Origin of the sequence: Pseudobutyrivibrio sp. OR37, assembly GCF_900113655.1 — a bacterium.
Lineage (GTDB): Bacteria > Bacillota > Clostridia > Lachnospirales > Lachnospiraceae > Pseudobutyrivibrio.
The window spans coordinates 1-57,671 of the sequence record NZ_FOQF01000019.1 but is presented as its reverse complement, the minus strand read 5'-3'; the positions used below and the strand labels follow the sequence as shown (position 1 = coordinate 57,671).

Here is a 57,671-nt window from a genome sequence, read left to right as displayed (position 1 = left end):
AAAAGCCTACGACGGTTTGGTTCATATAATTGATTCAGACCCAGTGGATTTAAATGAAGGAGAGTATCTCTAATGAAAGTACTTGTTATTTCGCCACATCCAGATGATGAGACACTTGGCGCAGGCGGAACTTTACTTAAGCTAAAAAAAGAAGGTCACGAGATTTATTGGTTGAACGTGACCAATATGAAGACAGAATATGGCTACACTCAGGAGAGAGTAGATGAGCGCAATGCAGAAATCGAAAAGGTTGCTAATGCATATCAGGTAGACGGCTTTTACAATATGGAGCTTCAGCCTGCAGGCGTTGATGGATACGATTTAGGAGACCTTATACCTCAGTTCAAGAGTGTATTTGAAGAAGTTAAGCCACAGGTACTGTTGATGCCATATCAGTATGATGTTCATTCAGACCATCGAGTGATATTTGACGCGGTATATTCATGCACCAAATCCTTCCGTGCACCATACTTAAACACAGTACTTTGCATGGAAATTTTATCAGAGACTGATCAGGCAGAACGTTCTCATGGATTTATTCCAAATGTGTTTATAGATATTACAGATTATTTGGATGAGAAAATCGAAATAATGAAGACCTACAAGAGCGAAATCGACGCTAGCCCATTTCCTCGTAATGAAGACGCAATCCGTGGATTGGCTTCATACCGTGGGGCAACAGCTCATTATAAATATAGCGAGGCTTTCTATCTTATCAGAAGTCGCGTGGATAGTTTTTAGGAGAATAAAAAGTGTACACTATTTGTTTCATGGCGCGTCGTCCCTTCGAGGATTTTTCGCCGGCAGTATATAAGAAATTAAAGGAAGCTCATGATGATGTGAAGGCTGTATTTATCACCTGTGACAAGCAGGAATCAGCTTACATATGGGCAAAATTTACAGAAGAAGAAAAGAAGGATATAGAAGTCTGTGAAATCTCAGAATTCATGAATGCCCATTGGGACGAATTCACAGTAGATAAGCTTACAGAAATGGAAGCTAAATATGATGCAGCTCCTATTTGGAAGTACATTTACACAGACAGATATTTGATTTATAGAGATTATGATTACTGCGTGCATACAGCTGCAGGTCTTTTTGCGTTTTGGGAGTATGTGTTTAATACATACCATGTGGATTTCTTCTATGATGAGGTTATTGCTACACTTCTTACTTACGCAGCATATTTGGTAGGAAAGAAGACAGGAACAGGCTACTATTCTCTTATGTTTATGAGAGCTTGCGGAATGGATTTAACACATCATTATATTCTTAATGATCCGTTCGAAAAAATGTATGATATGCCAGAGGATTACGCAAACATTCCTGTTACTGAAGAGCAGCGTGCAGCAGCAGAGGCTTATCTTTCAAAGTTTGAGGAGAAGCATTCAAAGCCTGCATTTATGCAGTTCTCTGGAAAGAAGCCAAAATGGAAGCCAATCTTTTTCGTATTGCCATTCTTCTATTTAAGACAGAGATTTTTCAATCCACTTACAAGGGATAAAGGTTCTTATATATATTACAAGGCATATGAGCATACAATGGATCAGCTTGTATTCTACCTTAGATATTCAAAGGGCAAGAAATATTTCAAGAAGGCTGATTATAGCAAGAAGTTCGTATACTTCCCACTTCACATGCAGCCAGAGGCTACTACAATCGTATGTGCTCAGAAGTATGAAAAGCAGTTATATTTCATTGATAACCTTGTTAAGTCCTTGCCAGCAGATACAATGCTTTATGTAAAGGAGCATTATTCATTCCTTGGCATTAGAGATAATAGCTTTTATGAGCAGCTTCAGATTTATCCAAATGTGGTTCTTATTGATCCATGGGAGGATTCAATCAAGCTCATTGAAAAGAGTGAGTGTGTAGCCACCCTTACAGGTACTGCAGGACAGGAAGCAATGATGCTTCGTCATCCAGTATTCATGAGTGGAGACATTATATACAAGGGTGCCCCAGGTGTTATGTATCTTGAGGAGGTATTCGGAAATTATCAGAAGATGATGTCAGAATACAAACGCCCAACAAGAGAAGAGGTCATTCAGTACATGGCAGTTTATATGAGCCATGCAAGACCAGGTAATACATACGTAATGAGCGAAGCTCGCTTGGCAGACGACAATCTTAAGCTCGTCGCAGAGTCGATGTATTCGTATTTTAAGGAGATGAAACATGAGTAAAGTATTAGTTACAGGTTCAGATGGATTTATTGGTTCTCACTTAGTTGAGGAATTAGTTAAAAAGGGATATGAGGTAAGAGCCTTCGTTTATTATAATTCGTTTAATAATTGGGGATGGCTCGATACTCTTCCAAAGGATATCATGGATCATGTTGAGGTATTCGCTGGTGATGTCCGCGATCCTAACGGTGTTCGTGAGTCTATGAAGGGCGTAGATGCTGTATTCCATTTAGCAGCACTTATTGCAATACCATTTAGTTATCACAGCCCAGATGCTTATGTAGATACAAACATCAAGGGTACATTAAATGTGCTTCAGGCAGCTAGAGACCAAGGCATCCGTGTACTTGTTACATCTACATCAGAGGTTTATGGTACAGCTCAGTACGTGCCAATCGATGAGAAGCACCCATACCAGGGCCAGTCACCATATTCAGCTACAAAGATTGGTGCAGATAGATTAGCAGAGTCTTTCTATCGTTCATTCGATTTACCTGTTACAATCGTGCGTCCATTCAATACATTTGGACCACGTCAGTCAGCTCGTGCCGTAATTCCTACAATCATCACACAGCTTCTTGCAGGTAAGGAAGAAATCAAGCTTGGTTCTTTAACACCAACACGTGATTTTAACTACGTTAAGGATACAGCCAACGGTTTCATCGCTATGTACGAAAGCGATAAGACAATCGGCCAGGAAATCAATATTGCGACACAGAAGGAAATCTCTATCGGACAGCTTGCAGAAGAGCTTATCCGTCAGATTAATCCAAACGCTCGCATCATCTGCGACGAAGACCGTCTTCGCCCAGAAAAGAGTGAGGTAAACCGCCTTCTTGGAAGCAACGAAAAAATCATGCGCCTCACAGACTGGAAGCCACAGTACACCTTCGAACAAGGTCTCGCCGAGACAATCGAGTTCTTACGTGGCAACCTTGACAAATACAAGGTAGATATCTATAACATTTAAAATACTAACAAATTTAGATGAGCTGAAACAGAAAGCATATATACATACATAAGACCGTCTTGCCCCGTCGTTACTTAGATGGTCCCAAAGGGAGCATCTTACGTAACGCAACGAGGGCAAGTAGAGCGCAAGCGTGTCGTTGTATGTGTATATGATTTATGTTTTAGCGGATTGGATTAGAGGTAGAGAAATGGCAGATGAATTTATCGCACTTTCAGTGCCAAATTTAAAGGGAAATGAATTGAAGTACGTTACTGATGCAGTAGAGACTGAGTGGGTATCCACTGCAGGCCCTTATGTATCAGACTTCGAAAAGAAGGTAGCCGAGTATGTTCATACTCCAGCTGCAGTCAGCACACAGAATGGTACATCAGCACTTCACATCAGCTTGATGCTTTGCGGTGTAAAGCCAGGTGATGCAGTAATCGTTCCTACACTTACATTTATTGCAGCAGTAAACCCTACAAAGTATGCAGGTGCAGAGCCAATTTTCATGGACTGCGATGATAGCCTTTGTATGGACCCAGTAAAGCTTAAGAAGTTCTGTGAAGAAGAGTGTGATTTCACAGATGGCAAGCTTGTTGATAGAGCAACTGGTCGTCAGATCAAGGCAATGGTTGTAGTGCATGTATTTGGTAACATGGCAGATATGGAAGCCATCATGCCTATAGCTGAAAAGTATAATCTCAAGGTTATCGAGGATGCCACAGAGGCACTTGGAACATATTATACAGAGGGTAAGTACGCTGGAAAGTTTGCCGGTACAATCGGTACATTAGGCTGCTATTCCTTCAATGGAAACAAGATTATTACCACTGGTGGTGGCGGTATGATTGTTTCTAATGATGAGGCACTTCTTGCTCATGCAAAGCATTTAACAACTCAGGCAAAGGCTGACCAGGCTAATTTCATCCACGATGAAATCGGCTATAACTATAGACTTACAAATCTTCAGGCAGCACTTGGACTTGCTCAGATGGAACAGCTGGAAGATTTCATCAAGGTTAAGACAAAGAACTATCAGCTTTACAAGGAAGCTATCGATAAGATTCCAGGACTTCACGTTCAGGATTTCAGACCAGGCATCCGTAGCAACTACTGGTTCTATTCAGTAGTATTTGAAAATGATGAAACTGGCCGCGACAAGCTTATCGAGGCACTCAAGGAAGCTCATATTCAGTCACGTCCAATTTGGGGACTTATCTCTGACCAGCTTCCATACGAAGGCGCTCGCACCTACGACTTAACCTGCGCACCATGGTACTGGCACCGCGTAGTAAATGTACCATGCTCAACCAACCTCGACGAGTCCGGCGTACGTCGTGTAATAGATGTAATTAAAAATTTCAGTGAATAAAATTCAGATAACAATAAAATATTTCTGGAATGAACATCTAGTGATTGAAAGAAATATTTTATTGTTAGCGTAGAATTTTATGGAGTAAAAAATATAGATGAGCAATCTGGAATTGACATATATATAAACTAAGACTGACCGTCTTGAGCCGTCGTTACTTAGATGGCACGCAGTGGCATCTTACGTAACGCAACGAGTGAAAGTAGAGCGAAAGCGTGTCAGTTGTGTTTATATATATGTCAATGGAAGATTGCGGATTGGATAACTTATGGAAAATGTATTCATAAAGGAAGATGACACAATTTTACATGCAATGCGAACATTTGATGCTAGCAGCCGCCGCACAGTTTTTGTTGTTGATGATGACAATAAACTTTTGGCAGCTCTTTCAGAAGGTGATGTTCGTAGATACATTTTATCAGGTGGAGATTTAAACGAGCCTGTAAAAACAATTGCAAACTATAAGCCTAGAAGCTTGAAAGAGGAAGAAAAAGAGGATGCTCGCAATTTCCTCTATCGCCATAACATCGAAGGTCTTCCTATTGTTGATGACGAAGGTCATGTAATTGATACTGTCTTCTGGAGTGAGAATCATTATAAAAAGCATGCAGAGCTTAACACCCCTGTTGTAATGATGGCAGGCGGCAAGGGCACAAGGCTTTATCCATATACCAGAATCCTTCCAAAGCCTCTTATTCCTGTGGGCGAGAAGCCTATTGCCGAGCTTATCATGGATAGCTTTGCAGATTATGGAATTGATAGAATGATTATGATTGTTAATCATAAGAAGAATATGATTAAGTCATATTTTGGCGAGGCTGAAAGACCATATCACATTGATTTTGTTGATGAAGATAAGCCACTTGGCACAGGCGGAGGACTTGCCTTGTTAAGAGGGAAAATCGACGAAACATTTATCTTAACTAATTGTGATATCTTAATTGAAGAGGATTACTCTAAAATTTATGAGCATCATAAAAAAGAGGGTAATCTAATTACTATGGTATGCTCCCTTAGAAACTTCCAGGTTGCTTATGGCGTGGTCGAATTTGGAGAGCATGGAAATATTATCGATATGAAAGAAAAACCAGAGTTCAGCTTTTTTACAAACACTGGTATTTATATAGTTGAGCCTGAGGTTATTGATTATATCAAGGATGACGAAGCGTTAGGCTTCCCAGATATCATCAATCGACTTAAGGATGATGGCAAAAAGGTAGGCGTTTATCCAATCAATGAAAACACATGGATGGATATGGGCCAGCTTGATGAGCTTAATAAGATGGAACGTAGACTCACAGGAAAGCTAAGCTAGCTTGAAAGGGATGTATAGTGGAAAAAATAAAATCTTATTTTTCGGACATGAATAAAGAAAAAGGATTTCAAATAGGTGTTGCTGTGGTGGCATTGGCTAGTATAGTAGCGGCTTTAATCTTTTTCTTTAATAATTGTGTAAACCTAACAGCTACCAAAAGATATAATGCTTATTTTGCTGTTATATTTATTGTAATGATTGCCTTGACCGTTTATTTGGCAAGGCTGCTGATACTTGATAAAAACTGGTCTTATCCAAGGCTGTTTGTATTAATGGCTATAGGCTGGACCTTCTGTATGCAGCTGGTAATGCCTCCGATATCAGGTCCTGACGAGGTGCAGCATTACTACAGTGCATATCATTGCTCAAATATTATGCTAGGTATGAAGGATCATAATCTTAGCATGGACACCAGTAAGCTTGGTAGCTGGGTGCAGGATGAATCCTTCTTCTATATGCGCGGTGAGGATTATTACATGATGCCTTACCTTGATGTTACCTTCCCATATCAGTATGCAGTACTGGCACAGGGAAATTTCATCAAGCATTCAGAGGAATTACAGGATAATGTAGAGGTTTATATCGCACCTTCAAAGGCTTCCAGATATTTGGTTTCTGGTGCAGGAATCACACTTGCAAGACTTCTTGGCTTTGGCTTTGCCGGCGTAATATTTATGGGAAGATTTTTCAATTCCATATTTCTTATTATTGCGGGCTACATTGCATTAAAGCTGCTTCCAGTTGGAAAGCATCAGTTCTTTATTTTTGCATTGTTCCCAGGAGTGCTTCATATTTGTAGTTCTTATTCCTACGATAATATGAGTATTCTGTTTTCACTTGCGCTATTTACACTGTGTTTGTATTACAGTCAGCCACAGGTAAAATTACATGCGTGGGATATCATTATTCTGGCAGGCTGCGTAGTTATTTTGATTCCAAACAAGATTGTTTACGCACTGTTTGCTGTATGGATTTTTGCTATTCCTCTTAAGAAATGGTGGACAGATGTTGCACTTTCCAAGAAATGGTATGAATACAGTATTCTAGCTGTCTTAGGTGCTGGCCTCATCGTTGTAGGAAGAAAGATCGTAATCAAATACTATTATGTAATAATGCAAAACGTCTTCTGGAAATATGATGGTGGAATCGAAACTGATACATCAAGAGACGCATTGACTTGGAACTACTTTAAGGCACATAAGCTTGAGACCTTGAAATTTGCTTGGGATGGTATAAAGGTAGATTTCTGGTATAACATTAATCATATTGTTGGTCGAGAGATTGGCCACGTATTGCTTAATGCCCAGGTGGCATGGGCATGTATCATAGTTATGCTTGCCTGCTTGATTATCGGTATGATTTTCATTAAAGGAAATCGCATCAAGAAATGGCAGATGGTTGTATTTGGTCTAGGAATGTTGATTTGTGTAATCGCGATTTTTGTAGGTTGCATGACAAGATTTACTCCTGCTGAAGGCAGCCAGCGTATCCAAATTTCATTTAGATATTTGATACCAATTTATATGTGCATGTGTATTGGACTTGGAACAGATGCAAAGGAAAATAAGCTTGCACTTTCATTAATTTATATACAGAATATTGCGCTAATCTTTTCAATGTGTAGTTTATTACATTTCTTATTCCATTTAAGAGATGGAATGCCAGCGCCATTCTAAGACTTATATCGTCCGAAACTCTCGGACGATATTCGTACGTTTAAAATATAGATAGATTTGAGAGAGTAAATGAACAAACATATATTGATAGTATGCCAATATTTTTATCCTGAGCAGTTCAGAATAAATGATATGGCATTTGAGTGGGTAAAAAGAGGCTACAAGGTTACAGTAGTAACAGGCTTGCCTAATTATCCAGAGGGGAAAATATTTGAAGACTACGGCCTTTTTAAGAAGAGACATGAAATAATAAATGGAGTAGAGGTTCATAGAATTCCATTGATACCAAGAGGAAAGGGTAAGCTTGGATTGGTACTTAACTATTTTAGCTTCCCATTCTTTGGCTTTTTCTGGAACATGTTTACAAGAATAAAGGCTGATGAGGTTTACATGTTCGAGACATCTCCTATGAATCAGTGTAAGGTAGGCGTTGCATACGCAAAGAAGCATAATGTACCTTGCTACTTATATGTTCAGGATTTGTGGCCAGAAAACGTAGAAATGATAACAGGCATCCATTCGCCACTTCTTGTAAAGCCTATTGAGCGAATGGTGAGAAAGATATATAAGGGATGTACTCATATCTGGGGAACAAGCCCAAGCTTCGTAGATTCAATTCGTAAATACGTAGATGAGGATGAGCAGGACAAGGTAAGCTTCTGGCCTCAGTATGCAGAGGAATTCTACGAGCCAAAGGAAAAGGTGGAACACAAGGGCTTCAATGTAATATTTACAGGAAACATTGGACAGGCCCAGGGACTTGAGATTTTACCAAAGGCAGCAGCTATCATCAGAAATGAAGGTGTGAAGGATGTAAGGTTCACTATCGTTGGCGATGGCAGAGCAAGAGAAAGCTTTAAAGAAAGCATTACAGAAGCAGGTGTATGGGATTTATTTGAATTTGCAGGCAGAGTAAAGCCTACCGAGGTCCCAGGACTTTTGGCAAAGGGAGATGCAGCATTTATTTCATTTGCTGATGATGAGCTTTTTGCTAAAACCATTCCAGCCAAGCTTCAATCCTATATGGCTTGCGCAATGCCAATTATTGCCTCTGCCAAGGGTGAAACAGAAAGAGTTATTGCTGAAGCAAAATGTGGCATGTGTTCAGACATAGGAGATGCAAGAGCCTTAGCTATGAATATCATAGCCATGAGAAATCTCCCTAAGGTACTTCGCTTACAAATGGGTGAAAATGCTTTAGAGTATAACAATGAACACTTTTCTAAGAAAAACTTAATGGACTACATGGACACTTTTCTGGCTTCCCCCTCTGGGGGAAGCTGTCAGCGTAGCTGACTGATGAGGGCATACAATCTGATGAGGGTATGAATAATGAAAACAGCTTTATCAACCGTAATCTACAAACAAGCCCACCCTTATCTACAGGACCTACTAACATCCGTGGATAACCAATCCGATAAGGACTTCGACTTGTTGATAATTAACGACAACTACACAAAAGAAGAGCTTGAAGAGGTAGAAACGCAAATACGTAATACCGTTCATGGCATTAATATCCACATTGAAGATATTAGTGAAAAAAAGCTAAGCATTGCCGGCACACGTATCGAAATGCTGCGAGTGGCCAAGAAATTAGGATATGAACAGCTTGTACTTGTGGATGCAGATGATACCATCGCGCCATCTAGAATGGCTAGCTACAAGCAGGCTTTTGAATTAGACAAAGACAAAGTATTCTTTTATAATAAATTCGTTACAGAGAAGGGTGAGGATGTGTTTAAATCCTTGCCAAAGACAGTAACTAGCATTAAGGCAGTTGCGCAAGGTAATTTTCTTGGATTGTCTAATACAGGTATTAGATTATCCAGCCTTACAGATGCTTTTCTAGACAGCCTTAATGAAGGGGCAGTAGCAGTATTTGACTGGTATCTGTTTAGTAGAATTATTCTTGATATTGGTTCCGGTGCTTGTGTAGAAAACGCCGACACTATCTATCGCATTTATGAAGATAATACTGCAGGCACTACCAGAGATTTATCAAAGGAGTATGCTGTTAAAGCTACTCACTATAGTAATCTTGCCAAAAGATATGATTACTTTAAAAATTTACAGGCTAAGCTAAGTGAGGTGGATAAGACCACACTTAAGCTTTCAAATAATCACCAGGGATACTGGTGGAGTGATATTCAAATGGAGGATTCATATGAGATTTAATTATGCAGATTTAGTTGCAGGTAATCAGAGACCATACGTCATTGCAGAGCTTGGTGCTAACCACAATGGTGATATGGATTTAGCTAAAACACTTATAAAGACAGCAAAGGAGTGCGGTGCTGACGCTGTAAAGCTTCAGTCTTGGACAGTTGACGACCTCTTCTCTAAGAAGAAGTACGAGGATAACTATTTCCTTGGTGATGATTATCGTAACCGTACAGATTATACACTTAAGTCTATCATGGAAAAGTATGCTGTATCTAAGGAGCAGCACATCGAGCTTAAGAAGTACTGTGATGAGTTAGACATCGATTTCTGTTCTACACCATTTTCTATGGCTGGAGCAGATATGCTTGTTGATGAGCTTCATGTTCCATTCCTTAAGATTGCATCACTTGATGTTGAGAACATTCCATTCTTAAAGCATGTAGGTAGCAAGGGTGTACCTGTTGTTATCTCTACAGGTCTTACAGGTATGGATGATGTTTGCGCAGCTATCCAGGCACTTGAGGAAGGTGGATGCCACGAAATCGCAATCCTTCACTGCGTATCTATGTACCCACCAACAGATGAAATCGTAAACCTTAACAACATGGATATGTACAACATGGTATTTGATTACCCAGTTGGATATTCTGATCATACAATCGGTACTGTTGCACCAATTATGAGTATTGCAAAGAATGCTTGCATCATTGAGAAGCACTTTACAATGGACAAGAACATGGAAGGTTGGGATCACAAGGTTAGTGCAGATCCAGCAGAGCTTAAGGCTATTTGTGACGCTGCAAGAAGTGGTTACAACATGCTTGGAAGCTACCGCAAGGTAGTAGTTGAAGACGAGAAGCGTCGAGAGGAGTTCAAGCGCTCTATCGTTGCAAAGCACGACATGCCAGCAGGCCATGTACTTACAATGGACGACCTTGATTACAAGCGTCCAGGCACAGGAATCTCACCAAAGTACTACGAAATGGTTCTTGGCCGTGAGCTTAAGCATGACGTTAAATACGACGACATCTTCCAGTGGAGTGACTTATCGTAGAACAAGCATATAGATGAGGCTGTAGATAACAAGCTATTATGTTTCTCAAGCGAATAATTTATGAGCAGAGAAATATAATGCTTGTTATCGTAACAGCCGGATTATAGGGAATAGAGAAAAATGATTGCATTTATACCAGCTAGGGGCGGCTCAAAAGGTGTCCCAGGCAAAAACATAAAAGAAATCTGCGGCAAGCCTTTGATTGCTCACACAATCCAGGCTGCCCTTAAAGCAGATAAAATAGACAGAGTAATCGTTACAACAGATGATGAAGATATTGCCCGTGTTGCACGCGAAGCAGGTGCAGAGGTTCCATTTATGCGTCCTGCAGAGCTTGCCAGCGATACCGCATCAGCTGTAGATGTATATCTGCATGCAGCAGAGTTTGTAGCAAATGAAACAGGCAAGCCTGTTGAGAAATTTATGGTGCTTCTTCCAACAGCACCACTTCGTGATGAGAAAAACATAAACGAAGCAATTGAGCAGTTTGAACATGATGGTGCCACTACACTTATATCTTTCACAGAGGCAGAATGCCCAGTAGGCTGGTATCACACCATGGACGAACAGGGACGTATTAAAAATGCAGGCTTTGGTGCTAAGGGCTCTAACGTAGCTAATCGCCAGACTAATGCCACATACTACATCCCAAACGGCGCAATCTATATTTTAGATTATCAGCTTCTCAAGGAGCAGCGCACATACTACTGCGATAACACCTATGCTTACATTATGAGCAGAGCAGATTCAATCGATATTGATTATCCAATCGATTTTGAAATCGCAGAATTTATGATGAAAAAGAAATTAGGAAAGAACTAATGATAATAATTAGAGCGTTGGCCTTCCTATTGCACTTTACATTGGTGCCAATAGTTGTTGGCAGACTAATTACATATAGGGCTAGGACTAATTGGATTGCCGATTATCTGGTAGGTTTCTTCGGTAATCTGGCAATCTTTTACATTTTGTATTCTATTGTTGAATGGTTGCAAAATTGGTGCACAGTTAAGGATCCAGTACGAGGGGCTTTTTCATTATTGCTTGTAGTGTACGGGATTACCATGGGCATATTAGTGCTATTGTGGGCATGGCTTGACAGACGCAGGCTTAAGAGGGTTGTTACAAAGGTTAGGTTTAAGTATGCTGATGCAAAGGTAAATACAATTAGAGATAAGTTCGCTATCGTATATACGATATTATTTGCAGTATTGCTTGTAGCTCAGCTGTATATGGCATTTGCCTATGAAATAAATCAGTGGTCCTATGATGATTACGATTATGTTGTAACCAGCAAGGATAATATTGAAAGCGACACTATTTCTTATGTGAATTATATAGATGGCACCATGCCAAATGTTCAGGAAAAACGTGCAGTTGCTTCCTGGGGTACATACGTGTCAATGCTTTCAGCTACAACTGGTTTTGAAGTGACCACCATTTATCATACTATTTTGCCAGGATTCCTTATTTTGATTGCCTATGTGAATTTTTATTATATGGCAAGCTTTTTATTCTCCAAAATGGAGGATAGACTGGTATTTTTGATAGTTCTGTCGGTGGCCCATATATTTGGCTTGTATTCACATTATTCAGCTACCTTTAGATTGTTAGGAGCTATTTGGCAGGGAAAGGCTGTACTTACCATGATAGCCATTCCATTTATGATGCTATATCTCATTCGTCTTTACAGAAAGGATGTTAAGACATCATATATGTTACCAATAGCAGCTATATCACTAGGTGCAAGCTCATTAACCTCGCTGGGCCTTATGCTTATTCCAATCATTACTATTTTAGTTTGGATAATGGCATGTGTTTACAACCGCAGGTTATACGGCATCAGGTATTTAATCGCAAGTCTTCTTGGTCCTGTTTATATGGGCGTCTTCTATATTTTGATATGGATGCTGCAGCAGGATATGCAGACTTCAGAATTTAAGTACTTTAAAACAAGAATTGAAGAACAATGGATACTGAGATGGTTTCATTAAAATATTTTTTTAGTATGACAAAGGCATACTGGGGAAACATAGGCTTTGCTTTCCTGTTCGTGGTAGGCTTGATAGTTATACTGGTATTAGAAAAGGAAAAAATAAAACGATATGCCTTTTTGTGGTATTCACTATTGGTATTAGTTTTCATATATAATCCCATTACATTATTGCTAAGTAGAAAATTTTTAGAAAGCACAACCTTTGATCAGTATTATCTTAGATACTTCAGCCTGATTCCTGTAATGGCAGTAATTGCTTATATGTTTACGCTGTTACTTAAGAGGCTACAGGGCATGAAGAAGCTAGCAGGTGTTTTGGCATCATGCTTAATTATAGCTGTGCTAGGCAATTGCATTTATACAGAGGATTGGTTTACAAAGGCTGAAAATCGTAACAAGGTTCCACAGGATGTTGTTACTATCTGCGATTTGTTTGCGGATTATCAGGGCGATGTGGTAAGAATTATGGCCCCTCAGGATATTGCCGTTTATTTACGTCAGATGGATTCAAAATTTTCTATGCCATATTCCAGATTTTTACCAGATGAGGCATACGAGCTTTCAAATCCAAACCCAGAAGTCTCTGAGGTGGTAAAATATGCTAATGAAAATAACGTTGATTACGTTGTTGTATCAGCAGTAGATAATGTGTTAAATGCTTATCTAAACTATGGTTTTGAAATATATGGGCGCACACCTTATTATGCAATTTTAAAAGTGTTTACACCTAGCTGGATATTAACAGAATATTCTATGGCATCAGGTGACCAGGGAATGTGCTATACTATGGAAAATATTTCTGATGGAACACTTATCGTAATTGATGGTGGAGATGCTAAAAATGAGCAGACAGTACGTGACGCCATTAATGAACGAGGCGGTACGGTTGATGCCTGGATTTTAACCCATTACCATCAGGATCATGTTGATTCGTTTAATGCAATTTATGAGAACCCTCAGGGAATTGATATTAAGGAAGTGTACGTAACACCTCTTGATGCAGACAAGTTTTATCAGGTGGCTCAAGAGTGGGATGATGTTGATTCTTTTGATAAATTTATAGAAATCACAGAAGGTGCTAATAACATCAATTATGTTTCCAGAAATGATGAATTATCCTTCGATGATTTAAAAATCACATTCTTCAACGCTTATGATGAGGTGGTTGAGGATTGTGTTGAGGACATTCCAAACAATGATTCCTTAGTATTTAAGATGGAAACAGCTAATAGAAGCATGTTGATATGTGGTGATTGCCATAGTAGATATATGGCAGATTATCTAGTAAATACCTATGGCGATAAGCTTCAGTCAGATATTTTGCAATGTGGTCACCATGGTAACAATAGTATGCCAGAGGACACAGAATTTTATGAGGCGGTTAGTCCAGAGGTGGCTATATTTGATACACCAGATAAAATAATGACCAGCCCAAACTATACAGCGGGAGCCTTGGCAGCTTATTTACAGCAGTTAAACGCAAGGATAGTTTGGTACAAATCGGCACCGAATGTATTTGGATTATAAATAGGAGTGATTAAGTGAAAGAGCTATTAAATAAAAAACAGAAGCTTATAACGATTATAATAATTACAGGAATCATATTTGCCAGATGTAATCTGGGTTTGACAGTTTACAAGGCTTGTGTACCGGTTAATCTGCTGTTTGATGGATTGGCATTCGTATACTGTCTATGGCTATTCATTAACGATAAAGAGCCTATGAAAAAAGGTTTGTGTAACAAGGCTGTTGTATGGGCATTGGCTTTTTCTGCAATCATAATGATATATGGCCATTTTAGAATTAGGTTAGGCGCTGAATACTTTAGCAGGATGATTACAATACTTACGGTAGTACCTGCTATTTTGCTACTTGTTTTAATGTTTTATAACAAGGATGACATACTTGATATTCTATCAATTAGTGGAACAGTTATAATTATAACAACCCTTATTGTTAGCTTATGCTTTGATACTGAATGGAGTGAGTGGCTTGATGGAATGTATTCTAGAGTGGGAGCAACTCCTGCAGGTGGAGTAATTGATACAGGAAATCTGGTATTGATTCTACTTATACCAATTCTCTATCAGCTAATAGTTCTAAAGAAGGTTAAACAGTATCTTTGGATTACAATTATTGGTTTGTTTGAAATAATCGCTACAGGTGCTAAATCTTCTGTACTTCCAATTGTATTCGTATTTGCGATAATGATAGTGGGAGCATCAGATGATAAAAGGGTGATAAGACGAAACTTAATAATACTGTTGGTACTTGCTATAATCGCATTTACAGCTATTATGGTTATACCACCACTTTACGGAGTTATTGGATATAGGATAGCTGAATTGTTTACAGGGGTTGTGGCAGAAGAGTATGACCTTCACACCAGCACAGGTCAGCGTATGGCAATGATGGCAGCCTTTAAGGAGCATTTCATGGAATATCCGATCTTTGGACATGGTTTCTACGCGTTTAAAGAAATGCCATACTCTGCTATTGAAGAGTTTAGACAGGGAACAGAAATCACTTACAGGCACATTCAGATTCATATGAATTTCTGCGAACTGCTTTTCTCTTATGGTATATTTGGATTTATTGCCTACTACTGGTTCCCTGTGCTTACAATAGTAAATAGCTTCAAGGCTAATAAAAAGGCAAAGATTATTGTATTTTCTATAATGATTTCTTTTTTGTTTATGGATTTGGGATTAGATATGTATTATAGATATCTATTGCCTTACTATTCATATTTCTTGGCATATTTTATGGTTGAAACTAATAAAAATGAAAGAGCATAGGGTGAATAAGTGAAAAATAAAAATACTATCAGAAAAATCGAAAGCGTAATAGAACTAGTTGTATTATCTCTGATTTATTATTACGTGTGGAGAAACTTTATATTTGATAAGGAGTATTTCTGGCCTATGCTTGGTCGTGGAAAATATGTCCTTATGGGAATCTATTTTATCCTTAGCTTACTTATTATTCATCTATGTGAGGGATTTAAATATGGAATCCTAAAGATTGCCGATGTACTATTTTCTCAGTGGATTGCCATATTCATAGTGAATGTTGTTACCTATCTTCAGCTTTCACTTATGGCTAATGTAATGATTCCTGCCAAGGCAATGATTTGGCTTACGTTTGGGGATTTTGTAATATCAGGAATATTTGTATATATATTCTTTGCTATCTACAACAGTCATACTAAGGCCAGCAAGCTATTGATGGTTTATGGAAATAAAGAATCAGTTAGCCTCAAGCTAAAGATGGACACGCGTACTGATAGCTATAATATTTGTCGCATCGTAAGTATAGATGAGGGTATTGATAATATTATCGATTTGCTTGTGGATTATGACGGTATAGTTATCTCCGATGTCAGTGCCGAGCAGCGTAACGATTTGCTTAAGTATTGCTACATGCATGAGATTGAGACATATATTACCCCTAAGATTTCCGATGTTATTATTTCAGGCGGTGAGGGTATCCATCAGTTTGATACCCCTATTGTATTGATTAACACTACAGGTCTTAAACCTGAGCAAAGAATTGTAAAACGATTCTTTGATGTGGTTCTTTGTGTAATAGCAGCGGTTGTACTTTCACCACTTATGCTTATTATTGCTGTCGCAATTAAGCTGGAGGATCATGGTCCGGTATTTTACAAGCAGGCCAGAGTTACCAGAGATGGTAAGGTTTTCGACATTCTGAAATTTAGAAGTATGGTTGAGGATGCTGAACAGCGTCCTGCTACAGATGATGATGATAGAATCACAAAGGTTGGTCATGTAATAAGAGCTACCCGAGTGGACGAGCTTCCACAGTTGTTTAATATCATAAAGGGTGAGATGTCTATAGTAGGACCAAGACCTGAGCGCATAGAACATGTGCAAAAATATACAGAAGCAATTCCTGAATTTGAATTCAGAAGTAAAGTAAAGGGCGGACTAACAGGCTTTGCTCAGATTTATGGTAAATATAATACATCAGCTTATGACAAGCTTAAGCTTGATTTGATGTATATTGAAAACTATAGTTTCTTGTTGGATTTAAAGCTTATCCTTATGACTATCAGGATTGTATTCAAGAAGGAAAGTACAGAAGGATTCGACAAGGTTATCACTGCGGATGAGATTCTTGCAACTCTAGATAATAATAGTAATAACGGAGAATAAGAAATGAAGATACTTCATATTGCATTAGCATCACATTTTACTATAGGGATGCTTTACCAGGAAAATCAGATGATTAATTGCCAGAGAGCTGATGGGCATGATGTAACTATTGTTACTGATTTATGGCATTATGAGAGAGGAAATCTTGTTAAGGGCGAAGAGGAAGACACTATCATGGACAACGGCGCCCGTTTAATTAGATGGGCTCATGACCGTGTAATGTTTAGCGATTTATGGACTGAGAAAATTCAAAAGTGCAGAAGAGTTAAAAAGCTTTTAGAGGATATTCAGCCAGACACAATTTTATTTCACGGTATGTGTGGATATGAAATTATGGATGCAGCAGATTATTGCAAGAAGCATCCTGAATGTCTGTTATTTATGGATTGCCATGAGGATTATAGTGATTCAGCAAGAACCTTCTTAAGCAAGGCATTTTATAAGATTATCCATGGACATTATATTTCTAAGGCAATGCCTGAAGTAGATAAGGTGCTTTATATCGGTGCTGATATGAAGGCATGGATGAACGATTTATATTCAATACCAGAAGATAAGCAGGAATTTTTAGCTCCAGGTGGAACAATATATACACCAGAGCAGCAGAAGCAGGCAAGACAGGATATCATCAATAAATACAGCCTTCCTATGGATGCAATTATTATGGCACATTCTGGAAAGCTTGCAGCAACAAAACGTACAGAGGAATTATTAAAGGCCTTTTCTAAGGTTCAGGATCCAAGAATGGCCCTTTTTATATTTGGTTCTATTCCAGAGGATATGGAGGGTGTAATCAGACCACTCATGGAAGCAGATTCCAGAGTACATTTTATGGGATGGAAGGTTAACAAGGAGATTGAGGAGTTCCTTGCAGGTACAGATTTATACTGCCAGCCTGGTACTCAATCATCTACCTTTGAAACAGCTATGTGCTGTGGTTGTGTCAACATGACTTATCCATGGGATAGCTATACAGATGCTACCTACACAGACTGCGACGGTCAGAACTATTTCTTTGTAGAAAATGAAGAGGATATGGTTTCTGTATTTAAGCAAATTACTGAGAATCCAAATGTGTTAGAACAGGCAAAGGCTAAATCTTACGCCTATGCTAAGCTAACCTTTGATTATCAGGTTATATCTAGAAGAATTTATACAAGAGGATAAAATGCAACCGATTTTTGACTACAATGTAGACCTAAAACTGAAAAATATTTTGATTATTATGCCTAAGTTCTATTCTTATCAGACCAAGATTCATGATGATTTGATAGCGCGAGGGGCTAACGTGGCATTTTATGATGAAGAGCCTGAAAAGACCAGATTTTTGATTTTAAAGAATCTAGAGAAGTTCTTGAAAAAGGATAATATCTTTAAAAAATTCAACAATCAATTGAAGGATAGGATAATAGCAGAAATGCCTGCTGGAGGCTATGACTATTTCCTTGTTATCAGAGGAAATGTCCTTACTGATGATGTGATTAAGGATATTAAAGAACAGGCATTAAAACCAGGTGCAAAGACTATTTATTATTCTTGGGATTCATTTGAGAATATGCGACATAAGGGAGAATTGGGAAGATTGTTTGACAGACGTGCAACCTTTGATTCTGTCGATGCAAAAAACAATCCTGATTATGAATTAATCCCTTTGTTTTACTCAGATGATTTTGATGCCAACAAACTGGAAAAACAAGCAGAATATAAATACGATTATGTAAGTGTTTCTGCATTTTTCCCATTTAGATATAGATATTTCAAGGCTTTCAAAAAAGCTAATCCTGACAAGAAGCTGGCATTAAAGCTTTATCTGGCGCCAAGCGTTTATCGTGGCAAAAAGCTTAGAGATCCAAAGCTTGTTAAGGATCTTGATATGGATATTATCAGCTTTACTCCATTTGCAGCAGATTCCATTAGGGATATGTGTCTTCATTCAAAGGCAGTCCTTGATCTTGCATCAGAAAATCAGCAGGGTTTGACAATGCGTACAATGGAGACACTTGGAATCAAGAGAAAGTTGGTTACAAACAACATATATTTAAAAGACTATGAGTTCTATAATGAAAATAACCATACTGTACTTACAGACCTGGCTGCCAAGGCCGACCAGGCCGAAGCCACCGGCGACTACTCAGCCTTCGTCCTACCCGACACAGACTGGCTAGACAACCCATATGCGGAAAACGAATCAATCCGCAAGAAATACAGCATTCATGCATGGCTAGACAACCTCTTCGCCTAGGCTTCTCCCTTAGTAGGGAGAAGCTGTCAGCGCAGCTGACTGATGAGGGTATGATTCTCGCTAGCCCCAAAGGAGAACACTATGAAATACCTAATAACAGGCGCCAACGGCTACATAGGTCAAGGCGTTGTAAAGACAATGCTAGACCTTGGAGCTGAAGTCATCGCCACTGATTTTCACACAGATGATGTAGACTCCAGAGCAAAGAGAATAGATGCAGATATCTTCACTTTAGAAGACCCATATGGCTATTTTGAAAAGCCAGATGTAGTAATTCATTTGGCTTGGCGTGATGGCTTCAGACATGCATCAGAAAATCACATGAAGGATTTGCCACATCATTATGAGTTCCTAGAGAAGATGTGTAGGGCTGGAATTAGAAAGCTTTGTGTAATGGGAACAATGCATGAGGTAGGCTTTATGGAGGGCTGTATTAAGGCAGATACTCCATGCGCACCTCAGTCCTTATATGGGATTGCAAAAAATGCATTGAGACAGGCCACAGTTCTTTTGTGCAAGGAAACAGGAGTAAAACTTCAGTGGCTTAGAGGCTACTACATTGTAGGTAACGCACATAAGGGTTGTAGCATTTTTTCTAAGCTTACAGCAGCGGCTGAGGCAGGAGATGTTACATTCCCATTTACTACAGGACAGAATCAGTTTGATTTTACAGATTATGATTTATTCTGTGAGCAGGTTGCAAAGGCATCTATGCAGGATGAGGTACTTGGCATCATTGAATGTTGTACAGGTAAGCCTATGAAGTTGGCAGATCGAGTTGAAAAATTCATCGAAGACAACGGCTACAGCATCAGCCTAGCCTACGGTACCTTCCCAGACCGCCCATACGACAGCAAAGCCGTCTGGGGCGACAACACCAAAATCGACCAAATCCTAAAGGCTTCCCCTTTTGGGGGAAGCTGTCAGCGCAGCTGACTGATGAGGGTGTAACTAAAAGGAGATAGAAAAATGAAACCTATATTATACATAGTAATACCATGCTACAACGAGGAAGAGGTTCTACCAATTACAGCACCATTATTCTTAGATAAAATAAAGGAATTAGTAAGCCTAGATAAGATTGATGATAAATCCCGCGTAATGTTCGTAAACGACGGCTCAAAAGATAAAACCTGGGACATCATCAAAGACCTGGCAATGCAGGATGAGCACTTCGTCGGAATCACACAGAGCCGTAATCGCGGACATCAGAACGCTGTTCTTGCAGGCCTTATGGAAGCAAAGGAGCTTTGTGATATTACAATATCTATTGACTGTGATGGACAGGATGATATCAATGCCATGAACGAAATGGTAGATGCATACGCTGATGGTTGTGAAATTGTATACGGTGTTCGTAGCAAGCGCGATACAGATACATTCTTTAAGAGATTCACAGCAGAAAGCTTTTATAAGCTACTTAACAGCATGGGCGCAGAGGTTGTATATAATCATGCAGATTATAGATTGGTTTCAAGCCGTGTGCTTGATGAATTTGCAAACTATAAAGAGGTTAATATCTTCCTTAGAGGAATGTTCCCACTTGTAGGTTTCAAGAGCACTAGTGTGTATTACGAGCGTAATGAGCGTATCGCAGGTGAGAGCCACTATCCACTATCAAAGATGTTATCACTTGCATTTGATGGTATCACATCACTTAGTATCAAGCCTATTCGCATGATTACTGGTTTTGGTGTTTTTGTGGCATTTATCAGCCTTATACTTTTAATTTATTCAGTAGTTCAGCACTTCCTTGGAAATACACTTGGTGGTTGGTCTAGTATCATGGTAGCAGTATGCTTCCTTGGTGGAATTCAGCTTATTTCCCTTGGCGTTATCGGCGAATATGTGGGCAAAACATATATGGAAACAAAGCAACGACCACGCTATATAATCAGTGAGAAAACTTACGAAAAATAAAACAATTTTTCACAACTTTACCTTGATTTGGACATATTGTTAATATAGAATTATTCTAAATAATAATATAATTTAGGAGGGGAATGGAATGAAGAAATTTGTTAAGGCTTTATCATTAGCATTAGCTACTCTCATGGCCGTTTCAGTATTCACAATTGACAGTTTTGCAATGTCAGCTCAGGGCGAGGCTCATAGAAGAGAGCTCACAAGCGACGAAGTTAAGACTATCTACACAGTATTTAATGCTAAAGAATACGCTGCAATGTATCCAGATGTTCAGAAGGAGCTTGGAGATGATGAACTTACACTCTTCACACACTTCGTTACATTTGGTATTTGGGAGCAGAGACAGCCAACAGTTGCTTTTAACGTAGATGTATACGCTTCAAGAAATTCTGATCTTCAGGCTGTTTATGGAGACGATATCGTAGGATATTACCTTCATTATGCAAACACAAAAAAGACAGAAGGCTGGAGACCAATTCCTACAAAGCGTGATGCATTATGGAATAACTGCACTATCTACAGTGTATACGATTTCGTAAAGGGCCAAACAGGTCCTAAGGCAGGAGCAGTTCCTGTACAGACACTTAACTACCATCCAGGTATTGATGACTAAGGGAGTTAGGGATTAACAGATCATAACAAGAGATAGAGGTTGGGATTTACAAGGATTCCAACCTCTTTTTTTATAGCTAATTCCAAATTCCCCAGATTTTACAAACTAAATATATAGTGTATAATATGACGCGAAAGACATAATCTAAAAAAGAGAGGAAGGTATAACATGCAAGCTCCTTCGATAGAGAATTTTTTAGCTTTCGAGAGAAAATACAATTGTAATAATATAAAGGTAAATGGAATACCGGTATGGACTTTATATCGATATGAAATACATAACACAATCAAAAAATATACTGTAGGAAGAGAAGAAGGTACACAGACTCCTTTTAGTAAAAAAGAGCTGCTTAACATGGCAATGAACGCTTTGAAGCCTCTTCCACACAAAAAAGTTGATGTTTTGTTTGTTGCTGATGGAAGAAGAAATCGCAATATCGAAACAGGTGTATACGAAAATATATTTTTTGATGAAGTCTCAAAGCAATTCAACAGTCTTCTAGTAGAACATCCTGATAATCATACTCATTTACAGCCTAATGGTATGAATAATGTGTTCTTTACAGATAGAGTAGCATTTAAAACTAACATTGCTGTAAAGTTGGCAAATCGCTTTAATACAAAAAAGAAACAACAGTACACCGATGCTGTAAAAAACAGCTATGGAAATATATTTGTAGAAATAGAGAAAACATTTGGCACTGATATAGCTGATGAATTAATAGATGGATTTGTTGAGCGAATATTCTATTATGAGATTACCAAAAAGTATTGTTCTCAAATACTTGATAGAGTGCAGCCAAAGCTTATAATGGAGCTTTGCTATTATTCTATGGAATCATTTGCATATAGTGCATTGGGAAAGGAGAGAGGCATTCCTACAGCTGAATACGCCCATGGCTTTGCCTTTCCAACATTAACCCCTATGCAGTTTAATCCCGAGGATAATTCTGAGGTTTTACCAGATCATGAGCTCATATACAGTAGAACACAGGAAGAAATAGTTCATTTGCCATCAAAAGTTAAGATGCATACGGTGGGCTTTCCTTTCTTTGAAAGAGAAAGAGAAAAGTATAAGTCTAAGTATCCTAAAGAAGAAAAAACTATTTGTTTTATTTCTACAGAGCGTGAAGGTATTTATATCAGCAAGATTGCAGCAGATTTAGCGGAAAAAGTGGGAGATGAATATCGTATTATATATAAATTACACCCAAAGGAATTTGGATTTTATAAAGAGAGATATCCATGGTTATTAGATAAAAAGGTGGATATAATTGATACACTTGATAATCATATTTTTAGATATCTGGCAGAAAGTAATGTTACCGTAAGTACTGTTTCCGCGTCAGTGTGGGAAAGTATAGGCTTTGGATGTGGCACGATTCTTCTCGATATAGGAGAAACTGCAAGAAATATGGCATATTTAATAGAAGGTTACAACGTACCAATTGTAGAAAATGCCGAACAGATTATTGATATACTAGATAATGATAAGGTTGTATATGTTGATCCAGAAAGTATTTTTGAACCAAATGCTATGGATAACATCTGCAATTTTATAAAGGATTTTATTTAAGATTGGAGATATTCAAATGAAAATCGTTGCAATAATGCCAATTAAACTTAAAAATGAAAGATGTCCTGGAAAGAACACAAGAATGCTTGGAACAAAGCCACTGTTGCAATATGAGCTTGATAGTCTCAAAGAAACAGGGTTATGTGATAGCATTAATGTATATTGCAGTTCTGAAGATGTGGTGCCATATCTTCCAGAAGGTGTTAATTTTGTTAAGAGGCCAGAAGTATTAGATTTACCAACTTCTAATTTTTCACAGATATTTGAGACCTTTATGAATGAAGTAGATGCTGATATTTATGTATATGCTCATGCCACAGCACCATTCATTAAGAAAGAAACAATGGAACAGTGTATTAATGCAGTTAAATCAGGTGAATATGACTCAGCATTTTGTGCACTGAAGCTTCAAGACTATTTGTGGCAGAATGGTGAGCCACTTAATTTTGACGCTACTAATGTGCCACGTACTCAGGATTTAACACCAATATACCAGGAAACATCAGGTGTATATGTATTTACAAAGGATGTATTTAAGAACAAACACCGTAGAATAGGTGATAAGCCTTATGTAAGTGAAGTTTCCTTTAAGGAAGCTGTAGATATCGATAATCCAGAGGACTTTATTTTGGCAGAAAAGATTGTTGATATAGATTTATAATCCATATGGAGGAATTATTTAATGGATAGAATAAAAGTATTAGATGTAACCCTTAGAGATGGTGGTTGCGTAAATGATTTTAATTTCGGACAGGACTACATGGAAAAGATATTAGCAGCTCAGGAAGCAGCAAATATCGATATTATCGAGATGGGTTACATTGATGATAAGGATGGCTCTAAAGAAGGTAGAACAAAATTTATTAATGATACTGCCATAAAGGAAAGCATTCTTAAGAATAAAAAGCCAGGTATCAAATATGTGGCCATGATAGACTATGGCAAGTTTGATGTAAATAATCTAGCTCCAAGAGGTGAAGATACAATCGATGGTATCAGAATGGCTTTTCATAAAAAAGACCGTTTTAACATGATAGAAAAAGCAAGAATTATCATGTCTAAGGGTTATGAATTTTATATTCAGCCTATGATTACTATGCGTTATACAGATAAAGAACTGTTAGAGCTTATTGAAACAGTAAACGAGCAACTTGCAGATGCAAGTGGATTTTATATTGTAGATAGCTTTGGTGAAATGAGACCTAACGATATGGAGCGTATGCTTAATCTTGTAGATTATAATTTGATACGTTCAATGCCAATTGGATTCCATTCACATAACAATTTACAGTTATCATATTCAAATGCTATTTCAATGCTTCAATTCCCTACAACAAGAGAGATTATGGTTGATAGTTCAATCATGGGAATGGGTAAAGGTGCAGGAAATCTTAATACTGAATTATTACTAGAGCATTTAAACTTGTTCTACGGTGGAAAATACACTGTGCAGCCACTTCTTGATGTAATAGATAAAGTTATTAATCAGTTACACAATGAATTTTACTGGGGCTACGCACCAGAGTATTATTTATCATCAGCTAATCACTGTACACCTAGCTATGCTAGCTATTACTTCAATAAGCACATGCTTCCAATAGATCAGGTAAGCGAGCTTTTAAATATGCTTGCAGAGGAAAAGAAGATATCTTTTGATAAGGTGTATGCAGAGAATGTATATCTTGAGTATAACAAGAGCAAATCTGTAGACGATGAAAGTGCTGTTAAAGATATTAAAGCGTCAGTTGAAGGTAAGCGTGTCCTTCTTGTTGCGCCTGGTAGAAGTGTAATTGAGGCTCAGGATAAGATAGCTGAATTGATTAAAGAAGAGGATGTGTTAAGCATAGGTCTTAACAGCACTCTTCCTATAGATTTTGATTATCAGCTTACTACAAGAACAGAAGCATATAACAAGGCTGTTGCAGAAGCCAAGAATGTTATTGTACCATCTAATATTTCTAAAGGTGGAAGAGGAAATGTTAAGGTGCTTGATTACAGCAAGTGGATTGATGTAGATGAGCAGACACATGATTCTGCCGCTGTAATAGCTGTCAATTTACTTCGTAAATGCGAAGCCAAGGAATTGTTACTTGCAGGCTTTGATGGATTCTCAGTAGATATTAATGAGAACTACTATGATGCATCTATGAGACATCCATATAATGCGGAGGAAGCACAAAAGCGAAATGCTTATCACAAGAAATTATTTAACAGAGTAAGAGAAGAAGGAACAAAGGTAGAGTTTATCACACCTTCTAAATATGAGTAAAATAAAAGGAATGAGGTTATTAGGCCTCATTCCTTTTAAGTTTAGATAAAAGCTTTTCTTTTATAGCATATACTTCATCAATTTTCATAACGTTAAGTATAAGTGCGTAAACACCTAGTCCTAACACAGCAGAAAGTACAAAGATAATAATATTGCTATTGAAGAATTGTTTAATCACAAGTATAAGTATAACCAACACAAATGCTCCTGGAATCTGTTTTAAAAGAGTAGGTAAAAACTGACTGATTGTATATTCCGGCATATGTTTTTTAATCATATGTGAATTAATGAAAAAGTTTACAGTCAAACATATGGAGCTTGCAATTGAAACACCCATAATACCAATATATCTGGATAAGATGATACTGCTTATAATGTTAACTGCCACAGCAAAGGAACCAGTTATCATAGGTCCTTTTGTATCCTTAAAGGAATATAAAACTCTGATTACGATATCTCTGACGCCTGAACTGGTGAAGCCAACGGCATAACCTATTAAGGCTGCACTGGTCATGACTAATGAATCCTTATTAAAATTACCTCTAAAGTATGCGATAGACACAATTTCTTTTGAACACATGCAGGTGATAATAGTAATTGGAATCATCAAACAAATCATTGAATTAATAGCAAACTTCATTGTTGCACTAAGCTGTTCCTTATTGTCTTCTGCAATGTAGTTTGCAAAGTTTACATACAAAATATCAACAACATTATTGATTAAAACGATACAAACAAAATCTTCCAATGAAACTGCATAAGAAAGAGCAGTGGCACTACCATGGGCTAATCCTGTTGAAATAGAGTTATCTACTATCTTGTTAATCTGAGAAACAGAACCTCCAATAAAAATAGGTAGAGCAGTGATTAACACCGTTTTTACTTCTGGTACTTCGGATATACGTACAAATGAATATTTGAAATATCTGCGACCACGAATAATTAGTAAAGCTCCAAATATAATATAGCTAAGATACTGAGCTAATACCAAAGAACCAACAGCTAAGCTTTTGTAAAATACGATACAGCAAATTATAGTAATAGAACTTGTAATGAAGGATTCTGTACGGCTTACAACAAAATCTTTGTTGGAATCCATTAATGATGTCCATATAAGCGTAATTACAGCAAATAAAAAGAATGGATAACAAATCTGTAGATAGTGCTGCAACAAAATTGATTCTGTAGGACTGTAAGTAGGTGCTAACATTTTTGCAATGATAGGTGTAAGCATATACACTAACAAAAGCACTAGTAGAACTATTGGGAGCAGAAGCTCTAAACAGGCTGATATGATTTTGGATGCAGCTTCCCTACCCTTTTGTACTAGAGTATGAGTGTAAATACTAACGATTGATAATGTTATAGATTTGATAAAGGCTGAAGATAGCATACCAACGAAGTTGAATGCAACATTGTAAATATCTGTTTCGAATGTTGTACCGAAATAATAAGCTATAACAGCTTGTTTTACAAACCCTAATGCCTTAAAGCATAAGGTTAAAACGGTAAGTATGGCAGTGGTTGCCATAATACCATGAGTCTTTTTTGCCATAATGACCTCCAAATAATGCAAGAATCGTTGCAATAATTGCAACGAAGTAAGTAAATTATACAATAGACTACTAGCATAAGCAAAGATAATAGTTTAAAATATAAAAGACTATGAGTATAAATAGGTGGTCTTTAATATGATTACAATAGAAGATAATAAGAATAACATTTTCAAAATAATAATTGCAGCGATAATAGTGATGTTGTCTTATGCCACTATTTCTTATGGTTTTTATGTGGACGAGAATGGTCTGTTATCTATTTATAAGGGGATATATCAGGGGCAGCATATGTTTGTAGATAGTTGGGAGACACTACAGACAGGTGGCTTGCTTACCTATCCTTTGCTTGCATTATACTATCAGGTGCTACAGCCGCTGTTTGCATCCTTATCTTTGAATATAGGATTAGTCTTATATATGCGTATTTGTTATATGACAGTACGTCTAATCATATCAGTCTATCTTTATATAGTGCTAGTTGATAGCGATTACGAAAAGGGAGCATTCCCAGCAGTTATTTTCTATTACATGTTTGTGATAGGCTGGAAGGATTTCTCATATAAATCATACTGTGATTTTGCAATGGTTCTTATAATGTGCTATATGTTCAGGTTTTACAAGACTAGAAAGATCGTGTACGGACTACTGACAGCTATTGCAGCCAGCGTGGCAGTAGTGGCTTATCCATCTATGATAATAATGGCCGTATTTATTGGAGTGTTATGGCTTTATCTTGTAATAAAGGATGAGGCACCTACACTTACAGTGGTGTTATACGTCATTACATGTTTTGTGCTTGGCGGATTAGTACTTGTTTATTTGCAATTTACTAGCGGATTAGGAAATGTAATAGCACAGCTTCCGAATCTAGGTAATCAGGATTATGATTATCCAGTATATATTTGCTTTGGAATAATGCTTTTATCTTATGGTGTATTTGCAGTGATTGCTTATATTCCAATAGTATTTGTGTGGATACTTAATAAGCTAAGAGGCATTGATGAATATGCTGAAAAGGCTATCTTAACACTATATTTTATTATCTTTATGATATCAGCGTGCTTACTTAGAATAGAAGGCATCAGCACATCCAGATTTATATATGGTTGCTTGATAATCTTTTTCTGGTTCCCTTATTTTATGAGGGATAAAGAAAAAAGTGAATTTGTCAAAATAGGTTCATTTGCCACTAGACAGGATGAGGACAAGATGGCTATGTGGACTGTGTTTGTTATTTCAGTGGTCGCTCAGATTGTTTGGTCTGTTTTTAATAATCAGCAAGTAACAGAGCCAGGATATATGACTCTTTATGTAGTAATTATGATGATTCTTCTATTCTGTGAGGAGAGGCACGAGTACTTCGGCCTGAAGAACTTCCTTGTATTAGTTGCTATGTTCTTTATGGGAATTTGGGTGGCAGATAGTAACGGTGGATTCTGTCATGTGTTTGAAAGAATGATTTACGTTACTGAAGGAGAATTAAAGGGCGTAGCACTTCCACAGGATGAATACGAGGTTAATGATGTTGTCATTAATCTTTTGGAAGAAAATGTAACAGCTGACAATAAATTGCTGGTTGCATTTGGAGCTAATTGTGCAGGCTACTTAAATAGTAATGCTTGGCAGGCTACATATTCAGTTTATGCAAGGACACAGCTTAATACTAAGCTGATAGATTATTATAAGATTAATCCTGATAATATGGCTGATTATGTTCTTCTTGATACCGGCCATGATAAATATCAGTATTTTGTTGATAATGAAACAGGTAAATACTTGCTTGAAACATATACACACGAGGTTGCTCGTGAAGGTGATTTTGTATTATTAAGTAAGGAATAGATGTAAAGGGATTTAATGATGAAAAAAGAATTAATAGTAATACCAGCATACCAGCCATTAGAAAGTCTTGTGCCTCTTACAGAGGAGATATTTGAGTACTTTGAAAATGTATTAGTAATTGATGATGGCGGTAAGGCAGAGTATGCTCATATTTTTAAAAAGCTTGAGGAAATGGGAGCAATTATTATTACCCATGCAATTAATCAGGGTAAAGGACGCGCCCTTAAATCGGCAGTAAACTACTGTTTGCTTCATCCTGAGATTGCTGAAGCAGGAATAATTACAGTAGATGCGGACGGCCAGCATAGACCAGCAGATATTGTGCGAATAGCAGATTGTATGGAAGCTCATCCAAATGATGTGGTATTAGGATGTAGAAAGTTTGATACCAATAATGTTCCATGGAAAAGCCGTATGGGCAATGGGATTTCTCGCAAGGTTTACAAATGGGCATGTGGAATCAATGTATCAGATACACAGACTGGCCTTAGAGGTTTACCATTTAGCTTCCTTGAAATTGCAGCAAAATGTGATGGAGAGAAATACGAATACGAGACAAACATGCTTTTAGATATTAAGAGCAATGGTGTTGGAATACAGGAAGTTACAATTGAAACAGTTTACGAGAATAACAACGAGTCGTCTCATTTTAATCCGGTTAGAGATTCTATTAGGATTTATAGCATTATCATTAAGTACTCATTTGCATCACTGTTTTCCGCATTGATTGATTATATTGTATTCATAATTGCAGGTGCTTGTGGCGCGCCAATTATGATTGCAACTTACATAGCTAGAGCTTGTTCTTGCTTGATTAATTTTACATTAAACAAGAATGTTGTTTTCAAAGGAAAGGGAAACACAGGAGCACAGCTTGCTAAATATTTAGTACTTGTAGTTGTTTCTGGAACAATTTCTGGTTGGGCAGTAACAAATTTGGCGGCACTACTTCCTATGGTTGCGCCAGTAATCATTAAGGTCCCAGTGGAAATAATTTTGTATTTATTTAATTATACAATTCAGAGAGCATTTATATTTAAAAGCAAGGAGTAAATGATGCTTGCGATTATTATTTTTCTTTTAGTGATATCAGCATTCAGCTTTTTTGCGGCATTTAGATTAGGACGTACATTTGAAAGCACTATGCCTATTTCATGTATGGGCATAGTGTTGTTTCTGTTTTTGTGCGGCATGTGTAATCTGTTGGGGATTGGCTGGATAATAGTGTGTGTGGCAGCTGTGGCCATGTACGTATATACGTTTTATTGGATAGGTAAGAATGGAGTAACTCCTACATTAAAAAAGAATATTTTTAATTTAATCACGCCTGGAACTATTATTTTTGCGGTCTTGGCAATTTTAATTGCTTACTTCAACAAGGATAGACTGGCTATGCATACCGATGAGTTCTCTCACTGGCTTGATACAGTGGTAATCATGACAGGTATTGATGCATTTGGAACAGCACCAGGCTCTACAGCAATCTTTCCATCTTATCCACCTGCAATGTCATTGTTTCAGTATTTACTTGAAAAGATTAATATGACTGTAACTGGCGATTTCGCAGAATGGAAGGTGTACTACGCATACCAACTATTTGCAGTATCAGTAATGATATGGTTTGCCGGTATGAAGGATATGCCAATTTCAAAGAAGCTTGTTGGAATAATAAGCTGGCCAATATGCCTATTTATTCCATTATATTTCTTTGCCGAGGTCTACTCTTCATTGTACATAGATCCATTTTTGGGAATCCTTGGAGGATGCGGATTCGCTGCTATCTCTGTTACTAAAAATAAGGATTGGTTGTACAGTACCTATGTGGGCATGTTATGTGCAGTGCTTACTATCTCTAAAGATGTGGGTATTTATTTGGCAATGTTTGTATCACTATATTATTTCATTGATTATATATCTAGAAATAAGGTGGCAGATATACAGCGAAGCCCAAAGAGTATAGCAAAATACAGTGTTTGCTGCCTTATTCCGATGCTTGCTATGATAGCTGCAAAGCTGTTATGGAAGATTGAGTTGGCGGTAAGTGACACAGCCCAAAAGTTTAGCCAGCCATTTGATATAGCAGGAACTATTGATACTATAAAAGGTAATGGTAGTGAGTTTTACACTACAGTTTATGATAACTTTAGAGCTGCTATTACCTATAGATATATTTATTACGAAAGAATTGGCTTTAATTACACTGCTATCATGTTTTTGTTTGTTGTAGCTTTTGTATGCTTACATGTTAGCTTGTACAGGCGAGGGGTTCTTAGCAAAGCGTCAGCAATTGCAGGTGCCATTGTACCGGGTATTGCAATCATTGCATATATATTATCTATGTTTCCACTTTACATATCCCGCTTCGTAGAAGAGGAGGCTATCAATCTGGCGTCCTTCGATAGATATTGCGGTATAATGTTTTTGACTGGAATGTTACTTATGTTTTGGCTTCTTAGAGATATGCTTATTGATATGGATGGCAAGGTACTTCCGGTATTGTTAGCATGCTTGATGCTTCTTAGCGTTCGCCATAGCAAATTAGATGATATAGACTATTATGTGAGCCGTAGATCAGTTGAGGATTCATTAGCTTTTAGGCAGAATGTAAATGCTCTTGCAGCGGTGATAAATAGCGAATGTCAGGAGAATGCCAGAATCCTGGTTATTGGCGAAAGTAGCGATGATTTATATACACCAGTTCTTTCTACAATATGTAAGCCACGATGGTTCATGGAAAGTTCTGTATATTTTAATGCCACACTCGATGAAAATGATGAGGTAGGCATGAGTGTAGAAGATTTTAAAGAATTGCTTAAGAATAATTTTGATTATGTAGCAATTTATAGCCCTACAGAAGCAATAACTGATTACTACGCTAGTATATTTGCTAACGGAAATGTAGTAGATGCATTGCAATTGTACAAGGTAGATAATCAGGGGAATCTTTATCAGTAAAGAGGTAGTTAATTAAATGGGAAAGAAACTATTATCAATAATTGTACCAGCCTACAACGAGCAGGAGGCTGCACCAATTTTTTACGAAACTGTAAAAGGAATAGAATCACAGATGCCATCAGTAGATATAGAATATCTATTTATAGATGATGGTTCAAAGGATAACACCTTACAGGTATTGAGGGATTTGAACGCTAAGGATGAAAGAGTACATTATGTATCATTCTCTAGAAACTTTGGCAAAGAAGCTGGCATATTTGCCGGTCTTCAGAATGCCAAAGGAGATTATGTGGTAATAATGGATGCGGATTTGCAGGATCCACCAGCACTTCTTCCAGAAATGTTAGGTTATCTTGAAAGCGGAGAGTATCAGTGCGTGGCAACACGTCGTGTAGACAGAAAGGGCGAGCCACCAATTCGTTCATGGTTTGCTAGAAGATTTTACAAGCTTATGAATAAGATAAGTGATGCAGATATCGTGGATGGCGCCAGAGATTATCAGATGATGACAAGACGTGTAGTAAATGCAATACTTGACATGGGCGAGTATAATAGATTCAGCAAAGGTATATTTGGTTGGGTTGGCTTTAAGCGTAAATGGCTAGAGTTTGAAAATGTAGAGCGTGTAGCGGGCGAAACCAAGTGGTCCTTCTGGAAGCTGTTTATCTATGCATTAGATGGAATAGAGGCTTTTAGCACAGCGCCGCTTATGATAGCTTCGATACTAGGAACAATCATGTGCCTTGTTGCATTCATATTTATATTAATAATAATTGTTAGAACATTGGTATTTGGTGACCCAACAAGTGGTTGGCCATCAATGGTATGTATAATCCTTCTTGTGTCTGGCGTGCAGATGCTTTGCCTTGGAATTCAAGGGCAGTATCTTGCTAAAACATATTTGGAAACAAAATCACGTCCTAAATATTTAGTTCAGGAAGAGAAGCTTGGGGAAGATAAATAAGAAAAGAGGAATGACTATGTTGACTGCAGAAGAAAAAGCAAAATTCATAGAAACATTAAACGGAACATCCTATGTAGGTGAGCCTGTAGATAACACATTTATGTTTATCAAAAAACAGGTAGAATACCTTGCACCTAATTTGGAAGGGCATAAGGATTGTTTGGTTTTTGCAGAGGATAACATTACATTTTCTGATGAGATTATTGCAAACAACCATGTAATCTTTTGCGAGTATCCACAGTATGAATATTTCTTATTCGCTGTAGATTATCGAGATGTGAGAGCTCCACTTCCAGATTTCTTCGAGGAGGAAGGCTACTACATTACATCAGATTCTACAATCGGTGAGAATTGCACTATCTATCCTGGTTGCTTTATCGGTCCTAATGTACACATTGGTGATAATGCGCTTATCCTTCCAGGGGCAAAGATTAAGCATGCTACAATCGGTGACAATTTCATTTGTAACGAAAATGTAGTTATCGGTTGCAATTCATTTACAAAGGCTAAAGACCCTAACGGAGATTTAATTTCTATGCCTTCCCTTGGAAGAGTAGTAATTGGAAATAATGTAGAGATTGGTGCCTGTGATGTTATCGAGCTTGCTACATGTGGCGAAACAGTAATCGGTGATAATGTTAAGCTTGATAACCTGGTAAGTATCGGCCACGAATCCATCCTTCACAAAAATGTTTGTATGGCAGCACAGGCCACACTTGCTGGTTTCGTAGAGGTTGGCGAGCGCACATTCATCGGTGTCGGCGCCAACGTAAAGAACCGAATCACTATCGGAAAAGACGTAACCGTAGGCATGGGCTCCGTAGTAGGCCGTGCCGTAAAAGACGGCGAGACAGTATTCGGAAATCTTGCAAAGCCAATCCCAATTTTGAAAAAATCATTCCAGAAATAAAAAGGAAAGGCTTCTCCCTCTGGGAGAAGCTGTCAGCGCAGCTGACTGATGAGGGCAAAATGAAAAACATATTAGAATGGCTAGAATCTAGCACAACCAACAATCCAAACAAAACAGTATATTCAAACATAAACTACGGCCTGACCTTTTCTGAAGTTAGCAACATCGCTAAATCACTAGGAAGCGGCATCATCGCCATGAACCTTCCAGCAGGCCCTATCGCAGTCATCATGGATAAGGAACCAAAGATGATTGCAAGCTATTTAGGAGTTGCATACTCAGGTCGTATCTATGCACCAGTAGATGTAACACTTCCTATCAAAAGATTAGAAGCAATCTTAGGAAACCTTGAGCCAGTAGCAGTAGTAACTAGCGAAACACTTACAGAAAAGGTTAGCGACATACTAAATCAGGTGGGTAAGTCTGAGGTTAAGCTTCTTACTGTAGATGAATTGGAAAAATCCCCAGTGCAGCAGGATAGGCTGGATGCTGTAAGAAATGAAATGACAGAGCTTGATCCTCTTTATATCATATATACATCTGGTTCATCAGGTGTGCCAAAGGGTGTAATTGCCAGCCATAGAAACGTAATGTGCTACATCAGATCATACGTTAAGGTGATGGGCATTACAGCTGATGATATTTTGGGCAATCAGTCACCACTTGATTACATAGCAGCGATTCGTGATATATATATTCCACTTTTGACAGGCGCATCATCTTTCCTTACACCAAAGGAATATTTCATGCAGCCTGGTAAGCTGTTTGGTGCCATGAATGATGCAGGCGTTACATCCATCGGCTGGACATCATCATCCATGACATTGCTTCAAACACTTCATGCTTTCAAAAATGATAGTGTGCCTAACATCAAAAAGGTATGCTTTTCAGGGTCAGTCATGACAAAGCCAGTACTCAAATACTGGATGGATAACATGCCAGGAGCACTGTTCGTTAACCAGTATGGTCCAACAGAAGCTACCGCTTCATGTACCTACTATGTGGTTGATGACCATACATTTGATTATGATTCAGTGCCTATCGGTAAGGCTTATGATGATTACAAAATTTACCTTATTACAGACGATGGTAAGGCTGCAGCAGATGGTGAGCTTGGAGAAATCTGCGTAACAGGCCCTACCCTAGCACTTGGCTATTATGGCAATCTTGAAAAGACAAACCAGGATTTTGTACAGAATCCTATCAATAATAAATACCGTGAGCTTATCTATAAAACAGGAGACATAGGAAAGCTTCTCCCTGACGGAAATCTGGAATTCCACGGAAGAAAAGACCGCCAGATTAAGCACATGGGACATAGAATCGAGCTTGACGAAATCGAGGCAGCAGTTAGCACAGTAGAGCACGTGGGAGAGAATGTTGCATTTTATGATGCAAATAATGAGGTTCTTGTGCTATACTATGTGGGCGAGGCGACCGTGAAGGATATTTCTATCGCTCTTAGAAAGACTCTTCCAGGCTTTATGATACCTAGAAAGATGTTTGCAGTAGATGCCTTACCAAAGTTGCCTAATAGTAAAATCGATTTAAAAGAGCTTGAAAGGATGTATAGAAATGAAAAATAAAGTTCTTGCAATTTTAGAGGGCGTAAGACCTGATATTGATTACGCTTCAGAAGATAATTTAGTAGATGGTGGCGTTTTAGAGTCATTTGATATCGTAGCTATCATTTCACAGTTTGAGTCAGAGTTTAACATAGAGGTAGAGCCACAGTATCTTACAGCAGCTCACTTTAATTCATTAGATGCTATGGTTTCACTTGTGGAGCTGCTTAGCAAATAATGATTAATACACCAGCATACATTTTTAATTTGGATATTTTGCAGGAACGAGTGGATAGAATCAAATCCCTCGTCCCTGATATTGAGTTAACCTTTTCTATCAAGGCTAACCCTTTTTTGGTGCCATACATTATTGATATGGTGCGCCATGTAGAAGTCTGTAGCCCAGGCGAGCTTGCCATTTGTAAGGCAGATTCCATCCCAGCATCTAAGATTATCTATTCTGGTCTTTTAAAGGAAGAATGGGATATCACAGAAGCTATCGAATACAGGGTAGATATTATCACAGCAGAAAGCCCTAGACAGCTTAAGCTTATCGAAAAGGTATGTGCTGCCGCAGATAAAAAGGCTAAGGTACTTCTTCGCCTTACCAGTGGTAATCAGTTTGGTATGGATGAAGAGACTCTCATGGATTTAGTTAATAACATAGCTGATTATCCCCATGTAGACCTTGCAGGAATTCATTATTTCTCAGGCACACAGAAGGTTCGCGAGGCTAAATTTGAAGCAGACAGAAATAATCTGTATTCATTGTTTGATGCCTACAAGAATGCCACAGGCAGTATGCCAGCATTTTTGGAATTCGGTCCAGGTGCAGGTGTAGAATATTTTGATGGTCCTTCAGATGATAAAGATTTTGCTAATTTCGAAACAGCACTTCCTCTTATTAAGGATTTAGAAAAGGATGTTCACCTTGGTATCGAAATGGGACGTTTCATTGCCAGTCCTTGTGGTAGATTCGAAACTACAGTTAAGGAAATTAAAAAGTCAAAGGGCATCAATTATGTGCTAGTGGATGGTGGTATACATCATTTGAACTACTATGGGCAGATTCAAGGGATGAAGATACCTGAGATTTCAGTTAGTGATGTAAGAAATGGCAGTGATAAATACTGCATCGTTGGTAGCTTATGTACTACAGCTGATGTTCTGGTTCGCGAGGTAGAATTATCCACACTTGCAGAAGGCGATGTTCTTACATTTAATAGATGTGGTGCATATTCAGTTACAGAAGCACCAAACCTGTTCCTATCAAGACGTATGCCTTGCATCTATGTAGAAGGCAAGGATTTAGGATTAAAACAGCTTAGAGATGGATTGGAGTCATACCGATTTAATGATGGACAGAATTAAACTATTCATAAAAAAGGATTATATGAAATCCTTCTTCATATGCTTTATTATAGCTTTTCTCTCTTTTTTACCATTCGTAATTAAGGGGGAAGGCTTTTTTGTGTTAACAAACGATTTTAATGACCAGCAGATTCCTTTTACAATAGGTCTTCACAATGCACTTTTAGATAGTGGCATCAGTGGCTTCAGCTGGGACATAGATCTTGGCACTTCCACTATGGACGGCTTCAGCTTTTACGAATTAGGAAGCCCATTTTTCTGGTTAAGCATGCTGTTTCCAGCCAATGCATTTCCATATATAGTAGCATGGCTATTCATGCTTAAATTTTCTTTTGCAGGATTAATATCTTGCCTGTATTTGCGTAGGTTTGTAAAGGATAGCAAATGGGCTATACTTGGCTCGGTGCTTTATGCCTTTTCAGGCTTTTCTTTGGTTAACCTTGTTTTCTATCATTTTCATGATGCAATCTGTTTCTTCCCATTACTGCTTATTGGGTTGGAAAGATTGAAGGAAAAGAAGGATTATCCATTCTTCATTTTCACTGTATTTTTAAATTGTATAATCAACTATTTCTTCTTTGTAGGAGAGGTGGTTTTCCTTGTAATATATTATCTTTGCAGATTTGGCCGCAAGGATATAAAGGGCATGTTGGTGGATGCGGTTAAGTGTGTGCTGTGCGGCATCTTAGGTGTTGGAATGGCTGCCTTTGTGTTCATACCAAATATCATCTTTATATCAGGCAATCCACGTACAGGCCAGTTTGGTGGAATTCTTTCAATGCTTAGGACATCACTTCCAGAATATATGTATATTCTTAAGACATTGTTGCTTCCAGCAGATCCAATGACTAGTATTAGTGCTGTTTATACTACAAGATTTTCAAGCCATGGCTTCTATCTACCAATGATTGGCCTTGTGCTTGTAATAGCTTATGTTGTTCGAAAAAAAGACTGGCTTTCAAAGCTAATAGTTTATCTGGCTGTAGCAAGCTTTATTCCGCTTCTAAGTGATTTGTTCTACATGTACAGTGCAGCTCAGATGCGCTGGTGGTATATGTTTACCCTTATGGCAGCTTTAGCTTCAGTGCGTATGCTGGAGGAGCCGGATGTAAAATCAATTAAGCTTGGAACAGGCATATATATTTCTCTTATCGCTGCATTTGTTATCGTAATCAATGTATTAAATAGATTAAATGTGCAGGGATTAGATTGGATATCAAATCCAAAGCGCTTTTATACATACGTGGTATTAACTGTTATTGGTGCTCTTGTGACCTGTAGAATTGCCACTGGTGAACAGATTAAGTGGAAGGCTGTGACCTTTAATGTGACCATTTTTGCACTTGGTATTATGTTTGCAACAATGTTTGTCTATAAAACTTGTGACTGGATGGGATATCAGGCGTACAAGCAGCGTTATCAGGTGGCTACACAGCTAGAGCTTCCTAGCAATCAGTATCGACTAAACGATACTATGAATTTGATTAGCATGACAGCCCATGTGGCAGGTTTTACAAATCAATCATCCACAGATACTAATAGCATACGTGATTTTGAGGCATTGTTTGATTATTATGCAGAAGTAGTTGGAATGCCTAAAAATGATGTGCCTGGTGTTGCTGAATTATTGGCAGGTAAGTATTATTTTGCTTTTGAGCAGGTACCTGGATTATGCGTGGCTGAATACGATACAGATATGGGAAAAGTCTATTTAATGGAGCGCGAAGCTTGCCCAATAGGCTTTGCAGTAGATTCCTATATTACTAAGGATGACTTGATGAGCATGGACTTGAATCAGCGCGGTATCGCACTTTTAGACAGCGCAGTACTTGATGCTGATAGTCTTACAAAAGAAATAAAGGCTGATTTACCAAGATGTGCTCCAGCAGATATAGATTTAGACAAATCAATTTCTGATTATGTAAACGAACACCTTGATGGTGCAGTACTTGGATTTAATAAGGATGGACATGGCATGAGCTGTGTTACAGCTTACGATAAGGATACCTATGTATATTTCAGTGTTCCTTATGATGCAGGCTGGTCAGCTTATGCTGACGACAAGCAGTTAGATATAATTGAATCGGGCGGTATGATGATGGTGAAGGTACCAGCTGGAGAGCATACTGTAAGGTTTGATTACTATACACCTGGATTGAAGGTGGGATTGGTGATTAGCGGTATCTGTATTCTCATCTTCCTTGTTTTTACATTTTATAAGCAAAATGGTAAAATGAAATGAATATTGTTTCAAAGAATAAATTAATATGTTATTCAAATGAATATTATCTTTTTAGCAAGGGCCCAAAGCTGTACCTTGCTAAAAGTGTTGATGGAAAACAAAGTATACTTGGTGTACTTCCAGTAGGTAATGCTAAGGCTGTTTTAGGTTCAATGCGACTATTTGCCAGAGCACTTAGATTAGAGCCTAGATGCGGAATATTTGTTGATGAAAGCCATGCACTAGTGTCATACCATGGGGCTATTTATCATGTAGATTGTAGCACTGGTGAAATCACATTGGAGCACGCATATAGGCCACAGATGAATAATCCACTATGCTTCACAAAGCTTGAGGGTATTGAGGGCTTCGCAGATGGTATTTACTACGGCGAATATTACTTGAACCATGAAAATAAAGAAGTGAATATCTTCAGAAGAAATGATGAAGCTGGAAGCTGGAAGATTGTTTATACCTTCGAGGCAGGTAGCATATATCATATCCACGGCATCATACCTTGCAAAAGCCGAAACAGTGTATTTATCTTAACAGGAGATAAGGACAGTGAATCAGGCATATATGAGTGCAAAGATGATTTTAAACAGGTTGTACCTGTTGTAACTGGTAAGCAGGCATATAGAGCATGTGTGGCACTTCCAGTGGCGGATGGGCTTTTATATACTACGGACACACCGCTAGAGGATAATTATCTGTATCATTTAAGCTTTGATACAAAGGAAATCACACCAATGATTCCTATAGCAGGACCATGCATATATGGTAAGGTTGTTTCTGATAATGAAATGGTATTTTCAACATCAGTCGAGCCAGACAGCAGAATAACAGGAATAAGATATCAATTCACCAGAAAGCTTGGCCCGGGTGTAAAAGATAGATACACTCACCTATATTATGTAAAGGCTGATGCTACAGGCATCACCGCTGATGAGATATTTAAAGCTAAGAAGGATATTCTTCCAATGGGAGCTGGTCAGTTTGGTACATTAATGTTTCCGGCAGGAGCTGGTAAGCTTTTGGTAACAGGCCAAGCAGTTCGTAAATACGATAATAAAACATTTTCTATAGATTTATAAGAGAGTGACAATTATGGAATTACTAAAGAGATTAGAAAACTATTCAAAAACAGAAGCAGAGGTTGTGGCATTTAAGAATGCATTCACAGATGAGACCATTACTTACAGTGAGCTTTGGAGCTATTCAGATAAGATAGCAAAGCACATTAATGAAACTGTGGAATGTGATAAAAAGCCAGTAGTTGTTTATGGTCATAAATCACCACTTATGCTTGCAGCATTTTTGGCATGTGTAAAGACAGGCCATCCTTATTGCCCAGTAGATATTTCAATGCCACAGGAACGTCTTAAGGATATAGTAGAGGCTTCCGAGACAAAGCTTCTTATTGCAATGGTAGATACAGAGGTTACAGCTGTAAATAAATGGAATAAATCAGAGGTTGATACCATGGTATCTGAGGATGCGGTAGAGCTTCCAAAGGATAACTATGTAAGTGGAAGTGATGTATATTACATCATCTTTACATCAGGAAGTACTGGTAAGCCAAAGGGCGTAATGATTACAGCAGATTGCCTTGATAATTATCTGGACTGGATGGAGCAGATAATGAATCGCAGCACAGATAAGAAGCAACTTACTTATCTTAATCAGGCTCCATTTTCATTTGACCTTTCAGTGATGGATACATACACATCACTTTACACAGGCGGTACTATTTGGTCTATGGAAAAGCGCGTGCAGGAGGATATGGGCCTTATGCACTCTAAGCTTAAAGAAAGCGGATTAAATGTTTGGGTGTCTACTCCTTCTTTTATGAATGTATGTCTCCTTAACAAGGAGTTTAACGGTGAGAATCTTCCAGATTTCACAACATTCTTATTCTGTGGAGAGGTACTTACAAACAAGACAGCAAGGGAGCTTATGAAGCGTTTCCCTAATGCAGAGGTTATTAACACCTATGGCCCTACAGAATCCACAGTTGCTGTTACAGAAGTAGTTATAAATGATGAAATGGCCGGCTCGGAACATCCACTTTCTATTGGATACGACAAGCCAGGAACAAAGATTTTCATCATGGATGATAAATATACATACCCAGGCAAGCCAGAGGGTGAAAAGGGCGAAATAGTTATTGCTGGAAACACTGTTGCAGCAGGTTATTTGAACCAGCCAGAGCTTACTGCAGATAAGTTCTTCAAGCTATCTACACCAGATGGCGAGATGTGGGCTTACAAGACTGGCGATGAGGGCTACAAGGAAAAAGAGCTCCTTTATTATTGCGGCAGAATGGATTTTCAGATTAAGCTGAACGGTTATCGTATTGAGCTTGGAGACATTGAAAGCAACATCCTAGAAATGGATGATGTAACCTACTGCGTAGTTCTTCCAATTGAAAAGCGTGGAGAAGTAAAGGGACTGGCAGCTTTCGTAACACTTGATCATCCTGTTGAGGATGAATTCGAGTATTCACAGAGTGTCAGAAAATATATTGCTGAAAAGCTCCCACACTACATGGTGCCAAAGAAATGCATTGTGCTAGATGAAATGCCTATGACAAATAATGGTAAGGCTGATAGAAGAGCGTTGAAGGAAATGCTATAGGAGATAAACATGGAACAGAAGATTTTAGATTTAATTTACGAAGTTTGCGATGACAAAATTATTTACACCAAGAAGGATGTAAATATGTTTGATACTGGACTTTTAGAGTCTATGGATTTTATCGAGCTTCTCATGAGCATTGAGGAAGAGTTCGATATTGAAATTCCACCAGAAGATATTAAGAAGGACGAGATGGCTACACCAAACAAGCTCGTAGCATTTGTAGAGGCTAGATTGTAATATGGAGCTTTCATTGTTAGAAAAGTATGGTTTTATTGAAGTAGGTTCAAGAATCATACTTAACAATTGTACAAAACTTAAAAAGATGGCTAAGAAGCTGAGAGCTAATAGCAATAAGTCTAGTGAGGTGCCAGAGACAAAAGATATTAACCCACAGCTTGCTAAGGATTATTTTGCAAGGCTTGATAGCGTTCTTGTTAAGGATGATGTAGTTCTCATCCATTCATCTATGGATGGCTTAGAGGCTATTGGAATCACTGCAGAAGCCTTTATGGTATTTATGAAGCAACAGGTTGCGGATAAACAGGTTACATTTGTATTACCATGTTTTCCTATCACTAATCTAAAGCCACCTACAGCTAAAAGCAGACCATACGATCCAAAGAAAACCTTGTGTTGGACAGGAATGCTACCAAACATGTTTATAGGAGATGCTGATGTAATACGCACTAGCTTCCCATATAATTCCTTGGCTGCCATGGGACCTAAGGCAGCAGAAATGATGTCGAAGGATACTGAGCAGGTAGGAGTTTATGATAAAAATAGTGCATGGCAGTATCTGCTAGATCAGGATGCAAAGATATTGTTTGTAGGCGTTAAGGCAAGTGGTAGCAATACCATGGGTATACATGCACTGTGCGAATTTATGGGTGACGAGTGGCCAGTTATGGATTGGTACGAACAGCGCACCTATAAGGTTAGAATAGATGGTGAGGTTACAGAAAAGACTATCAGCGTGCAGGCAGACCATTGGTATCAGTACTGCATGGAAGAACGTACATCAGGCCGATTAAAGGAAGCAGGCGTACTTGAAGAGGATGATAAGCTAGGCTGTAACCTAGGCGTGATTAATAGCTCTAAGGAAATGATAAGCGTGCTAAAGACACTGTGCAAGCAGGGTAAGCTTATGTACATGATTCCTAAAAAATATCTTAGAAAGAGATAGAAAATGAAACTTGTGCTTATAAATGCAGAAAGTGGTAAAGGCGGCGGCCCTGCCACTATCTGTGATGATATATATGCTAATTTCGTATCAGCCAGTGATGAGAATGAAGCGTTGGTGTGCTACGGAAGACAGTGCAACGAAAACACAGATGTAAATAGATATAAGATTGGTAGCAAGTGGGATTTGGTTTGGCATTTCATGCTGACCAGGCTATTTGATGCCCATGGCTTAGGCTCTAAAATGGCTACCAGAAAGCTTGTTAACAAGCTTAAAGAATACAAGCCAGATGTGGTGAATCTTCACAACATTCACGGCTATTATTTAAATTACGAAATATTATTTAATTATCTGAAAGAGGCTGACATTCCAGTGGTATGGACACTACACGATTGTTGGCCTTTTACAGGGCATTGTGCTTATTTTGATTTGGCCGGCTGTGATAAATGGCAGAGCCATTGTGAGCATTGCCCTCAAAAGAAATCATACCCAGCATCTAGCTTGTTAGATAGGTCTAGTGCTAACTTTGATAAGAAGAAGGCTCTGTTTGCCGGAATCAGCAAGAACCTGACAATTGTTACTCCATCTGCATGGCTGGGAGAGCTAGTAAAGCAGTCATTCCTAAAGGATTGCAGAGTGGAAGTCATTAATAATGGAATAGATTTGAATGTGTTCAAGCCTGATAAGGGACGCTTCAAGGAAAGCTATGGCCTGGAAGGAAAAAAGGTTGTCTTGGCACTTGCGTCAGAATGGACAGTGCGAAAGGGCTTTGAAGATATTAAATATATAGGCACTCATCTGCCTGAGGATTACAAGCTGGTTATCGTGGGCTTGCAGGAAGAGCAAGTGGCGGAAGTACCTGAAGAAATCGTTGCCATTACTCGTACCGATAACGTGCAGCAGCTTGTGCAGATTTATTCAGAGGCAGATGTATTTGTAAATGCTTCTGTGGAGGACAATTTTCCTACAGTTATCTTAGAGGCATTGGCCTGTGGCACACCTGTGGTTACTTATGATACAGGTGGATGCAGGGAAGAAATAGACGAAAGCTGCGGAGTGCTTGTGAACAAGTACGATAAAGAAGGTCTTATTGCTGGAATTACAAGACTGGGAGCTAAGGATGAAGCAAAAGTGAATGCCTGCGTGCAGAAGGCTAATGGTTTTGAAAAAAAGGCTATGTATGATAGGTATAATGACCTGTTTGAGAAAATATATTAGGAGATAATACAGATAGATGGGCCTAAAAGGAAAACTAGATGGAAAGAGTATTAACATAATATTGGGATTTTGCTATGTACTATTGATACTTCCTATGGCATATAGCATGTATAATTCAGTTCCAGCATGTGATGATTTTTCATTTGGAAGCAAGACAATTTCGAATAATGTATTATTCAATGCTATTGGCTATGCTGTATGGAACTGGAAGAATCATAGTGGAAGATGGCTTACATTTTTCTTGCAGAACTTGATAAATCCATTGAATATACAAAGACATATGGGTAGATTTTATGGTATTTGCGATATTGTTGTATTCTTACTAGTTTTTGCACTGATGCTTTATTCTTTTAGAATTATCCTTGGAAAAGTGCTAGAACTAAACGATAGACAGGTAAAGATAGTTACGTTTTTGATTATAGCAGTGCTATTTACCACATATTATTATTCAGAAGCATACAATTGGTACATTGGTTCAACGGCGTATACCGTTCCATTTGCATTGTTAATGCTTACTATCGCATTTACGATACGTTATGAGGAAACACTTGATAGAAAGTTTTATATTGGACTTATCCTTGCAGGATTGATTCCTGCGACCAATGAATTTATGGATGTGCCAATAGGCGTATTATATTTATATGTGGTTTTTGTTCTTTATAGATTAGACTTAAAGGACCAAAAGAAACTTATAAACAGATTAATGCCATTGATAGTGTTTGTTATCGGTGGAATATCTTGCGTGTTTGCACCGGGTAATTTTTCAAGACAGGATTCTTATGATGTACAGCCTAGCGCGTTGATGTCAGCGAAACAGATAGTGATAGATATTATTGTAAGACTTAAGGACATGTTAGCACGTCATCCGTTAGCAATAATTATTTTTGTTTGTCTTGTTCTATTCGGAATTAAAGCAGGTAAAATGGCTGGCAAAAACAATATTATTGTTACTGCAATCTTAACTTTTATAGTTGTTTTTGGAGCAGTGTTCCCATACGTATATGGACGAGCAATGACTACTACATATCTAGATGTTAGAATGCAATATCTTTTTGATTACATAATAATGATTGGAATATCTATAGGATGTGTACGTTTTGGACGATTAATAGCGCCTAAGTGTGCAAGCATTCTTGAAGGTAATAAACAGTTTATTGTATACGGAATTTTTGGAGTGCTATCAATAATTGCACTCCTGCATAATAATAATTATTCAAAGATAGTACAGATAGATATTGTTGATAAACGCCAGCTTATAGCAGAAAGCTATGATTATTGGAATGGTATTATTTTAGAAATAGAAAATTCTAAAGAAGATGATGTGGTTATTACTAGAGAATCAGAACCAGCTTGGTCTCCATATTTCTTGTATGTAGGATTAGTGGAAGAAGATGTTTATAATCTACCATTAGATGAAATTTTTTCAAACGATATAATCATGCCTAATGTATATTACAAAAAAGCTTCGATAAGATATGTTATAGAGGAATAAAAGGGAGACATTTGATGTTAAAAAGAATTAAAGATAGTGGAAAGCTAAATATAGTTTTATTTGTTACAGCCCTAATCTGCTATCTAGCAGTAATCTTTACGGCACTTACATATGGAAGAGTAACGATAAACTCAGACGTTGCGCTGGTATATCGTTTTTATCATGCAATAGTAAATGCTAAAAGCATATATCCTACATCATGGAATGCAGTAAATGGTGAAATCTATGCATTTACCAGAGTTCCTGTGAATGTACTAATGCTTGCTATTCTAAAGGATAAGGTACTGGCTATCGTTATCTCAAACTGTATTGTATTTACTTTATCAATAGCTTCGGTTATATGGTTTGCAAAAAAGTTTTTTAATAACAATTTTTGGCTAGTTTTTATACCATTATTCAGTGTTTTCTTGTGCGGTAAAGAAGCACGCATGATGATATTTCTACATGGTGCATACTGTGGATTCATAATAATATTCACATTTGTTTTAGGAATGTTTTGGCTGGATGTTATTAATAGAAAGACTACACTATTCCATACAGCCATTCACAGTGTGATTTTCTTTTTGATGATACTTGGTGGCAAACGTCATATTGCAGAATACTTATTGCCTACTATAGCGACACTTTTTATTTATTTTGTAATAATTAACCGAGACCGAAATAATATAGTTGCCGTGGTAAGAGATAGCATATTAAAGCTAGTTATACCAGCAGCATTAGGATATTTGTTATACAAAGTTGTTTGTAGCACACATAATATGAATTTCGGTGGTAACAGTAATCCTACATTAAGCTTTGGCATGAGCCATATCATAGGAAATTTGAAAATATACTTTTCGAATTTGTTTATTATATTTGGTTATGGTTCAGACAGATCTGGGCTTGCTAATATAGTGTGCATTTTGGTATGTGTTGCTGTATGTCTATTGATTCCTGTACTTCAGGCTGTGGAGTATAAAAGCATGAAGGAAGCAGAAAAAGTATTTTTTACTTTTATGCTTATGCATAATGCGGAGATGCTCCTTGCTACAGTATTAGGTGATTTGCTTCAGGTTAGATATTTATTAAGCACATCATTTTTGTTGGTAATTGTTTCTGCAAACTATATTTACAAAAAAATAGTTTCAGTCAAGATGATACAGGTTCAGATAGCCTGCGCATGTTGTTTCTTGATACTTTCAGGTCTTTATTGTAAAAACCTTTTAAAGATTACAACTAATTGGCAGGAAAAGTATGAAGCGCAGAAATCTATCGGCGCAGAGCTGGTGTCACATGGCGTGACAAAAGGTTATGCTACTTTTTGGCTTGGATATCCAAATGAAGTTTATTCTGATGGAAAGCTTACATTTGGAGGAGTAGACATTGCAGAAGCATCTTTCATGAAACAGTACTCGAACTGTGATAACAGCTGCTATGAATATAAGGATGGAAAGTGCTGTGTATTATTAACAGATTCAGAGGTTGAGTATTTGGTTAGCGTGGCAGGAGGAGATTTTATATCAACATTTGCTACTAAGCCAATTGATACTTTTGTAATATCTAATCCATATTTCGATGAATTATATGGAACGGAAAACATATTGGTATATGTATTTGCGGAAGACATATGCGATAGACTTACGGATGGATTGAAAGATGGTGTATTAAGCCCTAGAGAGATGTTCTATAATTATGTTGGAAGCCGTAGCGATGATAGTATTGTTCTTTCACAAGGTGGCGTGATCCATGGACCTTATAAAAAGATAGCTCCAGGAAAGTATACAGTAGTTTACAATGGTAGAAATCTAGGAGATTGTGGCGTAGATGTAAAATCAGAAATATCTCCAGATAGTATAGAGTACAATATTATTTCTCAGGATGATAATAAGATTGAGTTGGAAGTGGAAATTGCAAACTATGTTGAAGATATTCAGTTTTATTTAGTTAATGATAATGCTGAGTCGGTGGAGTTCGATAGGATTGATATTGATTTTGAATAAATATTGAGGACATAGTAGAGTAGATGAGAATTATAAAAAAGTTTCCAAGAATAATAGCTGCAATATATGCAATCGTTTTATTTTATGTAAATTTTATAAGGATTTTTGATGAAGCTCTTTGGCTAGATGAAGCCTTCACAGGTAACATTATAAAGCAGAATATACCAGGCTTATTACAAACTACTGCCAATGACGTGCATCCTCCTCTGTATTACTTAATTACAAAGGCATTTTGTGCCGTTGTAGGGGAGCATGGTTGGTCACTTCATTTAGTTTCGATTGTTCCGCTGGCAGTGTTGCTAGTATTTTCATTAACAGTAATTTGGGATAAATTTGGAGCAGAAGCTGCTTTAATAGTAATGACCTTTACATCTATTTCGGATGCAGCATTACGTTTTAATGTAGAAATACGTATGTATTCATGGGCTGCAATGTTGGTATTTTTCAGCTATTATTGTTTTTACAATATTATGATTGAAAATAGAATAAGGGATTGGTTACTATTTTCTGTATTTTCACTTGCAGCAGCATATACACACTACTATGCTCTTATAGCTGTAGCATTCTTTTATGCGTTCTTGTTTTTTAGGTGTGTCTTAAAGAGAAAAGACATAAAAAGGATATTGATAATAATACTAGTAGCCATAGTAGTTTATTTACCATGGTTAATTGTTCTTATAAATAGCTTAACAGCGCGAATCAATAATTATTGGATATCAGAGAATTCTACGTTTAGTGATTGTTTCAATTTTATAGTGTCATACAAGTTCACACTTGGAATATGGTTGATAATGATTACGATGTTAGTTATTGCTATTTTATATGAAGTAAGAATTCTTCAATGGGAAAAGGATGAGGATATCAGTGTACCATATATAGCAGGCTATCATCTACTGATTTCAAAAAAGCCAGAGATGTCTGTATTAGTACCATTTATAGCAGCAGGACTGATTAGTGTGGTTGGCACAATGGCGGTAGGAATAGGTATTTCAGCGTTGTTAAGCCCATTCTTTGTAACACGGTATATTTATGTAGTATGTCCAGTGGCATGGTTAGTGCTTGGGGTGGCCTTTTCAAGAATGAAATTAGGTCATGTATGGGTCGCAATTTTTTTGGTGTATAGTATTGTTTCTTTTATTCCTTCTTACAAAGCAATTTATTATGAAGATTTAGATATATCTAATCGCACTAATATGGTACGAGGCATCGTTGCTAATATGGATGAAGATGATGTTATTATTACTGATTTCGAAGATTTGACCATGCCTAATTATTACTTCAGCGGGAAAAAATATGAAGTAGTGTTGGACATAAATGAATTAAAAATACCTGATGATGGAAAAAATTATTGGTTACTTGTTGGCGATGCTTGGAGCTATGATGATATTGCTGGGAAACTTGCAGAGCAGGGAATTGGATGCGAAACTATATTAGACTATGGCTTGCTGGGACATACTAAAATACTAGGATATAGATGCATTAGACAATAATTAGGAAACAGCATTGGCAATTAATGATGTGCTTTAAAGAAATACGAGGGCAAAATAGTATTAGTTGAAATTAATTATGATAAGGATGTTAATGTTAATGCTGAAGGAAATAAGCATCATGTTTGTAAGATAGAAAAAGTATAGAATTATAAATCATTTTGAAGTTATTAAATTATTGTATGGTATAAATGATAGATGCACATTCATAAAAAGTATAGATATTATTAATGGAGATTAGAATGCAAGAAAAACTAGAAGCACTGCATAAATTATTATATTCGGAAAAGTCGAAGCAATATATGTTCTTAGCACTGTGCACAACTGTGTTTGTGTACGGATTTATGTATAGAATTATTGATTTGAGAACAACATTTTGGTGTTCAATTCCTTTTGTTTTATATCATATATTTGAAGATATAAAAAAGAATCCTTTTGATATTAGTTTTATATTAATCAGTACGGCAACCCTTATAATTGCAAATATTGCTTATATGCGCGAACCGTGGTTGAATATGATGTGGAGTGATGTGAGACTGGTATTTGTTTTACCAATGATATATTTGCTTGGAAATGCAAGTGTCGGAAACGATAGGAGAAAATATGCTGTTAGAACATGTTGGGGAATAACAGCATTGAACTTTGGAATGTTTTTTCAGGCAATATTAGATCATATAAATAAATTTTTTGAGCCTCGAACAGATAGAACTTGGTATTCGTTTTGGAAAGACGATTATGAAGTTAGTACGGTTTTTGATATTGGATTTATTATAATGGTTTCGTCTCTATATTATGCATTTAAGGAACGAAAGAAAAGAAAATATCTTTATAGAATAACTATTATAAACGTTATTTTGTGTATTGTTTTTTCATTGGAGTCAGGTGGAAGAACAACGGTATTTATGTGCGCTGTTATGTTATTAGTTCTTGGTGGTGCCGATGTCATTTACAGTTTTCCTAATTATTCTGCACAAGCAAAAAAGAGAATTGTAATCATATTAAGTATTATTTTAATAATAGCATTAGTAGGAATCCTTATGTTTACTTCAAATATATTGGGAATACATGATTTATATATGAATTCTTTTTTAGGCAGAGATGGTGGAATATTACATAATGTGAGAATTCAAATTGCTATACAAAGTTTAAGGGATGCTATTAATGTACCACAAGGTGGCTGGTATGGGAGTGAATTATTACGCGGAGGTGGTTCTCATAACACTTGGCTGGAATTTGCTAGAAGATATAACACATTTGTGTTTGTTATAATGATACTTTATATTTGTTTTACGCTGATTAATTGTGCAAAGCAGATTTTTAGCAAGGATAATATAAAATATCTTGTGTTAGGGGCAGTTATATCAATGTTAATATATATGAATATGGAGCCAGTTGGCGCCAATCCTTCATATTATTATGTTATATTTTTTATTTTTGTTAGCGGAATAATAAATAAAATGTGCTAATTGTTTGATTATTAACAATTTATAAAGAAAGGTGCATGGTTGTTTAATCATGTAGATGAGATAAGTGAAAAAAGTATTAATAATAATCCCTCATTTTTTCCCTGGTTTTAAAATAGGAGGTCCACAAAGGACTATTGAAAATGTAGTTGATTATTATGGTGAAGAGGCATCAATTTACATATATACTAAAAATCATGATATGGGTGAAAAAAAGGTCTATGAGGGTATAGAGACTAAAATCTGGTTGCCTTATAAGAATGCAAAAGTTATGTATATGCCTGATAGTGAATATTATGGCCCAATGTTTTACAAATTATATAAAGAATTTAATATTATATATTCATGTAGTCTGTTTGCAAATAATTCAATACTATTATTATTACTTAATAAAGGCAGATTATTTAATAGAAATAATAAGCAGATATTTATTGCACCTATGGGAGTACTTGAAGAAGGTGCATTTTCTTCAAAAAGTATTAAGAAAAAAGTATTTCTATATCTTTTTGCAGTAGGAGGTTTTTTCAAAAATGTAATATGGTCATTTAGTTCTGAAAATGAAAAGATTGGATTTACAAATAAAGTAGGTGCAAAATATCTCAAAAATTATATTATAGCAGAGGATTTACCTAGGAAAATTGATTTTAAAGTACAAAGAAAAAACATTGCTAGATTATATCAAAAAAGTAATAGTATTGTCTTTTTATCAAGGATATGTGAGCATAAGAATCTTTTAAAATGCATAGAAGTTTTAATGCTAATAGATGAAAATGTAAATTTTGATATTTACGGTGTTGTTGAGGATAAAGATTATTGGAAATTGTGTGAAGATAAAATAGCTGAGTTGCCAAATAATATTAAGGTTAGATACTGTGGTCAACCTCAACCTTTTGAAATAATAGATATTTTTTCAAAATATGATATCTTTATGTTTCCTACAAAAGGTGAGAATTATGGACATGTTGTATTTGAAGCATTGGCTTCTGGGTGCATACCAGTTATTTCAAACAAGACTCCTTGGAGCGATATAGAACAATATCATTGTGGAAAAATAGTTGATTTAGATGATAATGAGCAGTTTAGGAAAAGCATTAAGTATTATATGAATATGAGTGATGAACAATTACTAGTTACAAAGAAAATGGCGTTAGATTATGCAGAGAAAAAAATGATAGATGCAATTGCTTGTAGTGGATATGAGAATATTTTTAAATAAATATATTTTTAGAAAAGGAATAATATTATGAAAAAAGTTGGAATCACAACGCATTATACTAATTCATGTAATTATGGTGGTGTGTTACAAGCATATGCTCTTTGTACAGTGATAAATAATTTGGGTGAAGACGCAAAACAAATATGTTATGTGCCTAAAAATGAAAGCATGGTTAATAGAATTAATAGGGCATTTATTGAACATAGATTTGTACCAGTTCTAAAAAATCAGTGCATTTCAAGTATAAACAATTTGATTGGGAAGATAATTAATTCGGATAAAAAGATAGCTGTATTGAGAAAGTCATTTAATGAATTTAGATTCAGTATTCCCCATACAAATATAATCTATGATGAAAATACTATAGATGAATGTGATGATTTTGATATTTATATAACGGGAAGTGATCAAGTATGGAATTTAACATTGAATGATTATTATAAAAAATTCTATTGGTTAACTTTTGTAAAGAGTGGTATAAAAGCATCTTATGCAGCTAGCATTTCATCTAAAAACATTCCAAATAATTATAAGAATTTAATAAAAAAATGGCTTTACGATTATGATTATATTTCAGTAAGAGAAAAAAGTGATGTTAATAATTTAACCAATATTATCAATGATAAAAATATTGAATGGGTAATGGATCCAACATTATTATTGGAAACGGAGCAATGGGAAAAAATAGCTGAACCGAACTCTTATCAAAATGAAAAATATGTATTTTGTTATTTTTTAGGGAATAGTATTAGCGCAAGGAAAAGAATAAAATTATGGGCTCAAAATAATAATTATAAGATTATTACAATACCATATATGTTAGGTCAGTTTAGATGTTGTGATATGAATTTTGGTGATGAAAGACTATTTGATGTTTCGCCAGAACGATGGTTGGCATTGATCAGAGATGCTGATATAGTCTGTACAGATTCCTTTCATGCAGTAGTGTTCTCTTTGATATTTCATAAAAATTTTATTGTGTTTAGAAGAACATCTGATAGAAGTAAAGAGTCTATGAATGAAAGACTATATAGTTTACTAAATATGACAAACTGCGAAAATAGGATTGTAAGTAGAAATAATACTATTGACGAAATCGTGAATAGAAGAATACTTGATTATAATTATATAGACGAGAAAATAAAAAAGGAAAAAATAAAATCGATAAATTATTTAAAAAATATAATAGGGTAAGATAGATGGAAAAGAATTCTAGAATAGATAATTCACTTAAAAATATTAAAATTGCATATATAGCTCAAATTATAAATGTATTATTGTCATTTATTTCTAGAACTATTTTTATCAAATATCTTGGTATGGAATATTTGGGTATAAGTGGGCTGTTTTCTAATGTATTGGGAATACTTTCACTTGCAGAGCTTGGATTCGGTACCGCAATGAATTATACATTGTACAAACCAGTTTCTGAAAATGATTCTTATAAAATAGGGTTATTGCTAGATTTTTATCGAAAAACATATAGGAAAATCGCTATATTGGTATTTATGTTAGGAGTCGGTATAATTCCTATTTTACATTTGATAATTGAAGTGCCTAGTAATGTTGGAAATGTATATATATATTATTTTATATACTTATTAAATACTATTTTGTCCTACTTTGTTTCTTATCAGTTTTGTTTAACAAATGCTGAGCAAAAGGTATATATTAATACATTATTTGATATGGTTTTGTCTATAACTACAAATGTTGTTCAAATAGTGTGTATGATTATATATAAAAATTTTATATTTTATTTATTGATAGGTTTATTTCTACGTATCATACAAAAAATATGCATTCAAAGATATTTTAATGTACACTATCCATTTATTAAAGAAAAAAGAGCTGCTAAAATTCAGAAAGATGATTTAGATAGTATAAAAAAAAATGTGAAGGGGTTGGTATGGCATAAATTGGGAGAAGTGGCCATTCATCAGACTGACAACATAATAATAGCGGGTTTTTTGAGTATTATACAAATAGGTATTGTTGACAATTATAATATGATAATTAATGCTGTTAGTATGTTTGTAACTATTATTTTTAATAATATAACACCAAGTTTGGGGAATAAGGTTGCAGCAGATGGGAGAGAAGAGACACTAAAAATATATAAGGTATATGAATTATTAAATTATTGGATATATGGATTTTGTTCTTTAGCTTTATTATTTTTGTTTCAGCCGTTTATTAAGATTTGGATTGGCGGCGATAAATTAATTGATAGTTTTTCATTAATTTTGATATGTCTGAATTTTTATTTTTCCGGAAGGCGAATTTCATTTTTGAATTACAAAACAGTATATGGAGTATTTTATGATGATAAGTATGTTGTATTATTTTCTGCAACTTTAAATCTTATTATTTCAATTATTGCAGGAAAAATATTGGGATTGCCTGGTATTTATTTAGGAACATTGGTTTCGGGACTGTATCAATCTATTAGGAGACCTATAATTTCATATGAAAGAATTACAGGTGAATCAGTTAAAATATATTTTAGTTGTTTTATTAAAGATTTAGTCCGCTTGGCACCACCAATGATTGTAGTTTTGCTGTTAACAAATGTGTTAATACAAGACATCACATATATTAGATTTGTGATAATGGCAATTATCTATACAATAATGGTAAATATTTGGTTTTATTTGTGCTTGCAGCGTACTGATGAATTTAAATATATAAAGATTATATTAGTTACAAAACTGAAAACTATAAAGTTGGGAAGAGAAAATGGGAAATAATTTAGTTTCAATTTTGACACCTTGTTATAACGGGGCAAATTATGTGAAATATTATTTAGACTCAATATTAGCTCAAACTTATGATTATATTGAATTAATTTTTATTGATGATGCATCAACAGACAATACTTTTGAAATTGTAAAAGAATATGAAAAAAAATTTAATGTCCGTGGATACAAACTGATATATAAAAAACTTGAAAAAAATATGGGGCAAGCCGCTGCTATAAATGTGGCATTACATTGTTTTTCGGGCGATTATATGATGTGGATGGATGCAGACGATATATTTTTGCCAGAAGCTATCGAAAAAAAAGTAAACTATTTATGTGAAAATGAATCAATAGATTTTGTTTTAAATTGGGGCGTTATTGTTGATGAGAATAATAGAGATAAATCCATACGTTTATTAAAAAGAATGGAGAGAAACGACGACAATTTATTTAAAGATTTAATAGATAATAAAAATGTAGTATTTTGCCCTGGAACAATATTTGTAAAAACAAGTTCCTTAAAGAAAGCAATCCCTAACATGAATATCTACGAAAGTAGAGAGGGACAGAATTATCAATTAATGTTACCACTAGCATATAATTGTAAATATGGCTATATCGATGAGGTGCTTTTTAAATATGTATTAAGAAAGTCTAGTCATTCTCACTATCATAGAGATTTTAGTGCTATGAATGATAGAATAGATAACTTTGAAAAAATGATCTGTTTAACAATAGAGAATATTAGTGCAATGCCTCAAGAAGAAAAACAGTATTGGATTCAATATGTAAAAAAACAAACTATTTATAATAGATATGTGAATTCAATTGAATCAAAAAAATATATGAGCTACAGAGAATATAAAAAACAACTCCTGGATAGTGGATTTAAGTTGGGCTTTTTTGAAAAGTATTATACGTGGTATATATTCCGAATACAGCGATATATAAAAAGAAGAATTGGATTATAATTAATGGAAGGAATATAAAATATGTCAGATAAAAAAATAGCTATATTAATAAATACATGTGACGCGTTTGAAGATTGCTGGGATTTATTTTTTGCGGGCATTAGTAATTGTTGGAGTGATTGTAGTCTTCCAATATATTTAAATACACAATCTAGCACTTATTGTAATGAAAAAATCAAAGATTTGAAGGTTTTTACTTCTCCTGAATATAAGGAGAAAGATTGTTGGGGAAAGAGGCTAATAAACACTTTACAAAAAATAGATTCGCCATATGTAATAATGCTATTGGAAGATTTTGTTCTTTCTGCTCCTGTAAATTCGAATATAGATTTAGATGAGTTAGTTGAAGAGATGGAAAATGATAAAAGTATTGGTGTTATATACTTGCATCATCATCCTAGTACAAATGTAAATGAACCATGGAACCAAATATATGGTAAATTACCTCAAAAATGTGATTATAAACTTACCACACAGCCTGGTTTATGGCGAAAAGACTATTTGTTAGAGTGTATTAAAGGAATCGAAAATCCATGGGAATGGGAAGTGTATAGAAGTAAATATGCGTGGCACAGAAAAGAAAAAGAATATGCATTATTGAATAGTGAAAATAATTTTTTCCATTTTGCAGAAGGTGGAGTGATTGGTAAAGGCAAGTGGAGAAGAGAAGTAGTTGAATTAGCAAAAGAATACAATATTAATATCGATTTTCAAAAAAGAGGTTTTTTTGAATCAAAGAATCGAGGCGGAGATGTATATTCAATAAAAAAGAACTTTCCTAAGGATATTTTTAAAGCTGTTTTTTGGAGATTATTCTTTGATAGAATTTATAAAAGTTTGTATTTGAGAGTCTAAGGGTGTAGATATGTTGCTAGCTGAAGAGATAGAAAAATGTATTGGTTGTGGTGCTTGTTATAATATATGTCAAGCGAATTGTATTAAAATGATACAAGATGAAGAGGGATTTTTATACCCGCAAGTAGATGAGAAAAAATGTTTGGGTTGCTTGTTATGTGAGAAAAAATGTCCTGTTTTGAAGGATAACTTTGCGGTAAATGATATTAAGCAAGGTTATGCTGCGTATAATAAAAATAGTGTTATAAGATTGAATAGCTCATCCGGAGGCATATTTTCAGCCTTGGCTGAGTATATTATTTCACAAGGTGGAATAGTTGCTGGGGCAGCATTTTCAAAAGATTATAGAAGTGTTGAACATGTCTTGATTGACTCCAAAGATGAAATAGAAAGACTAATGGGTTCAAAATATATTCAAAGCGATATTAATGAAATATATAAAAAGATAAGTATTGCATTAAAAGAAGGAAAAATGGTTTATTTTTCTGGTACGCCTTGTCAAGTGGCTGGTTTGTATAGTTATTTGGATAAAAAATATGATAATTTATTCACGCAGGATATTATATGCCATGGAGTCCCTTCAAATTTGGTTTGGAATAACTATTTAGAAGATGTTGTGCCTAGTGTGGAAAAAGATATTAACTATATTTCTTTTAGGAATAAAAAATATGGTTGGAAATTTTTTAGTTTGATTATAAAGGGAAAGCTAGGTTTTATATATCAAAAAAAAGCATATAAAGATATATTTATGCGAGGTTATTTTGAAAATTTATTTTTAAGAAAAAGTTGTTATAATTGCAAATTTAAAGGGGAGAAACGACAAGCTGATATAACAGTAGGAGATTTTTGGGGAGTAGAAAATTTCTCACATAAAATGAATGATGATAAAGGAACGTCATTGATTGTAATTTATTCTGAAAAAGGTAAGGAATTATGGGATAGGGTAAGTAATAATTTTGAAAGTGAAGAAGTTGATGTAAGAGAAGCGTATAAATATAATACGGCAGCTTTAAAAAGTGTTTCAGAGAATGAGAAAAGAAAGCTGTTTTTTGATAATTTAGACAAAATGAAGTTCGAGCAAAATATAAAAATCAATACTAGTGGTGTGTTAAAAAAGGATTTAGTTTATATTGTTGAAACAATAAAAAGAATGATATGAAAGAGTAATATTTTTCGAATACGAGGTAAATAATTATGAATTGCGAATTATTTAAAGACAAAACACTTATGATTACAGGTGGTACAGGCTCATTCGGAAGCACTGTACTTAAACATTTCTTAGATTCAGATTTAAAAGAAATCCGAATTTTCTCACGTGATGAGAAGAAGCAGGATGATATGAGACATCAGCTTCAGGCTGAGCATCCAGACCTTGCAGGTAAGGTTAAATTTTACATTGGCGATGTTCGTAACATGCGTTCAGTTCAGGATGCTATGCCAGGCGTAGATTTCATCTTCCACGCAGCAGCACTTAAGCAGGTGCCTTCATGCGAATTCTTCCCAATGGAAGCTGTTCGTACAAA

Annotated in this window: 49 protein-coding genes (1 of these 49 running past the window's edge); 48 read left to right on the top strand and 1 reads right to left on the bottom strand. The window is 36.3% G+C overall.

All coding sequences use genetic code 11. The annotated features are described in order from the left end of the window. From BM097_RS10145 to BM097_RS10035, 23 genes are all read left to right on the top strand, one after another. On the top strand, window positions 1-73 hold the final stretch of the coding sequence (locus BM097_RS10145) for a formyltransferase family protein (RefSeq protein WP_207647032.1). The gene continues 815 nt to the left of window position 1, outside the view; the window shows 73 of its 888 coding nt (coding positions 816-888); its start codon lies off the left edge, out of view; its stop codon occupies window positions 71-73. Further along, window positions 73-741, top strand: coding sequence for a PIG-L deacetylase family protein (locus tag BM097_RS10140; protein ID WP_090548962.1), 669 nt, complete (start codon window positions 73-75; stop codon window positions 739-741). Before BM097_RS10145 ends, BM097_RS10140 begins: the two co-directional genes overlap by 1 nt. Before the next feature lie 11 nt (window positions 742-752). Continuing rightward, window positions 753-2,186: a capsular polysaccharide export protein, LipB/KpsS family gene (locus BM097_RS10135; protein WP_143084978.1), complete on the top strand. Its 1,434-nt coding sequence runs from the start codon at window positions 753-755 to the stop codon at window positions 2,184-2,186. Then, a complete protein-coding gene (locus tag BM097_RS10130; RefSeq protein WP_090548955.1) occupies window positions 2,179-3,156 on the top strand; it encodes an NAD-dependent 4,6-dehydratase LegB in 978 nt (325 codons plus the stop codon). Before BM097_RS10135 ends, BM097_RS10130 begins: the two co-directional genes overlap by 8 nt. Window positions 3,157-3,346: 190 nt before the next feature. Beyond that, a complete protein-coding gene (locus BM097_RS10125; protein ID WP_090548952.1) occupies window positions 3,347-4,513 on the top strand; it encodes a LegC family aminotransferase in 1,167 nt (388 codons plus the stop codon). Between the two features lie 268 nt (window positions 4,514-4,781). After that, on the top strand, window positions 4,782-5,828 hold the full coding sequence (locus BM097_RS10120) for a sugar phosphate nucleotidyltransferase (protein ID WP_090548949.1): 1,047 nt from the start codon (window positions 4,782-4,784) through the stop codon (window positions 5,826-5,828). Between the two features lie 17 nt (window positions 5,829-5,845). After that, complete coding sequence (locus tag BM097_RS10115) at window positions 5,846-7,504, top strand: DUF2142 domain-containing protein (RefSeq protein ID WP_090548943.1); 1,659 nt, start codon at window positions 5,846-5,848, stop codon at window positions 7,502-7,504. A 69-nt stretch (window positions 7,505-7,573) separates the two neighbouring features. Then, window positions 7,574-8,800 carry a glycosyltransferase family 4 protein gene (locus BM097_RS10110; RefSeq protein WP_090548942.1) on the top strand — a complete coding sequence of 409 codons (1,227 nt, stop codon included), beginning with the start codon at window positions 7,574-7,576 and terminating at the stop codon, window positions 8,798-8,800. A 36-nt stretch (window positions 8,801-8,836) separates the two neighbouring features. Then, window positions 8,837-9,679 carry a glycosyltransferase family A protein gene (locus tag BM097_RS10105; protein ID WP_090548940.1) on the top strand — a complete coding sequence of 281 codons (843 nt, stop codon included), beginning with the start codon at window positions 8,837-8,839 and terminating at the stop codon, window positions 9,677-9,679. Next, window positions 9,669-10,721, top strand: coding sequence for an N-acetylneuraminate synthase family protein (locus BM097_RS10100; protein WP_090548937.1), 1,053 nt, complete (start codon window positions 9,669-9,671; stop codon window positions 10,719-10,721). Before BM097_RS10105 ends, BM097_RS10100 begins: the two co-directional genes overlap by 11 nt. A gap of 120 nt (window positions 10,722-10,841) precedes the next feature. Continuing rightward, a complete protein-coding gene (locus tag BM097_RS10095; RefSeq protein ID WP_090548934.1) occupies window positions 10,842-11,543 on the top strand; it encodes an acylneuraminate cytidylyltransferase family protein in 702 nt (233 codons plus the stop codon). Next, window positions 11,543-12,715: a DUF6077 domain-containing protein gene (locus BM097_RS10090; protein WP_090548931.1), complete on the top strand. Its 1,173-nt coding sequence runs from the start codon at window positions 11,543-11,545 to the stop codon at window positions 12,713-12,715. The genes BM097_RS10095 and BM097_RS10090 overlap by 1 nt, the downstream gene beginning before the upstream one ends. After that, the gene (locus tag BM097_RS10085; protein ID WP_177197431.1) at window positions 12,703-14,244 is read left to right on the top strand and encodes a ComEC/Rec2 family competence protein; all 1,542 of its coding nucleotides are present in this window, start codon (window positions 12,703-12,705) and stop codon (window positions 14,242-14,244) included. Before BM097_RS10090 ends, BM097_RS10085 begins: the two co-directional genes overlap by 13 nt. 14 nt (window positions 14,245-14,258) lie before the next feature. Further along, window positions 14,259-15,515 (top strand): O-antigen ligase family protein, encoded by a 1,257-nt coding sequence (locus tag BM097_RS10080; RefSeq protein ID WP_090548925.1) that lies wholly within the window; start codon window positions 14,259-14,261, stop codon window positions 15,513-15,515. A gap of 9 nt (window positions 15,516-15,524) precedes the next feature. Further along, the gene (locus BM097_RS10075; RefSeq protein ID WP_090548922.1) at window positions 15,525-16,895 is read left to right on the top strand and encodes a sugar transferase; all 1,371 of its coding nucleotides are present in this window, start codon (window positions 15,525-15,527) and stop codon (window positions 16,893-16,895) included. A 3-nt stretch (window positions 16,896-16,898) separates the two neighbouring features. After that, complete coding sequence (locus tag BM097_RS10070; RefSeq protein WP_090548921.1) at window positions 16,899-18,062, top strand: glycosyltransferase family 4 protein; 1,164 nt, start codon at window positions 16,899-16,901, stop codon at window positions 18,060-18,062. A gap of 1 nt (window position 18,063) precedes the next feature. Next, the gene (locus BM097_RS10065; RefSeq protein ID WP_090548920.1) at window positions 18,064-19,137 is read left to right on the top strand and encodes a WaaS/CpsH family glycosyltransferase; all 1,074 of its coding nucleotides are present in this window, start codon (window positions 18,064-18,066) and stop codon (window positions 19,135-19,137) included. An 81-nt stretch (window positions 19,138-19,218) separates the two neighbouring features. After that, on the top strand, window positions 19,219-20,073 hold the full coding sequence (locus tag BM097_RS10060) for an NAD-dependent epimerase/dehydratase family protein (protein WP_090548918.1): 855 nt from the start codon (window positions 19,219-19,221) through the stop codon (window positions 20,071-20,073). 33 nt (window positions 20,074-20,106) lie between these two features. Continuing rightward, window positions 20,107-21,057 carry a glycosyltransferase family 2 protein gene (locus BM097_RS10055; RefSeq protein ID WP_090548911.1) on the top strand — a complete coding sequence of 317 codons (951 nt, stop codon included), beginning with the start codon at window positions 20,107-20,109 and terminating at the stop codon, window positions 21,055-21,057. Window positions 21,058-21,145: 88 nt separating this feature from the next. Next, window positions 21,146-21,676: a hypothetical protein gene (locus BM097_RS10050; protein ID WP_090548908.1), complete on the top strand. Its 531-nt coding sequence runs from the start codon at window positions 21,146-21,148 to the stop codon at window positions 21,674-21,676. A 168-nt stretch (window positions 21,677-21,844) separates the two neighbouring features. After that, window positions 21,845-23,251: a hypothetical protein gene (locus BM097_RS10045; RefSeq protein ID WP_090548905.1), complete on the top strand. Its 1,407-nt coding sequence runs from the start codon at window positions 21,845-21,847 to the stop codon at window positions 23,249-23,251. 16 nt (window positions 23,252-23,267) lie between these two features. Beyond that, a complete protein-coding gene (locus BM097_RS10040) occupies window positions 23,268-23,912 on the top strand; it encodes an acylneuraminate cytidylyltransferase family protein (protein ID WP_090548902.1) in 645 nt (214 codons plus the stop codon). Between the two features lie 21 nt (window positions 23,913-23,933). After that, window positions 23,934-25,520 carry an aldolase catalytic domain-containing protein gene (locus tag BM097_RS10035; protein ID WP_090548899.1) on the top strand — a complete coding sequence of 529 codons (1,587 nt, stop codon included), beginning with the start codon at window positions 23,934-23,936 and terminating at the stop codon, window positions 25,518-25,520. A 19-nt stretch (window positions 25,521-25,539) separates the two neighbouring features. On the opposite strand, the gene murJ is transcribed toward BM097_RS10035, so the two are convergent. Then, window positions 25,540-27,075: a murein biosynthesis integral membrane protein MurJ gene (gene murJ / locus BM097_RS10030; RefSeq protein WP_090548896.1), complete on the bottom strand. Its 1,536-nt coding sequence runs from the start codon at window positions 27,073-27,075 to the stop codon at window positions 25,540-25,542. A 136-nt stretch (window positions 27,076-27,211) separates the two neighbouring features. Between murJ and BM097_RS10025 the strand changes: the two genes are divergently transcribed. The 25 genes from BM097_RS10025 to BM097_RS09905 form a co-directional block, all read left to right on the top strand. Beyond that, complete coding sequence (locus tag BM097_RS10025; RefSeq protein ID WP_090548893.1) at window positions 27,212-28,918, top strand: hypothetical protein; 1,707 nt, start codon at window positions 27,212-27,214, stop codon at window positions 28,916-28,918. An 18-nt stretch (window positions 28,919-28,936) separates the two neighbouring features. Further along, a complete protein-coding gene (locus BM097_RS10020; protein WP_177197430.1) occupies window positions 28,937-29,971 on the top strand; it encodes a bifunctional glycosyltransferase family 2/GtrA family protein in 1,035 nt (344 codons plus the stop codon). Between the two features lie 3 nt (window positions 29,972-29,974). Further along, the gene (locus BM097_RS10015) at window positions 29,975-31,873 is read left to right on the top strand and encodes a hypothetical protein (protein WP_090548888.1); all 1,899 of its coding nucleotides are present in this window, start codon (window positions 29,975-29,977) and stop codon (window positions 31,871-31,873) included. A 16-nt stretch (window positions 31,874-31,889) separates the two neighbouring features. After that, complete coding sequence (locus tag BM097_RS10010) at window positions 31,890-32,837, top strand: glycosyltransferase family 2 protein (RefSeq protein ID WP_090548885.1); 948 nt, start codon at window positions 31,890-31,892, stop codon at window positions 32,835-32,837. Between the two features lie 16 nt (window positions 32,838-32,853). Continuing rightward, complete coding sequence (locus BM097_RS10005) at window positions 32,854-33,747, top strand: hypothetical protein (RefSeq protein WP_177197429.1); 894 nt, start codon at window positions 32,854-32,856, stop codon at window positions 33,745-33,747. 59 nt (window positions 33,748-33,806) lie between these two features. Further along, window positions 33,807-35,333: an AMP-binding protein gene (locus BM097_RS10000; protein ID WP_090548881.1), complete on the top strand. Its 1,527-nt coding sequence runs from the start codon at window positions 33,807-33,809 to the stop codon at window positions 35,331-35,333. After that, a complete protein-coding gene (locus BM097_RS09995) occupies window positions 35,323-35,550 on the top strand; it encodes an acyl carrier protein (protein WP_090548878.1) in 228 nt (75 codons plus the stop codon). The genes BM097_RS10000 and BM097_RS09995 overlap by 11 nt, the downstream gene beginning before the upstream one ends. Then, complete coding sequence (locus BM097_RS09990; protein ID WP_090548876.1) at window positions 35,550-36,683, top strand: alanine racemase; 1,134 nt, start codon at window positions 35,550-35,552, stop codon at window positions 36,681-36,683. Before BM097_RS09995 ends, BM097_RS09990 begins: the two co-directional genes overlap by 1 nt. Then, a complete protein-coding gene (locus BM097_RS09985) occupies window positions 36,643-38,925 on the top strand; it encodes a YfhO family protein (protein ID WP_090548873.1) in 2,283 nt (760 codons plus the stop codon). Before BM097_RS09990 ends, BM097_RS09985 begins: the two co-directional genes overlap by 41 nt. After that, window positions 38,922-39,998, top strand: a complete 1,077-nt coding sequence (locus tag BM097_RS09980) for a hypothetical protein (protein ID WP_090548870.1) — start codon at window positions 38,922-38,924, stop codon at window positions 39,996-39,998. The genes BM097_RS09985 and BM097_RS09980 overlap by 4 nt, the downstream gene beginning before the upstream one ends. Window positions 39,999-40,011: 13 nt before the next feature. After that, the gene (gene dltA / locus BM097_RS09975; RefSeq protein WP_090548868.1) at window positions 40,012-41,541 is read left to right on the top strand and encodes a D-alanine--poly(phosphoribitol) ligase subunit DltA; all 1,530 of its coding nucleotides are present in this window, start codon (window positions 40,012-40,014) and stop codon (window positions 41,539-41,541) included. A gap of 9 nt (window positions 41,542-41,550) precedes the next feature. Then, a complete protein-coding gene (dltC, locus tag BM097_RS09970) occupies window positions 41,551-41,781 on the top strand; it encodes a D-alanine--poly(phosphoribitol) ligase subunit DltC (protein ID WP_090548865.1) in 231 nt (76 codons plus the stop codon). Between the two features lies 1 nt (window position 41,782). Further along, window positions 41,783-42,727, top strand: coding sequence for an AAC(3) family N-acetyltransferase (locus BM097_RS09965; protein ID WP_090548862.1), 945 nt, complete (start codon window positions 41,783-41,785; stop codon window positions 42,725-42,727). Between the two features lie 3 nt (window positions 42,728-42,730). Next, window positions 42,731-43,942 carry a glycosyltransferase gene (locus BM097_RS09960; protein ID WP_090548859.1) on the top strand — a complete coding sequence of 404 codons (1,212 nt, stop codon included), beginning with the start codon at window positions 42,731-42,733 and terminating at the stop codon, window positions 43,940-43,942. A 16-nt stretch (window positions 43,943-43,958) separates the two neighbouring features. After that, window positions 43,959-45,434, top strand: coding sequence for a DUF6056 family protein (locus BM097_RS09955; RefSeq protein ID WP_090548856.1), 1,476 nt, complete (start codon window positions 43,959-43,961; stop codon window positions 45,432-45,434). Window positions 45,435-45,448: 14 nt separating this feature from the next. Next, window positions 45,449-47,413 carry a hypothetical protein gene (locus BM097_RS09950; RefSeq protein WP_090548853.1) on the top strand — a complete coding sequence of 655 codons (1,965 nt, stop codon included), beginning with the start codon at window positions 45,449-45,451 and terminating at the stop codon, window positions 47,411-47,413. Window positions 47,414-47,436: 23 nt separating this feature from the next. Then, window positions 47,437-48,903 (top strand): glycosyltransferase family 39 protein, encoded by a 1,467-nt coding sequence (locus BM097_RS09945; RefSeq protein ID WP_090548850.1) that lies wholly within the window; start codon window positions 47,437-47,439, stop codon window positions 48,901-48,903. A 239-nt stretch (window positions 48,904-49,142) separates the two neighbouring features. Beyond that, window positions 49,143-50,366, top strand: coding sequence for a hypothetical protein (locus tag BM097_RS09940; protein ID WP_090548847.1), 1,224 nt, complete (start codon window positions 49,143-49,145; stop codon window positions 50,364-50,366). A gap of 64 nt (window positions 50,367-50,430) precedes the next feature. Beyond that, window positions 50,431-51,579, top strand: a complete 1,149-nt coding sequence (locus BM097_RS09935; RefSeq protein WP_090548844.1) for a glycosyltransferase — start codon at window positions 50,431-50,433, stop codon at window positions 51,577-51,579. Window positions 51,580-51,606: 27 nt separating this feature from the next. Next, complete coding sequence (locus BM097_RS09930; RefSeq protein ID WP_090548840.1) at window positions 51,607-52,773, top strand: polysaccharide pyruvyl transferase family protein; 1,167 nt, start codon at window positions 51,607-51,609, stop codon at window positions 52,771-52,773. A gap of 5 nt (window positions 52,774-52,778) precedes the next feature. Beyond that, on the top strand, window positions 52,779-54,329 hold the full coding sequence (locus BM097_RS09925; RefSeq protein WP_090548837.1) for a lipopolysaccharide biosynthesis protein: 1,551 nt from the start codon (window positions 52,779-52,781) through the stop codon (window positions 54,327-54,329). Beyond that, entirely contained in the window at window positions 54,319-55,293 is a 975-nt protein-coding gene (locus BM097_RS09920; protein ID WP_090548834.1) for a glycosyltransferase family 2 protein, read from the top strand. The genes BM097_RS09925 and BM097_RS09920 overlap by 11 nt, the downstream gene beginning before the upstream one ends. A gap of 21 nt (window positions 55,294-55,314) precedes the next feature. After that, window positions 55,315-56,148: a hypothetical protein gene (locus tag BM097_RS09915; RefSeq protein ID WP_090548832.1), complete on the top strand. Its 834-nt coding sequence runs from the start codon at window positions 55,315-55,317 to the stop codon at window positions 56,146-56,148. Between the two features lie 10 nt (window positions 56,149-56,158). After that, window positions 56,159-57,307 carry a Coenzyme F420 hydrogenase/dehydrogenase, beta subunit C-terminal domain gene (locus tag BM097_RS09910; protein WP_090548829.1) on the top strand — a complete coding sequence of 383 codons (1,149 nt, stop codon included), beginning with the start codon at window positions 56,159-56,161 and terminating at the stop codon, window positions 57,305-57,307. A gap of 35 nt (window positions 57,308-57,342) precedes the next feature. After that, window positions 57,343-57,671 (top strand): polysaccharide biosynthesis protein (locus BM097_RS09905; protein WP_143084977.1); only part of this gene is annotated, 329 nt, incomplete at its 3' end.

Excerpts from the sequence above, each read along its gene's own strand:
- BM097_RS10140 (WP_090548962.1), top strand. The coding sequence starts at position 73 with ATGAAAGTACTTGTTATTTCGCCACATCCAGATGATGAGACACTTGGC.
- BM097_RS09965 (WP_090548862.1), top strand. The coding sequence starts at position 41,783 with ATGGAGCTTTCATTGTTAGAAAAGTATGGTTTTATTGAAGTAGGTTCA.
- murJ (WP_090548896.1), bottom strand. The coding sequence starts at position 27,075 with ATGGCAAAAAAGACTCATGGTATTATGGCAACCACTGCCATACTTACC.
- BM097_RS10015 (WP_090548888.1), top strand. The coding sequence starts at position 29,975 with ATGCTTGCGATTATTATTTTTCTTTTAGTGATATCAGCATTCAGCTTT.
- BM097_RS10065 (WP_090548920.1), top strand. The coding sequence starts at position 18,064 with ATGCAACCGATTTTTGACTACAATGTAGACCTAAAACTGAAAAATATT.
- BM097_RS10130 (WP_090548955.1), top strand. The coding sequence starts at position 2,179 with ATGAGTAAAGTATTAGTTACAGGTTCAGATGGATTTATTGGTTCTCAC.
- dltA (WP_090548868.1), top strand. The coding sequence starts at position 40,012 with ATGGAATTACTAAAGAGATTAGAAAACTATTCAAAAACAGAAGCAGAG.
- BM097_RS10100 (WP_090548937.1), top strand. The coding sequence starts at position 9,669 with ATGAGATTTAATTATGCAGATTTAGTTGCAGGTAATCAGAGACCATAC.
- BM097_RS10095 (WP_090548934.1), top strand. The coding sequence starts at position 10,842 with ATGATTGCATTTATACCAGCTAGGGGCGGCTCAAAAGGTGTCCCAGGC.
- BM097_RS10035 (WP_090548899.1), top strand. The coding sequence starts at position 23,934 with ATGGATAGAATAAAAGTATTAGATGTAACCCTTAGAGATGGTGGTTGC.
- BM097_RS10055 (WP_090548911.1), top strand. The coding sequence starts at position 20,107 with ATGAAACCTATATTATACATAGTAATACCATGCTACAACGAGGAAGAG.
- BM097_RS10000 (WP_090548881.1), top strand. The coding sequence starts at position 33,807 with ATGAAAAACATATTAGAATGGCTAGAATCTAGCACAACCAACAATCCA.
- BM097_RS09915 (WP_090548832.1), top strand. The coding sequence starts at position 55,315 with ATGTCAGATAAAAAAATAGCTATATTAATAAATACATGTGACGCGTTT.
- BM097_RS09995 (WP_090548878.1), top strand. The coding sequence starts at position 35,323 with ATGAAAAATAAAGTTCTTGCAATTTTAGAGGGCGTAAGACCTGATATT.
- BM097_RS10090 (WP_090548931.1), top strand. The coding sequence starts at position 11,543 with ATGATAATAATTAGAGCGTTGGCCTTCCTATTGCACTTTACATTGGTG.
- BM097_RS10005 (WP_177197429.1), top strand. The coding sequence starts at position 32,854 with ATGTTGACTGCAGAAGAAAAAGCAAAATTCATAGAAACATTAAACGGA.
- BM097_RS09990 (WP_090548876.1), top strand. The coding sequence starts at position 35,550 with ATGATTAATACACCAGCATACATTTTTAATTTGGATATTTTGCAGGAA.
- BM097_RS09925 (WP_090548837.1), top strand. The coding sequence starts at position 52,779 with ATGGAAAAGAATTCTAGAATAGATAATTCACTTAAAAATATTAAAATT.
- dltC (WP_090548865.1), top strand. The coding sequence starts at position 41,551 with ATGGAACAGAAGATTTTAGATTTAATTTACGAAGTTTGCGATGACAAA.
- BM097_RS09955 (WP_090548856.1), top strand. The coding sequence starts at position 43,959 with ATGGGCCTAAAAGGAAAACTAGATGGAAAGAGTATTAACATAATATTG.
- BM097_RS10040 (WP_090548902.1), top strand. The coding sequence starts at position 23,268 with ATGAAAATCGTTGCAATAATGCCAATTAAACTTAAAAATGAAAGATGT.
- BM097_RS09920 (WP_090548834.1), top strand. The coding sequence starts at position 54,319 with ATGGGAAATAATTTAGTTTCAATTTTGACACCTTGTTATAACGGGGCA.
- BM097_RS10125 (WP_090548952.1), top strand. The coding sequence starts at position 3,347 with ATGGCAGATGAATTTATCGCACTTTCAGTGCCAAATTTAAAGGGAAAT.
- BM097_RS09910 (WP_090548829.1), top strand. The coding sequence starts at position 56,159 with ATGTTGCTAGCTGAAGAGATAGAAAAATGTATTGGTTGTGGTGCTTGT.
- BM097_RS10120 (WP_090548949.1), top strand. The coding sequence starts at position 4,782 with ATGGAAAATGTATTCATAAAGGAAGATGACACAATTTTACATGCAATG.
- BM097_RS10045 (WP_090548905.1), top strand. The coding sequence starts at position 21,845 with ATGCAAGCTCCTTCGATAGAGAATTTTTTAGCTTTCGAGAGAAAATAC.
- BM097_RS09940 (WP_090548847.1), top strand. The coding sequence starts at position 49,143 with ATGCAAGAAAAACTAGAAGCACTGCATAAATTATTATATTCGGAAAAG.
- BM097_RS09960 (WP_090548859.1), top strand. The coding sequence starts at position 42,731 with ATGAAACTTGTGCTTATAAATGCAGAAAGTGGTAAAGGCGGCGGCCCT.
- BM097_RS10070 (WP_090548921.1), top strand. The coding sequence starts at position 16,899 with ATGAAGATACTTCATATTGCATTAGCATCACATTTTACTATAGGGATG.
- BM097_RS09930 (WP_090548840.1), top strand. The coding sequence starts at position 51,607 with ATGAAAAAAGTTGGAATCACAACGCATTATACTAATTCATGTAATTAT.
- BM097_RS10060 (WP_090548918.1), top strand. The coding sequence starts at position 19,219 with ATGAAATACCTAATAACAGGCGCCAACGGCTACATAGGTCAAGGCGTT.
- BM097_RS09945 (WP_090548850.1), top strand. The coding sequence starts at position 47,437 with ATGAGAATTATAAAAAAGTTTCCAAGAATAATAGCTGCAATATATGCA.
- BM097_RS10085 (WP_177197431.1), top strand. The coding sequence starts at position 12,703 with ATGGTTTCATTAAAATATTTTTTTAGTATGACAAAGGCATACTGGGGA.
- BM097_RS09980 (WP_090548870.1), top strand. The coding sequence starts at position 38,922 with ATGAATATTGTTTCAAAGAATAAATTAATATGTTATTCAAATGAATAT.
- BM097_RS10110 (WP_090548942.1), top strand. The coding sequence starts at position 7,574 with ATGAACAAACATATATTGATAGTATGCCAATATTTTTATCCTGAGCAG.
- BM097_RS09950 (WP_090548853.1), top strand. The coding sequence starts at position 45,449 with ATGTTAAAAAGAATTAAAGATAGTGGAAAGCTAAATATAGTTTTATTT.
- BM097_RS10010 (WP_090548885.1), top strand. The coding sequence starts at position 31,890 with ATGGGAAAGAAACTATTATCAATAATTGTACCAGCCTACAACGAGCAG.
- BM097_RS10105 (WP_090548940.1), top strand. The coding sequence starts at position 8,837 with ATGAAAACAGCTTTATCAACCGTAATCTACAAACAAGCCCACCCTTAT.
- BM097_RS10050 (WP_090548908.1), top strand. The coding sequence starts at position 21,146 with ATGAAGAAATTTGTTAAGGCTTTATCATTAGCATTAGCTACTCTCATG.
- BM097_RS10020 (WP_177197430.1), top strand. The coding sequence starts at position 28,937 with ATGAAAAAAGAATTAATAGTAATACCAGCATACCAGCCATTAGAAAGT.
- BM097_RS10025 (WP_090548893.1), top strand. The coding sequence starts at position 27,212 with ATGATTACAATAGAAGATAATAAGAATAACATTTTCAAAATAATAATT.
- BM097_RS09985 (WP_090548873.1), top strand. The coding sequence starts at position 36,643 with ATGGATTGGAGTCATACCGATTTAATGATGGACAGAATTAAACTATTC.